This is a genomic window from Streptomyces sp. NPDC058308 (assembly GCF_042880275.1).
Lineage (GTDB): Bacteria > Actinomycetota > Actinomycetes > Streptomycetales > Streptomycetaceae > Streptomyces.
The window spans coordinates 110,898-168,568 of record NZ_JBHVZA010000020.1; the positions used below are offsets into that span (position 1 = coordinate 110,898).

General features: G+C 72.5%; 26 protein-coding genes and 1 pseudogene (1 of these 27 only partly in view). 19 read left to right on the forward strand and 8 right to left on the reverse strand.

Going from position 1 to position 57,671, the window contains the following annotated elements:
- Positions 1–171 precede the first annotated feature (171 nt).
- Positions 172–786 carry a TetR family transcriptional regulator gene (locus tag ACFVYL_RS25830; RefSeq protein WP_389719844.1) on the reverse strand — a complete coding sequence of 205 codons (615 nt, stop codon included), beginning with the start codon at positions 784–786 and terminating at the stop codon, positions 172–174.
- A gap of 81 nt (positions 787–867) precedes the next feature.
- Here ACFVYL_RS25830 and ACFVYL_RS25835 point away from each other — a divergent pair, with 81 nt between their 5' ends.
- The 9 genes and pseudogenes from ACFVYL_RS25835 to ACFVYL_RS25875 all read left to right on the forward strand — a co-directional run bounded on the left by ACFVYL_RS25835 (position 868) and on the right by ACFVYL_RS25875 (position 37,118).
- Positions 868–1,800, forward strand: coding sequence for an oxidoreductase (locus tag ACFVYL_RS25835; RefSeq protein ID WP_389719846.1), 933 nt, complete (start codon positions 868–870; stop codon positions 1,798–1,800).
- Between the two features lie 56 nt (positions 1,801–1,856).
- Positions 1,857–2,663, forward strand: coding sequence for a thioesterase II family protein (locus tag ACFVYL_RS25840; RefSeq protein WP_389719847.1), 807 nt, complete (start codon positions 1,857–1,859; stop codon positions 2,661–2,663).
- Positions 2,664–2,826: 163 nt separating this feature from the next.
- Entirely contained in the window at positions 2,827–4,044 is a 1,218-nt protein-coding gene (locus tag ACFVYL_RS25845) for a cytochrome P450 (RefSeq protein WP_389719849.1), read from the forward strand.
- A gap of 2 nt (positions 4,045–4,046) precedes the next feature.
- Entirely contained in the window at positions 4,047–4,304 is a 258-nt protein-coding gene (locus ACFVYL_RS25850; protein ID WP_389719851.1) for a ferredoxin, read from the forward strand.
- 444 nt (positions 4,305–4,748) lie between these two features.
- Positions 4,749–5,312 carry a LuxR family transcriptional regulator gene (locus tag ACFVYL_RS25855; protein WP_389719852.1) on the forward strand — a complete coding sequence of 188 codons (564 nt, stop codon included), beginning with the start codon at positions 4,749–4,751 and terminating at the stop codon, positions 5,310–5,312.
- A 335-nt stretch (positions 5,313–5,647) separates the two neighbouring features.
- Positions 5,648–25,219 (forward strand): SDR family NAD(P)-dependent oxidoreductase, encoded by a 19,572-nt coding sequence (locus tag ACFVYL_RS25860; protein WP_389719854.1) that lies wholly within the window; start codon positions 5,648–5,650, stop codon positions 25,217–25,219.
- 22 nt (positions 25,220–25,241) lie between these two features.
- Positions 25,242–33,491: pseudogene (locus tag ACFVYL_RS25865) on the forward strand (HAD-IIIC family phosphatase); the annotation flags it as partial.
- The gene (locus tag ACFVYL_RS25870) at positions 33,484–36,006 is read left to right on the forward strand and encodes a thioester reductase domain-containing protein (protein ID WP_389719856.1); all 2,523 of its coding nucleotides are present in this window, start codon (positions 33,484–33,486) and stop codon (positions 36,004–36,006) included. The pseudogene ACFVYL_RS25865 and the gene ACFVYL_RS25870, both read left to right, overlap by 8 nt.
- Positions 36,003–37,118 (forward strand): alpha/beta fold hydrolase, encoded by a 1,116-nt coding sequence (locus ACFVYL_RS25875; protein WP_389719858.1) that lies wholly within the window; start codon positions 36,003–36,005, stop codon positions 37,116–37,118. Before ACFVYL_RS25870 ends, ACFVYL_RS25875 begins: the two co-directional genes overlap by 4 nt.
- A 1,496-nt stretch (positions 37,119–38,614) precedes the next feature.
- Here the strand turns inward: ACFVYL_RS25875 and ACFVYL_RS25880 are convergent.
- Positions 38,615–39,739, reverse strand: coding sequence for a threonine synthase (locus ACFVYL_RS25880; RefSeq protein WP_389719859.1), 1,125 nt, complete (start codon positions 39,737–39,739; stop codon positions 38,615–38,617).
- A gap of 305 nt (positions 39,740–40,044) precedes the next feature.
- On the opposite strand from ACFVYL_RS25880, the gene ACFVYL_RS25885 reads away from it, so the two are divergent.
- The 8 genes from ACFVYL_RS25885 (at position 40,045) to ACFVYL_RS25920 (ending at position 49,606) form a co-directional block, all read left to right on the forward strand.
- Positions 40,045–41,619, forward strand: a complete 1,575-nt coding sequence (locus ACFVYL_RS25885; protein ID WP_389719861.1) for a S8 family serine peptidase — start codon at positions 40,045–40,047, stop codon at positions 41,617–41,619.
- A 255-nt stretch (positions 41,620–41,874) separates the two neighbouring features.
- Positions 41,875–43,107 carry a DUF4190 domain-containing protein gene (locus tag ACFVYL_RS25890; RefSeq protein ID WP_389719862.1) on the forward strand — a complete coding sequence of 411 codons (1,233 nt, stop codon included), beginning with the start codon at positions 41,875–41,877 and terminating at the stop codon, positions 43,105–43,107.
- Positions 43,108–43,210: 103 nt separating this feature from the next.
- Complete coding sequence (locus ACFVYL_RS25895) at positions 43,211–44,428, forward strand: alpha/beta hydrolase fold domain-containing protein (RefSeq protein ID WP_389719863.1); 1,218 nt, start codon at positions 43,211–43,213, stop codon at positions 44,426–44,428.
- A gap of 112 nt (positions 44,429–44,540) precedes the next feature.
- A complete protein-coding gene (locus tag ACFVYL_RS25900) occupies positions 44,541–45,296 on the forward strand; it encodes a GntR family transcriptional regulator (RefSeq protein ID WP_389719864.1) in 756 nt (251 codons plus the stop codon).
- 254 nt (positions 45,297–45,550) lie between these two features.
- On the forward strand, positions 45,551–45,736 hold the full coding sequence (locus ACFVYL_RS25905) for an SPOR domain-containing protein (protein ID WP_389719867.1): 186 nt from the start codon (positions 45,551–45,553) through the stop codon (positions 45,734–45,736).
- A gap of 44 nt (positions 45,737–45,780) precedes the next feature.
- Entirely contained in the window at positions 45,781–46,233 is a 453-nt protein-coding gene (locus ACFVYL_RS25910; protein ID WP_389719869.1) for a (deoxy)nucleoside triphosphate pyrophosphohydrolase, read from the forward strand.
- 116 nt (positions 46,234–46,349) lie between these two features.
- Entirely contained in the window at positions 46,350–46,766 is a 417-nt protein-coding gene (locus ACFVYL_RS25915; protein ID WP_389719870.1) for an ATP-binding protein, read from the forward strand.
- A 173-nt stretch (positions 46,767–46,939) separates the two neighbouring features.
- Positions 46,940–49,606 (forward strand): SpoIIE family protein phosphatase, encoded by a 2,667-nt coding sequence (locus tag ACFVYL_RS25920; protein ID WP_389719871.1) that lies wholly within the window; start codon positions 46,940–46,942, stop codon positions 49,604–49,606.
- Positions 49,607–49,671: 65 nt separating this feature from the next.
- Here the strand turns inward: ACFVYL_RS25920 and ACFVYL_RS25925 are convergent, their stop codons facing one another.
- The 6 genes from ACFVYL_RS25925 to ACFVYL_RS25950 form a co-directional block, all read right to left on the reverse strand.
- Positions 49,672–50,358, reverse strand: coding sequence for a TPM domain-containing protein (locus ACFVYL_RS25925; protein ID WP_389719873.1), 687 nt, complete (start codon positions 50,356–50,358; stop codon positions 49,672–49,674).
- 56 nt (positions 50,359–50,414) lie between these two features.
- The gene (locus ACFVYL_RS25930; protein ID WP_389719875.1) at positions 50,415–51,185 is read right to left on the reverse strand and encodes a succinate dehydrogenase/fumarate reductase iron-sulfur subunit; all 771 of its coding nucleotides are present in this window, start codon (positions 51,183–51,185) and stop codon (positions 50,415–50,417) included.
- On the reverse strand, positions 51,182–53,131 hold the full coding sequence (locus ACFVYL_RS25935) for a fumarate reductase/succinate dehydrogenase flavoprotein subunit (protein ID WP_389719877.1): 1,950 nt from the start codon (positions 53,129–53,131) through the stop codon (positions 51,182–51,184). Before ACFVYL_RS25935 ends, ACFVYL_RS25930 begins: the two co-directional genes overlap by 4 nt.
- Before the next feature lie 16 nt (positions 53,132–53,147).
- Entirely contained in the window at positions 53,148–53,981 is an 834-nt protein-coding gene (locus tag ACFVYL_RS25940) for a hypothetical protein (protein WP_389719878.1), read from the reverse strand.
- Positions 53,982–54,092: 111 nt separating this feature from the next.
- Positions 54,093–54,410 carry a hypothetical protein gene (locus ACFVYL_RS25945; RefSeq protein ID WP_389719879.1) on the reverse strand — a complete coding sequence of 106 codons (318 nt, stop codon included), beginning with the start codon at positions 54,408–54,410 and terminating at the stop codon, positions 54,093–54,095.
- Positions 54,411–54,533: 123 nt separating this feature from the next.
- A complete protein-coding gene (locus ACFVYL_RS25950) occupies positions 54,534–54,692 on the reverse strand; it encodes a hypothetical protein (RefSeq protein WP_389719881.1) in 159 nt (52 codons plus the stop codon).
- Between the two features lie 168 nt (positions 54,693–54,860).
- Between ACFVYL_RS25950 and ACFVYL_RS25955 the strand changes: the two genes are divergently transcribed.
- The gene (locus ACFVYL_RS25955; protein ID WP_389719882.1) at positions 54,861–57,236 is read left to right on the forward strand and encodes an ABC transporter family substrate-binding protein; all 2,376 of its coding nucleotides are present in this window, start codon (positions 54,861–54,863) and stop codon (positions 57,234–57,236) included.
- A 319-nt stretch (positions 57,237–57,555) separates the two neighbouring features.
- On the forward strand, positions 57,556–57,671 hold the beginning of the coding sequence (typA, locus tag ACFVYL_RS25960; protein WP_389719884.1) for a translational GTPase TypA. It continues 1,792 nt past the right edge of the window; 116 of the gene's 1,908 nt are visible here — the first part of the coding sequence; the start codon lies at positions 57,556–57,558; the stop codon falls past the right edge of the window.

A 57,671-nucleotide genomic window follows, 5' to 3' on the forward strand; every position in this document is an offset into this window, starting at 1 on the left:
GGTTCGAGTGCCCCGGCGGGGGGGTACCTCGTCCGTCGCGGCTCGGTCGTCCGGCGTGCGGCCGGTCGGCCCGTATGCCGCAGCCGTGAGGTGTGCCGCCGCACACCGCCCCGTAGGGCCATATCGGTCGGCACCCCGTGCGCAACCCTGCCCGGGGCGGGACCAACCCCCCTACTTTCGCGCCGAGTTGTCCAAGGCGGGCGCGATGACCGCGAAGGCGCGGTCGGTCAGCGTGGCCGGGTCCTCGGAGCCGTCGCTCTCGCTCCAGCGCTGGAGCACGGCGTCGAACGCCGACAGGGCGATCCCCGCGGCCAGGAACGGATACAGATCCGTGTCGGCGTCCACGCCCACGCGGTCGGCCAGTTCCCGCGCGAGGCCGTCGCGCCACTGCGCCTGGCGTTCCAGGAAGCGGGCCAGCAGGGCGGGTGTGTCCAGGACCAACCGTACGACGCTCAGGGCCTGTTCGGCGTGGCCCGCGCAGGCGTCGAGGGGGACGCGGACGGTGTGCCGCAGCGCCACCGACGGCGGCTCCTGGGCGGGGCGGCCCGCCAGTTCCGCGCGCATGCCCGTGCCCATCTCGGCCAGGAACTGGATGACCACGTCCTCCTTGGACGCGAAGTACCGGAAGAACGTCCGCTTGGACACACCGGCGGCGGTCACGATCTCGTCGATCGTGACCGCGTCGAACCCCTTCCGGGCCAGCAGCTTCAGCGCCGCTCCGGTCAGTTCGTCCGAGACGAGCTGACGCTTGCGTTGGGCCAGGCTCACTTCAGGGCGGATAGTCACCTCTCCATCGTATACGCCATGCCTTCAATGGCATCAAGGTTCGGCTTGACACTCAATGCCATGTGAGGCAGCTTGTGCCGCATGAGCAATCAGAGCTGGACCGCAGAGCAGATCCCCGACCAGAGCAACCGCGTCGTCGTCGTCACCGGGGCCAACAGCGGCCTCGGCCTGGCGACCACGCGCGCGCTCGCCCGCAAGGGCGCGCACGTGATCCTTGCCGTACGGGACGAGGCCAAGGGGCGCCGGGCGGTCGCGGAGATCACCGCCGAGCACCCGCGCGCCAGCCTTGAGGTGCGCCAAGTCGACCTGGCCGACCTCGACTCGGTCCGCTCCTTCTCCGAGGACCTGCACGCCGACCACTCGCGCCTGGACGTGCTCATCAACAACGCCGGGCTGATGGCGCCGCCCCGCACGCTCAACGCGCAGGGGTACGAGGTGCAGTTCGCCGCCAATCACCTCGGCCACTTCGCGCTCACCGGCCTGCTGCTCGACCTTCTGGAGGCCGGCGACAACCCCCGTGTGGTGACGGTGAGTTCGCCCAACCACCGGCAGGGCACCATCTTCTTCGACGACCTCACCGGCGAGCGCAAGTACTCGCCCATGGGCTACTACAACCAGTCGAAGCTCGCCAACGCCGTCTTCGGGTGGGAGCTCCACCAGCGGCTGACCGCAGCCGGCAGCCCGGTGCGCAGCGTGCTCGCCCACCCCGGCTACACCGCGACCAATCTGCAGACGAGCTCGCCGGTCGGCATGGTGAAGTTCCTGTTCGGCAGCCTCCTCAAGCCGCTCGCCCAGTCCCCCGACCAGGGCGCGCTGTCCCAGCTGCACGCGGCGACCGCCCCGAACGTGGCCGGCGGGCAGTTCATCGGCCCCGACGGCATGGGAGAGCTGCGCGGCTCCCCGAAGGTCGTGCAGCTCGCCCCGAGGGCCTCCGACGCGGAGACCTGCCGTCGGCTGTGGGAGCTGTCCGAGGAGCAGACCTCCGTGCGGTTCGCGTTCCGGGCCGCGGCCTGACGCCGCCGCACCCAGCGCACGCGCCGTACGAGTCTCCCGGAAGGCAAGGCACAAAGGTGACCGCGAACACCGCTGCGACCACTGCGACCACTGCGAACGCCAGGACCGTCGAGAACAGTCCGTGGATCCGCCGGTACAACCCGGCCGACACCGCACGCGCGAGGCTGCTCTGTCTGCCGCATGCCGGCGGGTCCGCGTCCTTCTATCTCCCGTTCTCCCGCTCGCTCGCGCCCGACGTCGACGTACTGACCGTCCAGTACCCGGGGCGTCAGGACCGTCGCCACGAGCCGTGCGTCGACTCCATCGCCGGTCTGGCCGACGCGCTGGTGGACGAGGTGCTGCCGTGGGCCGACCGGCCGCTCGCGGTCTTCGGGCACAGCATGGGCGCGATGGTCGCCTTCGAGCTCGCCCGCCGTCTCGAACAGCGGGGGACGCAGCCGCTCGTGGTCTTCGCCTCCGGCCGGCGGGCGCCCTCGCGGCGGCGTGAGGACAGCTCTCCCGTGCACCTGCGGGACGAGAAGGGCCTGATCGCGGAGTTGCGGGCGCTCAGCGGCACCGACGCGCGGGTCTTCGAGGACGAGGATCTGCTGCGGATGGCCCTGCCCGCCATCCGCAGCGATTACAAGGCGGCCGAAACCTACCGCTACGTTCCCGGTCCGCCGCTCGCCGCTCCCGTGCGCGCGCATGTGGGCGTCGACGACCCCAAGGCGACCCTCGACGAGGTGCGTTCCTGGGCCACGCACACGGCGGGAGGGTTCGAGATGGACACCCATCCGGGCGGGCATTTCTATCTGACCGACCAGATGCCGGATGTCGCAGCCGCGGTGTCCCGGCAGATCTCGGCACTGCTAAAACTGCTTTAGCAGGTATACGGCTTTAGCCTCGGCCTCTTGGCGCATGTGTGACCTGTCTCACTAACGAAGTTTTTCGGTCAACCGCCTTGTTAGGCTGAATCCCTCTTTCCAATACCGAGTTCTGCGAGGTGTTGAAGCAGTGGGGGACGTTATGGGGGATGTCGTGGAGAACATGACAGACGTAGACGTTGCCGAACTCCCGGCATACCCGTTCATTGGCCCGGACGACAACCCGTTCATTCCCGTCAAGGGGGCGGATCTGGACCGGCTCGAAGGGCCCGTGGGAAAGGTCCGGCTTCCGTTCGGAGGCTGGGCCTGGCTCATCACCCGGCATGAGGACGTGCGGCAGCTGCTGCGCCACCCGGGTTTCAGTTCGGACCAGTACAAGCCCGGGTTCCCGGTGCTGAATCCGATTCCGCCGAAGCAGGACGACGCGTCGGGCCTGTTCATCTTCATGGACGGCGACGCGCACAGCCGCTTCCGGCGGATGCTGACCGCCGACTTCATGATCAAGAACATCCGGCGGATCGAGCCGCTCATCGAGAAGGACGTGGTCGAGGCCCTGGAGCGGATGCGCTCCCGCGGGGCGCCCGCGGACCTGATGAACGAGTTCGCGCTGCCCGTGCCGTCGATGACGATCTGTCACCTGCTCGGCGTTCCGTACGCCGACCACGACTACTTCCAGCACCACAGCCGCGTGATCATGGACCGGAACTCCGGACCCGCCGAGGTCGAGGCGGCGCTCGGGGCCCTGGCCGTCCTGCTCGGCAGGCTCATCGAGGTCAAGCGGAACGAGCCCGAGGACGATCTGCTCAGCCGCCTGGTCGCCGAGCGCGTGGTCCCCGGCGAGCTGCGCGAGGACGAACTCGTCAGCCTGGCCATGCTTCTGCTCGTCGCAGGGCACGAGACGACCGCCAACATGATCGGTCTGTCCGCCCTGGTGCTCCTGGAGCACCCCGAGCAGCTCGCGGCCCTGCGGGAGGACCCCGATCTGGCCCCGGGCATGGTCGAGGAACTGCTCCGCTACCTCACCGTCGTGCGCACCGGCCTGCCCCGGCTGGCCATGGAGGACACGGAGATCGGCGGTCAGAAGATCCGGGCGGGCGAGGGCGTCGTGGCGATGCTGGCGATGTCCAACCGGGACGGCGGGGTCTTCGCCGATCCGGACGAGTTCGACCCGAAGCGGCGGGAGGCGCACCGGCACATGGCGTTCGGCTTCGGCCTGCACCAGTGCATCGGCCAGCCGCTGGCCCGGGCCGAGCTGCGGATCGCCCTCGTCGAGCTGGCCCGTCGCTTCCCGGAGCTGCGGTCCGAGCTGTCCCTCGCCGACGTCCCGCAGCGTCCCATGGCGGTGACGTTCGGCGTGGCCGAGCTCCCGGTGACGTGGTGACCATGCGCATCACGGTGAACAGGGATCTGTGCGTGGGGTCCGGGAACTGCGTCATGAACGTCCCGGAGGTGTTCGACCAGGACGACGAGGACGGCCTGGTGCGGCTGCACGTCGTCGAGCCGCCCGAGGACCTGTACGAGCCCGTCGAGGTGGCCGCGCAGATGTGTCCGGTGGGTGCGATCGAGATCGCGCCGGACGACGGGGCGGCGGACGGGACGACACACGTGACGCCCGAGGCGGCGACGCACGTGACGACGTAGGAACGGCGCGGCACACGGGGGAAGTGCGCTGCGTTTCGATTCTCATCGCGGAACCCGGGTCGTTCTCGGGCCCGGGTTCCCGGGTCCGGGGCCTCGGGTCCGGAAACCCGCCGGGCCTTTCCCGGCGGGCGCCGGGCTGGACGGGGCTCTGTTACCCGTCAGTATGGGCATTTCGCGACGTGGTCGAGTGCTGCCATGCTGTCCATTCACGTCCGGATTCGTACGGCGTTCGCCGGTCCGGCGGATTTGATTCGATCGGCACGGATGCGCCGACATGAGTCCGAGTCTCGGTGATGGCGTATCGGCATGCGTTCTTCGCCCCTGTGTGAATTCCACATGGCAAGAGAGTGGATAAACCAGCAGGGGGCGTTCGGTTTGCAGAGTTTAAATCAGGCACGAGTTGTTGTATGTGATCCTCACCCATATGCGCGCCTTGGTATTCGCGTGGCACTTGAGCAGGACGCCGCTCTCACCGTGGTCGGTGAGGCCGGAGATATCGTCGAACTGCTCTCGGCGGCGGAATCACTCACACCGGATGTGGTGGTTCTCGAAGGACGGTCGCAGATCGCCCACGTCCAGGAGCTCAGCGGCATCGGCACCGCCGTGGTCGTCGTGGCGGACGCGGAGATCGCCACGCGCTGGATGCGCTGCACGCAGGCCGATGTGCGTGCCCTCGTCCACTGCGACGACCCCGAGGAGGAGCTGGTGGAGGCGGTCCGCCGGGCGAGCGACGGCACCGGCTACGTCTCGACCGGTCTGAGCGGGGCGCTGCTCACGGTCATGCGGGCCACGCTGCCGCGGCACCTGTCGGCCGTGCCCACGCACACGCCGCTGACCTCGCGGGAGTCGGAGGTGCTCCAACTGGTGCGACGGGGCATGGCCAACAAAGAGATCGCCCGGCGGCTGGGACTGAGCGAGAAGACGATCAAGTTTCACGTCTCGAACGTCCTCGCCAAGGCGCACGTGGCGTCCCGGGCCCAACTGATCGCGTCGGCCGCCGCGATGTGAGGCAGCGGGGCGGTGCGGTGGCGCTGCGGCACGGCAGCGTGACCGCGTGACCGCGTGGTGAGTGGCACGGTGGCGTGACTGCGTGACTGCGTGGCGAGTGGGGGTGTGCGGGCGGCTTCGGGCCGTCCGCACGCCCCCTTCGTCATGGAGGAGGCCTGCCAGGTGTACGGGGTGCGAACCGTGCCCGAAGGGCTGGGGAGTTCGGGCACCCTACCTGGACGAAAGTCCTGGTTCCGGTGGCCGGTTCCTGCACCGAAGCCCGGCAGCCGAGCCCCACCCTCTGGCCGAAGTCCTGCCCCGGGTCGGAAACAGATACTCCCCATATGAAGCCATCCATGTCAGGTGACCAGGGGATCGGCGGGGCCCACGACACCGCCATCGCAGTGATCGGGGTCTCCTGTCGGGTCCCCTCGGCGTCGACCCCGGCCGAGTTCTGGCGCCTGCTGTCGGAGGGGACCGACGCGGTCTCGCCGTGGCCGTCGGAGCGCGGCGCGGGCAGCCGGTCCTGGCGTGGTGGCTTCCTCGACGAGGTCGCCGCCTTCGACGCCGCCTTCTTCGGCGTGACGCCCGAAGAGGCCGCCGCGATGGACCCGCAGCAGCGGCTCGCCCTGGAGCTGGTCTGGGAGGCGATGGAGGACGCCGGCGTCCGCGACGACCGGCTGCACGGCTCCCGCACCGGAGTCTTCGTGGGTGTCTCCTCCGACGACTACGCCACCCTCGCCGCCCGCGACACCGGGCCGGGCCGCGGCGAGCTGCACGACTTCACGGGCCGGCACCGCGCCATCGTCGCCAACCGCGTCTCCTGGACCCTCGGCCTGCGGGGCCCCAGCCTCGCCGTCGACGCGGCGCAGGCCTCGTCGCTCGTCGCCGTCCACCTGGCCTGCGAGAGCCTGCGCAGCGGCGACTCCGACCTCGCCTTCGCCGGTGGCGTCAGCCTGATCCTCTCGCCGGAGAGCATGCGGGCCACGGCCGGCCTCGGCGCGCTGTCCGCCAAGGGGCGCTGCGCCGCCTTCGACGAGAGCGCCGACGGGTTCGTACGCGGTGAGGGCGGGGGAGTGGTCCTGCTCAAGCCGCTCGCGCGGGCGATCGCCGACGGCGACCCGGTCTACTGCGTCATCCAGGGCAGCGCCGTGAACAACGACGGCGGCGGCGAGCGGCTCACCGACCCCGACGTCGACGGCCAGCGCGACGTCCTGCGCCGCGCCTACGCGGACGCCGGGGTCGGCCCCGAAGCCGTCCAGTACGTCGAACTCCACGGCACCGGCACCCCGGTGGGCGACCCGGTGGAGGCCGCCGCGGTCTCCGACGTCATCGCCCGCGGCGCAGCGGACCGCGCCCCGCTGCGGGTGGGCTCGGTGAAGACGAACATCGGCCACCTGGAGGCCGCCGCAGGCATCGTCGGCCTGGTCAAGACCGCGCTGTCCCTGCGCCACCGCCGAATCCCGGCCAGCCTGCACTTCACCACCCCCAACCCGGCGATCCCGCTGACCGAGCTGAACCTCCGGGTGCAGACCGAGCCGACCGCCTGGCCCGCGCCCGACGCACCGCTCGTCGCGGGCGTCAGCTCCTTCGGCGTCGGCGGCACCAACTGCCACGTCGTCCTCGCCGAAGGCCCGTACACCGGACACCACCCCGACCTCCCGGCCGGGCGCCCCACGACCACCCGCCCCCTGCCGTGGGTGCTCTCCGCCCGCACCGGCCGCGCCCTGGACGCGCAGGCCGCCCGGCTGCTCAGTCACATCGAGGCGCAGCCGGACGCCGACCACGCGGCCGTAGCACGGTCGTTGGCAGTCGGCCGCTCCGCCTTCGAGCACCGTGCCGTGGTCATCGGCAAGGACCGGGACGAACTCACCGCGAGCCTCGCCCGCCTGCACGACGAAGCGGTCAACGGCGTGGCCACGGAAGGCCGTACGGCCTTCCTGTTCTCCGGCGTCGGGTCCCACCGCGTCGGCATGGGCCGCGAACTGTACGAGACGTACCCGGTGTTCGCCGAGGCCCTCGACGAGGTGCTCGACCACTTCGTGCCCGGCCTCGACCTGCGCGCCGTCCTCCTCGGTGACCTCGACGACGAGGCCGCGGCCGAAGCCCTCGACGGCATGCGCTACATGCAGCCCGCCCTGTTCGCCTTCCAGGTGGCCCTCCACCGCCTGGTCACCTCCTGGGGCGTCGAGCCCGATCTGCTCGTCGGCCACTCGTTCGGCGAGATCGTCGCCGCCCATGTGTCCGGGGCGCTGCCCCTGGCCCACGCGGCCGCCCTCGTGGCCGCGCGCGGCGAGCTGATGGAGCAACTGCCGCCCGGCGGCGCCATGATCGCGGTCGAGGCGGCCGAGGAGGAGCTGCTCGCGGCGCTCGACGGCGTCGACGACGTCTCGGTCGGTGTCGTCAACGGCCCGCAGGCCGTCGTGATCTCCGGCGCCGACGAGGCCGTCACCCGTATCGCGGACGAATTCCGTGCCCGCGGCCACCGCACGAACCGGCTCCGGGTCCAGAACGCCGCCCACTCGCCGCTGATGGCCCCCATGCTCGACGAGTTCGCCCGCAGGATCCGCGGCCTCGCCGTCTCCGAACCCGGCATCCCCATCGTCTCCACCGTCACCGGGCGGACCGGCGCCGACCTGACCGAGGAGTACTGGGTCGGCCACCTCAGCGCCACCGTCCGCTTCCACGACGCGATCGCCGCCTGCCGCGAACAGGGCGTGACCCGGTTCGTCGAACTCGGCCCGGGCAGCGTGCTGACTCCGCTCGTGCCGACCACCGAGACGGACCTCGCGGTCGCGCTGCAGCACCGCGACCGCCCCGAGCCGGAGGCGCTGCTCGCCGGTCTCGCCGAGGCATGGACCACCGGGGTCCCCGTCGACTGGGAAGAGGCGATCGGCGAGGCCCGCACCGTCGACCTGCCCACCTACGCCTTCCAGCGCAGCCGCTACTGGCTCGACGAACGCCCGGCCGCCCCCGAGGCCGAGCAGCACCTGAGCTCCGCGACCCTCGCCCTGCGCGACCGCATCCGCAGCGAACCGGACGGATTCCTCGTCCGCTGGCTCGCCGACCACATGGCGGAGACCACCGGCACCACCGCCGTCGACCCCGACGCGACCTTCCGCGACCTGGGCCTGGACTCCGTTCTCTCGGTGCGTCTGCGCAACCGTCTCGTCTCCGCCACCGGCCTGCGGATGCCCGCGAGCATCCTCTTCGACTACCCGACGCTGAGCGCCCTCGCCGCGCATCTGCACGCCCAGATCCTCGGCGTCCTGGAGGCCGCGGACGACACCCCGGCCGCCGCCCCCGCGACGTCCGCCACCGACGACGACCCCATCGCCATCGTCGGCATGGCCTGCCACCTGCCCGGCGGGATCGACTCGCCGCAGGAGCTGTGGCAGGCGCTCGTCGACGGCGTGGACGCCACCTCCGACTTTCCCACCGACCGCGGCTGGGACCTGGCGAGCCTGTACGACCCGGACCCCGACCACCCCGGCACGACCTACGCGCGCCGCGGCGGATTCCTGGCCGGGGCCGGTGACTTCGACGCGGAGTTCTTCGGGATCAGTCCGCGCGAGGCGGCGGCGATGGACCCGCAGCAGCGGCTGCTCCTGGAGACCGCGTGGGAGGCCCTGGAGCGCGGCGGCGTCGACCCGGCCTCGCTGCGCGGCACCAGGACCGGCGTGTTCGTCGGCGCCACGAACATGGAGTACGGGCCACACCTGGACGCCCCCGTCGACGGCACCGAGGGCTTCCGGCTCACCGGCAACACCTCCAGTGTGGCGTCGGGCCGCATCTCGTACCAACTGGGCCTGGAAGGCCCGGCGATGACGGTCGACACGGCCTGCTCGTCCTCGCTGGTCGCCCTCCACCTCGCGGTGCAGGCGCTGCGCAACGGCGAGTGCTCGCTCGCCCTCGCCGGCGGTGTGACGGTGCTGTCCACCCCCGGCATGTTCGTCGAGTTCTCCCGCCAGCGCGGCCTCGCCGCCGACGGCCGCTGCAAGCCGTTCTCCGACGACGCGGACGGCACGGGCTGGGCCGAGGGCGTCGGCATGATCGTGGTCGAGCGGCTCTCCGAGGCGCAGAGGCGCGGCCACCCGGTGCTTGCGGTGGTACGGGGTTCCGCGGTGAACCAGGACGGTGGCAGTAATGGTCTGACGGCGCCGAATGGTCCTTCGCAGCAGCGGGTGATCCGGGATGCGCTGGCCAGTGCGCGGCTGTCGTCGGCGGACGTCGACGTGGTCGAGGCGCACGGTACGGGTACGTCGTTGGGCGACCCGATCGAGGCGCAGGCGCTCCTTGCCACGTACGGGCAGGGGCGGGATGAGGACCGGCCGTTGTGGCTGGGTTCGGTGAAGTCCAACATCGGTCACACGCAGGCCGCCGCGGGCGTCGCCGGTGTCATCAAGATGGTGCAGGCGATGCGGCACGGCGTCATGCCGCGCTCGCTGAACGTCTCCACGCCGTCGCGCCACGTCGACTGGGAGTCCGGCGCCGTCAGCGTCCTGACCGAGCAGCAGGAGTGGTCGGAGCTCGCGCGGCCGCGCCGTTCGGCGGTGTCGTCCTTCGGCATCAGCGGGACGAACGCGCACGTGATCCTGGAGGCGGCACCCGAGGCCGAGGCTGCGGCGCCTGATGTGCTTGAGGTGCCGAACGCGCCTGCCGTGGTGGATGCGCCGGTGGTTCCGTGGGTGTTGTCGGCGCGCAGTGAGGCGGCCCTTGCGGAGCAGGCGGGGCGGTTGCTGGCGAGGGTCGGGGAGGACTCCGAGCTGGACCGCCGGGACGTCGGGTTCACGCTGGCTTCCGGGCGGGCGGTGCTGGAGCATCGGGCGGTCGTGCTCGGCGGTGATGTCGATGAACTGACGTCTGAGCTGGCCGAGTTGGCGGCCGGACGCGCCGCTTCGGGCGTGGTCGAGGGGCGTGCGGTGCCCTCTGCTGGTGTGGTGTTCGTGTTCCCGGGTCAGGGTTCGCAGTGGGTCGGGATGGCGCGGGAGTTGCTGGAGTTTTCGCCGGTGTTCGCGTCGCGGATGGGTGAGTGTGCGGCGGCTCTTGAGTCGTATGTGGATGGCTGGTCGTTGCTGGACGTGGTGCGTGACGGGGACGAGGAGGCGCTGCGTCGGGTCGATGTGGTGCAGCCGGTCCTGTTCGCGGTGATGGTGTCGCTGGCGGAGTTGTGGCGGTCGCTGGGTGTGAAGCCTGCTGCGGTCGTCGGGCATTCGCAGGGGGAGATCGCGGCGGCGTGTGTGGCCGGGGCGCTGTCTCTGGATGATGCGGCGCGGGTGGTGGCGCTTCGCAGCCGGGCGATCCTGAGGCTGTCGGGGCGCGGTGGCATGGTGTCCGTGCTTGCGCCTGAGGCGCAGGTGGTGGGGCGGCTGACGGACGGGTTGCAGATCGCGGTCGTCAATGGCCCGGAGCAGGTCGTCGTCTCGGGCGCGCCGGACGAGCTGGACGCGCTGGTCGCCGGGTGTGAGGCCGATGGGGTTCAGGCCCGGCGGATCGCGGTGGATTACGCCTCGCATTCGCCGCAGGTCGAGGATCTCAAGGCCGAGCTGCTCGACGTACTGGCGGAGATCAAGCCGCGCACGGGTCAAGTGCCCCTGTATTCAACGGTGTCGGGTGACGTGATCGACACCTCTGTGATGGATGCGGAGTACTGGTTCACCAACCTGCGGCAGACTGTGCGCTTCGACGCCGCCCTGGATGCGTTGCTGGCGGCGGGGCATCAGGTCTTCGTCGAGTCCAGCCCGCACCCGGTGCTCGTGGGCGCGGTGACCCAGGCCGCCGAAGGCGTGGGCACGGCCGGTGTGACGGCGGTGGGCACCCTGCGCCGCCGTGAGGGCGAGCGGGCCCGTTTGCTGCACAGTCTCGCCGAGGTGTTCGTCGCCGGGGTCGATGTCGACTGGTCGTCGTGGGTGTGCGGTGGGCGGCTCGTGGAGCTGCCGACGTATGCCTTCCAGCGGCGGCGTCACTGGCTGCCTGCGGGCCGTTCGGCGGTGGACGCGGCCGGGCTCGGCCTGCACGCGTCGGGACATCCGCTGCTCGGTGCGGCCGTACGCCTGGCGCCGCAGGAGGGCCTCGTCCTCACCGGTCAGCTGTCGACGCACACGTACCCCTGGCTGGAGGACCACGCCGTCTACGGCACGGTCATCCTCCCCGGTACCGCCTTCGTCGAGCTGGCGCTGCACGCCGGTGGCGAGGTCGGCTGCGAGGTGCTGGAGGAGCTGACGCTGGAGCGGCCGCTCGTGCTGTCGCCCGACGTGTCGGTGGCGGTACAGGTGTCGGTGGAGGGGCCGGACGGCTCCGGGCGCCGGGCGGTCTCCGTGCACTCGCGGGTCCAGGACGCCGATGCCGATGTCGGTGTCGGTGTCGGTGCTGGGGCGGAGTGGGTCCGGCACGCCGTCGGTGTGCTGGCCGACGCCGGGCCCGTGGCCGCCGAGGAGCGCCTTGAGGGCGCGTGGCCGCCCGTCGGTGCCGAGCGCGTGGATGTCGCGGAGGCGTACGAGCTGCTGGCGGGGGTGGGATACGGGTACGGGCCCGTGTTCCGGGGCCTCCGCGCGGCGTGGCGGGCGGGCGACGAGATGTTCGCCGAGGTCCAATTGCCGACCGATGTTGATGAGTTCGGCGTGCACCCGGCTCTGCTCGACGCCGCGCTGCATCCGCTGCTCAACGGCGAACTGTGGGTGCCGTTCTCCTGGAACGGCGTGCGGCTGCACTCGGTGGGCGCGTCGGCGCTGCGGGTGCGGTTGACGCGGGGCGGCGACGGTGCCGTGCGGCTCGCGGCGTTCGACGGCGCCGGGCTGCCCGTGGTGACGGTGGACGAGCTGCGGCTGCAGCGGATGTCGCAGGAGCAGCTCGGTTCGGCCGTGACCGGCGGGGACCCGCTGTTCGAGGTGCGGTGGACGGATGTGCCGGTACCGGGCGGGTCCGGTGGCTTCGGCGGTTCCGGCGGTGTGCCGTCGGAGGTCGTGGTCGAGCGCGTCGAGCCGGGTGGTGACGCCCGTACCCGGGTGGTCGAGGTTCTTGAGCTGGTGCAGGGGTTCCTGGCCGAGTCGGCGGACCGCGAGGAGGCGCGTCTCGCGGTGGTCACGCGGGGCGGCCTGACGGGTACGCCGGACCCCGCGACGGCCGCGGTGTGGGGGCTGCTGCGTTCGGTGCAGGCCGAGCATCCGGGGCGCGTCGTGGCCGTCGACGTGTCTGTCGATGAGGACGACGAGGCGGCTATCGAGTCGGCCGTCGTGTCGGCGCTGGCTTCGGGTGAGCCACAAGTGGCTTACGGGGACGGAAAGTTGAGCGCGCCCCGGCTGGTGACGCACACCCCGGACGCACCGGCTGCCGTGAACTGGCGGCCGGACGGGACGGTCCTGATCACGGGTGCCGGTGGTGCCCTGGGGCAGTTGGTGGCCCGGCACCTGGTGGCCGAGTACGGCGTGCGGCATTTGCTGTTGGTGAGCCGTCGGGGCGGTGCGGGTTCGGAAGAGCTGGTCGCGGAGCTGACGGGGGCCGGGGCGTCGGTGGTCTTCGCGGCCTGTGACGTCGCCGACCGGGACGCACTCGCGGAGGCACTGGCGGGCATCCCCGTCGAGCACCCGCTGACCGCCGTCATCCACGCCGCGGGTGTGCTCGACGACGGTGTGGTGACGGCGCTGACGCGCGAGCGGGTCGACACGGTGATGCGCCCGAAGGTCGACGGTGCCCGGCTCCTGGACGAGTTGACGCGCGACGCCGACCTGGCCGCCTTCGTCCTGTTCTCGTCCGCCGCCGGGGTGATGGGCACAGCCGGACAGGGCAATTACGCCGCCGCCAACGCCTACCTCGACGCCCTGGCCCAGTCGCGCCGGGCGGAGGGGCTCGCGGCCACGTCGCTGGCGTGGGGTCTGTGGACCAGTGACAGCGCGATGACCGCGCACCTGGACGACGCCGACCTCGCCCGTCTCTCGCGCAGCGGCCTGGGGACGATGACGACGGCCCAGGGCCTCGCGTTGTTCGACGCGGCCCTCGCGGCCGACCGGGCGACCATCGTCCCGGCCCGCTTCGACCTGCCCGCGCTGCGCCGGCAGGCGGCGCGGGACAGCCTGCCTGCCGTGTTCAAGTCCCTGGTCCGCGCGCCCGCACGCCGCGCGGCGGCGCCCACGGCGGAGGAAGCCTCCTCGTGGTCCGGCCGGATGGCAGCTCTGGATGCGGCAGAACGTACGGCCGCGCTGCTCGAACTGGTCGGCGCCCAGGTCTCCTTGGTGCTCGGCCACGGTGCGTCCTCGTCGGTCGACGCGGACCGTGCCTTCCGCGATCTGGGCTTCGACTCGCTGACGGGCCTTGAACTGCGGCAGCGGCTGCAGGCGGCGACCGGTCTGCGGCTGCCCTCGACGCTGGTCTTCGACTACCCGACGTCGAGCGCCCTCGCCGCCTACCTGGCAGAGCAGGTCCAGGGCACCGACGCCGCCCCGGCCGCTCCCGCGCAGGTCAGGGCCGCGACGGCCGCCGACGACGACCCGATCGTCATCGTCGGCATGGCTTGCCGGCTGCCCGACGGGATCGACTCGCCCCAGGCGCTGTGGCAGGCGACTCTGGACGGCGTCGACGCGATCACCGAGTTCCCGGAGGACCGCGGCTGGGACCTGGCGAACCTGTACGACCCCGACCCGAGCCACGTCGGCACGAGCTACTCCCGGCGCGGCGGATTCCTCGTCGGCGCAGGTGACTTCGACGCGGAGTTCTTCGGGATCAGTCCGCGCGAGGCGGCGGCGATGGACCCGCAGCAGCGGCTGCTCCTGGAGACCGCGTGGGAGGCCCTGGAGCGGAGCGGCGTCGACCCGACCTCGCTGCGCGGCAGCAGGACCGGCGTCTTCACCGGACTGATGTACCACGACTACGGGTCCTGGCTCGGCGAGGCGCCCGAGGATGTCGAGGGCCTGATGATCACCGGCAACAGCGGTGGCGTCGCGTCGGGCCGCATCTCGTACCAGCTGGGCCTGGAGGGCCCGGCGATGACGGTCGACACGGCCTGCTCGTCGTCACTGGTGGCGCTCCATCTGGCGGCGCAGGCACTGCGCAACGGCGAGTGCACCCTGGCGCTCGCGGGTGGTGTGACGGTGATGTCGACGCCGACGACGTTCGTGGAGTTCTCGCGCCAGCGAGGAATGTCGGTGGACGGCCGCTGCAAGGCGTTCTCCGATGACGCGGACGGCGCGGGCTGGTCGGAAGGTGTCGGCCTGCTGGTGGTCGAGCGCCTGTCGGACGCGCGGCGCAACGGCCACCAGGTGCTTGCGGTCGTGCGGGGTTCCGCGGTGAACCAGGACGGTGGCAGTAATGGTCTGACGGCGCCGAATGGTCCTTCGCAGCAGCGGGTGATCCGGGATGCGCTGGCCAGTGCGCGGTTGTCGTCGGCGGATGTCGACGTGGTGGAGGCGCACGGTACGGGTACGTCGTTGGGCGACCCGATCGAGGCGCAGGCGCTGCTTGCCACGTACGGGCAGGGGCGGGATGAGGACCGGCCGTTGTGGCTGGGTTCGGTGAAGTCCAACATCGGTCACGCACAGGCGGCGGCGGGTGTCGCGGGGATCATCAAGATGGTGCAGGCGATGCGGTACGGCGTCATGCCGCGCACCCTGCACGCCGACACCCCCTCCCACCACGTCGACTGGACGTCGGGCCAGGTCAGACTCCTGACAGAAAACCAGCCGTGGCCGGAGAACGAGCGGCCCCGTAGGTCCGGTGTGTCGTCCTTCGGCATCGGCGGCACGAACGCGCACGTGATCCTGGAGGCGGCGCCCGAGGCCGAGGCCGTGGCGCCCGATGTGCTTGAGGTGCCGGATGCGCCTGCCGTGGTGGATGCGCCGGTGGTTCCGTGGGTGTTGTCGGCGCGCAGTGAGGCGGCCCTTGCGGAGCAGGCGGGGCGGTTGCTGGCGAGGGTCGGCGAGGGTGCCGATCTGGACCCCCGCGATATCGGGTTCACGCTGGCTTCCGGGCGGGCGGTGCTGGAACACCGGGCGGTTGTTCTTGGGGGCAGCGGCGCGGAACTGGCAGGCGCGGTAGGGGAGTTGGCCGCCGGGCGGGACGCGACGGATGTCGTTGCGGGGCGTGCTGTCTCCTCCGCTGGTGTGGTGTTCGTGTTCCCGGGTCAGGGTTCGCAGTGGGTGGGCATGGCGCGTGAACTCCTGGAGTTCTCGCCGGTGTTCGCGTCGCGGATGGGTGAGTGTGCGGCGGCTCTTGAGTCGTCTGTGGATGGCTGGTCGTTGCTGGATGTGGTGCGTGACGGGGACGAGGAGGTGCTGCGTCGCGTTGATGTGGTGCAGCCGGTTCTGTTCGCGGTGATGGTGTCGTTGGCGGAGTTGTGGCGGTCGCTGGGCGTGAAGCCCGCTGCGGTCGTCGGTCACTCCCAGGGGGAGATCGCGGCGGCGTGTGTGGCCGGGGCGCTGTCCCTCGACGACGCGGCGCGGGTGGTGGCGCTTCGCAGCCGCGCGATCCTGAAGCTGTCGGGGCGCGGTGGCATGGTGTCCGTGCTTGCGCCTGAGGCGCAGGTGGTGGGGCGGTTGACGGACGGGCTGCAGATCGCGGTCGTCAATGGCCCGGAGCAGGTCGTCGTCTCCGGTGCGCCGGACGAGCTGGACGCGCTGATCGCCGGGTGTGAGGCCGATGGGGTCCAGGCCCGGCGGATCGCGGTGGATTACGCCTCGCACTCGCCGCAGGTCGAGGACCTCAAGGCCGAACTCCTCGACGTACTGGCGGAGATCAAGCCCCGCAGCGGCCAGGTCCCGCTGTATTCGACGGTGACAGGGGACCTGATCGACACCTCCGTGATGGACGCGGAGTACTGGTTCACCAACCTGCGCCAGACCGTCCGCTTCGACGCCGCCCTGCACAAGCTCCTGGAGGCCGGGCACCGCGTCTTCGTCGAGTCCAGCCCGCACCCCGTCCTCGTCGGCGCGGTGACCCAGGCCGCCGAAGGCGTGGGCACGGGCGGTGTGACGGCGGTGGGCACCCTGCGCCGCCGTGAGGGCGAGCGGGCCCGTTTGCTGCACAGTCTCGCCGAGGTGTTCGTCGCCGGTGTCGATGTGGACTGGTCGTCGTGGGTGAGCGGTGGGCGGCTCGTGGAGCTGCCCACGTATGCCTTCCAGCGGCGGCGTCACTGGCTGCCTGCGGGCCGTTCGGCGGTGGACGCGGCCGGGCTCGGCCTGCACCCGGCCGGGCACCCGCTGCTCGGCGCGGCCGTACGTCTCGCCGGTGGCGACGACGTCGTGCTCACCGGCCGCATATCCCGCGCCATCCACCCGTGGCTGGAGGACCACGCTGTCTTCGGCACGGTCCTGCTTCCCGGCACCGCCTTCGTCGAGATGGCGCTCCGGGCGGGCGACGAGGTCGGCTGCGAGATGCTGGAGGAGCTGACGCTGGAGCGGCCGCTCGTGCTGTCGCCCGATGCGTCGGTGGCCGTGCAGGTGACGGTGGGGGCTCCGGATGAGACCGGGCGCCGGTCGGTCACCGTGCACTCGCACGCTCAGGACGGCGACGCCGGAGCGGGTGTCGGCGCCGGGGTGGAGTGGGTCCGGCACGCCGTCGGCGTGCTGGCCGAGACCGCTCCCGCCGGGGTCGGGGCCGAGGAGCGCCTGGACGGGGCCTGGCCGCCCGCCGGTGGTCAGCGGGTGGATGCCTCCGACGCGTACGAGCTGCTCGCCGGTCTCGGGTACGGGTACGGGCCCGCCTTCCGCGGCCTGCGCGCGCTGTGGCGGGTGGGCGACGAGATGTTCGCCGAGGTCCAACTGGCCCTTGAAACTGACACTTTCGGGGTGCACCCGGCCCTCCTCGACGCTGCACTGCATCCGCTGCCGTCGGGTGACATGAAGGTGCCGTTCTCCTGGAACGGCGTGCGGCTGCACTCGGTGGGCGCGTCCGTCGTGCGGGTGCACCTGTCGCCGCGCGGTGACGGGGCCGTACGCGTGGCGGTGTTCGACGGTGCCGGGCAGCCGGTGGTGACCGTCGACGAGCTGCGGTTGCAGTCGATGTCGCAGGAGCAGCTCGGGTCCGCAGTGGCCGCCGACCCGTTGTTCGAGGTGCGGTGGTCGGACGTGCCGGTGCCGGACGGCTCCGACGGCGTGCCGTCGGGGGTCGTGATCGAGCGTGTCGAGCCGGGCGGGGACGTCCGTACGGCGGTCGCCGAGGTCCTTGCGTCGGTGCAGCGCTTCCTCGCGGAGGCGGCGGACGCGGGGGACGCGGAGGCAGTTGACGAGGAGACGGCAGGCGAGGCGTCGGGGAGTGGTGAGGCGCGGCTCGTCGTCGTCACCCGCGGCGCCGTCACGGCGGAGCCCGATCCCGCCACCGCGGCCGTCTGGGGCCTGCTGCGTTCCGCGCAGGCCGAGCATCCCGGACGCATCGTGGCCGTCGACACGGACGCGGACACGGACGCGGACGTGGACGCGGACCCGGATCAGGCCGTGGCGCTCGCCCTGGCTTCCGGTGAGCCCCAAGTGGCGCTGCGGAACGGCAAGTTGCTCGTACCGCGCCTGGCCGCCGTGGCCGCGGACACGGCCCCCGCTCCGGACTGGAAGCCCGACGGGACGGTCCTGATCACGGGTGCCGGTGGCGCCCTGGGGCAGTTGGTGGCCCGGCACTTGGTGGCCGAGTACGGCGTGCGGCATCTGCTGTTGGTGAGCCGTCGGGGCGATGTGGGCTCGGAGGGGCTGGTCGCCGAGCTGACGGAGGCCGGGGCGTCGGTGGCCTTCGCGGCCTGTGACGTCGCCGACCGGGACGCACTCGCGCTGGCGCTGGCGGGCATCCCCGCCGAGCATCCGCTGACCGCCGTCATCCACGCCGCCGGCGTCCTCGACGACGGCGTCCTGACCGCGCTGACCCCCGATCGTCTCCACACGGTGATGCGCCCGAAGGTCGACGGCGCCCGGCACCTGGACGAGTTGACGCGCGACGCCGACCTGGCCGCCTTCGTCCTGTTCTCGTCCGCCGCCGGGGTGATGGGCACGGCCGGGCAGGGCAACTACGCCGCCGCCAACGCCTACTTGGACGCGCTGGCGCACGCGCGCCGGGCCGAAGGGCTTGCCGCCACGTCGCTGGCGTGGGGTCTGTGGACCAGCGACAGCGCGATGACCGCGCACCTGGACGACGCCGACCTCGCCCGGCTGACCCGGGGCGGGCTCGCCCCCATGTCGGCCGAGCAGGGCCTCGCCCTCTTCGACGCCGCACTCGCCGCCGACCGCGCGACCCTCTTCCCGGCCCGTCTGGACCTGCCCGCGCTGCGCAACCAGGCGGCGCGGAACAGCCTGCCCGCCGTCTTCAAGTCCCTGGTCCGCGCGCCCGCACGCCGTGCCGCGGCTGCCGTCGGGGCCGCCCGGTCCTCGTCGTGGAGCGCCGACATGGCGGCTCTGGGCGATACGGAACGTACGGCCGCCCTGCTCGAACTGGTCGGCACCCAGGTCTCCTTGGTCCTCGGCCACGGTTCGGCCGCCTCGGTGGACGCGGACCGTGCCTTCCGCGATCTGGGCTTCGACTCGCTGACGGGCCTTGAGCTGCGGCAGCGGCTGCAGGCGGCGACCGGTCTGCGGCTGCCCTCGACGCTGGTCTTCGACTACCCGACGTCGAGCGCCCTCGTCGGCTACCTGAAGGAGCAGATCCAGGGCGCCGACGCCGCCCCGGCCGCTCCCGCGCAGGTCAAGGCCACGACGGCCACCGACGACGACCCGATCGTCATCGTCGGCATGGCCTGCCGCTACCCGGGCGGCATCCGGTCGCCGCAGGAGCTGTGGCAGGCGACCCTGGACGGCGTCGACGCGATCACCGAGTTCCCCGCCGACCGCGGATGGGACATCGCGGACCTCTACGACCCGGACCCCGACCGGGCGGGCAAGACGTACACGCGACGCGGTGGATTCCTGCACGACGCCGCGGTGTTCGAGCCCGAGTTCTTCGGTATCAGCCCGCGTGAGGCGGTCGCCATGGACCCACAGCAGCGGCTGCTCCTGGAGACCGCGTGGGAGGCCCTGGAGCGCGGCGGCGTCGACCCGACCTCGCTGCGCGGCAGCAGGACCGGCGTCTTCACCGGGCTCATGCCCGCGGAGTACGGACCGCCGCTGCACGAGCCGATCGAGGGCATGGACGGCTTCCGCATGCTCGGCAGCTCGTCGAGCGTGGCGTCCGGCCGCATCTCGTACCAACTGGGCCTGGAAGGCCCGGCGATGACGATCGACACGGCCTGCTCGTCCTCGCTGGTCGCCCTCCACCTCGCGGCCCAGGCGCTGCGCAACGGCGAGTGCACCCTGGCGCTCGCGGGTGGTGTCACGGTGATGTCGACGCCGACGACGTTCGTGGAGTTCTCGCGCCAGCGGGCCATGTCCGTCGACGGCCGCTGCAAGGCGTTCTCCGACGACGCGGACGGCGCGGGCTGGTCGGAGGGCGTCGGCCTGCTGGTGGTCGAGCGGCTCTCCGACGCGCGGCGCAACGGCCATCAGGTCCTCGCGGTCGTACGCGGCTCCGCGGTGAACCAGGACGGCGGCAGTAACGGCATGACCGCGCCGAACGGGCCCTCGCAGCAGCGGGTCATCCGTGACGCCCTGGCCAGTGCGCGGCTGACGCCGGCGGATGTCGACGTCGTCGAGGCGCACGGCACGGGCACCTCGTTGGGCGACCCGATCGAGGCGCAGGCGCTCCTTGCCACGTACGGCCAAGGCCGCGACGAGGAGCGGCCGTTGTGGCTCGGCTCCATCAAGTCCAACATCGGGCACAGCCAGGCGGCGGCGGGCGTCGCGGGCATCATCAAGATGGTCTACGCGATGCGCAACGGCGTCATGCCGCGCACCCTGCACGCCGACACCCCCTCCCACCACGTCGACTGGGACTCCGGCGCCGTCAGCCTGCTGACCTCGCACCGCGAGTGGCCGGAGCTCGCCCGGCCGCGCCGTTCGGCGGTGTCGTCCTTCGGCATCAGCGGCACGAACGCGCACGTGATCCTGGAGGCGCCGGCCGAGGACGACGCCCCGGCCCCGGACCCGGCCCCGCAAGCGCCGATGATCCCCTGGACCCTGTCGGCGAAGACTCCCGCGGGAGTGCTGCGGCAGGCCGGACGCCTGCTCGCGCGGATCACCGACGACCCCGCCACCGACCCGCGCGACATCGGCTACACCCTGGCCGCAGGCCGGGCGCTGATGGAGCACCGGGCCGTGGTCCTGGGCACCGGACGCGAGGAGCTCACCGAGGCGCTGACCGCCCTCGCGCACGGCGAGGACGCCCCGGCCGTCGTGACCGGAGCCGTCCCCGCCGCCGGCGCGGGCGGGCTCGCCTTCGTCTTCTCCGGCCAGGGCTCGCAGCGGCCCGGCATGGGCCGTGGGCTGTACGAGCGGTACCCGGTCTTCGCCGAGGCGTTCGACGCCGTGTGCGCGGCGGTGGACGCCCACCTCGAAGGGCACGCCGAACACCCGCTGCGGGAGGTCGCGTTCGCGCCCGAGGACTCGCCGCTCGCCCCGCTCCTGCAGCAGAGCATGTACACCCAGACCGGACTCTTCGCGCTGGAGGTCGCGCTCCTCGAACTGCTCAAGACCTGGGGGGTCACCCCTGGCCACGTCATGGGCCACTCCCTGGGCGAGATCACCGCCGCGTACGCGGCGGGCGTGCTGTCGCTGGCCGACGCGTGCGCCCTCGTGGCGGCGCGCGGCCGCCTGATGCAGGCGCTGCCGGAGGGCGGCGCGATGGTGGCGGTCGCCGTCACCGAGCAGGAGGCCCTGGCCCACATCGAGGAGGCGTCCCTCACGGACGCCGTCGGTATCGCCGCGGTCAACGGGCCCCGCTCCGTGGTCGTCTCGGGCGACGAGGCCGTCGCGGTCGCCGTCGCCGAGCACTTCAAGGCGGCCGGTCACCGGGTGCGCCGCCTCGCCGTGTCGCACGCGTTCCACTCGCACCGCATGGACGCGATGCTCGACGAGTTCGCCGAGGTGCTCGCCGGTCTGACGTTCCGGGAACCGCGGATCCCCATGGTCTCCAACGTCACCGGCGGTCCGGTCGACGCCGAGCGCCTGTGCACCCCGCGGTACTGGGTGGAGCACGTCCGCGGCGCCGTCCGTTTCGCCGACGGCGTGCGGAGCCTGGCCGACCAGGGGGTCACCGCCTACCTGGAGGTCGGACCCGAGGCCGTGGTGACCCCCATGGTGGAGGCCACCCTCGACGAGGCCCTCGATGAGGGCGCGTACGTCGCCGTGGCGACGCTCAAGTCGGGGCGCGCGGACGCCTTCGCCCTCACCCGGGCGCTCGCCGAGACGTTCGTGACCGGCACGCCGGTACGGTGGGAGAACCTGCTGCCCGGCGCGGTCCGCACCGAACTGCCCGGTTACCCGTTCGCGGGCCGGCGCTACTGGCAGGACGCGTCCGAGTCGACGGCCGGCGTCCGGGCCGCGGGCCTGACCGCAACCCGTCACCCGCTGCTCGGCGCGGCCGTGCACCTGGCCGACGGCCAGGCGGTCCTCACCGGCCGGGTCCTGCCCGGCGCGCACCCCTGGCTCGCCGATCACGCGGTGGGCGGGACGGTCCTGCTGCCCGGCACCGCCTTCCTCGACCTGGCCCTGCACGCGGGCGACGAGGTGGGCTGCCCCCTCGTCGAGGAACTGACGCTCCAGACGCCCCTGGTCCTGTCGGCCGACGCCGCCGTGCACCTCCAGGTCGCCGTCGGCGCCCCGGACGGGACCGGCCGCAGGTCCGTCACCGTCCACTCCTCGTCCCCCGCGGCCGGCGGCGCCGAGCCGCTCGTCCTGCACGCGATGGGCACGCTGTCCACGGCGTCCCCGCACGCGGCGCAGGCGTGGGCCTGGCCGCCCGCCGACGCCGAGCCGGTACCGCTCGACGGCTTCTACGCCGGCCTGGCCGAGCGCGGCTACGGGTACGGCCCCGTGTTCCAGGGCCTCCGTACGGCCTGGCGCACGGCGGACGCGCTGTACGCGGAGGTCGAACTCCCCACACAGCCCGGCACGTTCGGCATCCACCCCGCGCTGCTCGACGCCGCCCTGCACGCCGTCACCCTCGGCGTGCCGTCCCTCTCCGGCGCGGACGGCACGCAGCCACTGCTGCCGTTCTCCTGGACGGGCGTGACGATGGAGGCGTCCGGCGCGGCCGCGGTACGGGTCAGGCTGACCGCCGCGGGGGACGGCGCCGTGTCCCTGGCGGCCGTCGACACCGCCGGGCAGCCCGTCGTCACCGTGGACGCACTGGTCCTGCGGCCGATGTCCGCGGCCGGGGCGGCCGTCGCGGCGCCGGACCAGGACGGTGGGCTCCACCTGCGCTGGCGTGCCGTTCCCGCGGACCAGGGGCATGCCCCCGAGGCCTCGGATGTCACCGTCGTCCACGTCGGACCCGGTGACGTACACGCCCGCCTGACCGAGGTGCTCCAGCACGTGCAGCGCTTCCTCGCGGAGTCGGCCGACAGTGCCGAGCGGCTCGCGGTGGTCACCCGGGGCGCCGTCATGGAGCGGCCCGACCCGGCCACTGCGGCCGTGTGGGGCCTGCTGCGGTCGGCGCAGGCCGAACATCCCGGGCGGCTCCTGATCGTCGACGTGGAGACCGGCGTGGCCGCCGACGCCGAATCCGGCGTGGTCGCCGCGGCCGCCGCCTGCGGTGAACCGCAAGTCGCCGTTCGCGACGGGCAGTTGTACGCGCCCCGCCTCGTCCGCACCGCCCCGGCCCTCCTGCCCGTGCCCGACGCACCCGAGTGGCGCCTCGGCACGGACGGGGACACCCTCGCCCTCGTTCCGGCGCCCGCCGTGCCGGTCGGCCCGCAGGAGGTCCGCGTCTCGATGCGGGCCGCCGGGGTGGGCCCTGACGGCCTGAGCGGCGGCGCCGGGGACATCGGTACCGCAGGCGCGGGTGTCGTGACGGAGGCCGGTACGGCGGTGACCGGCGTGGCCGTGGGCGACCGGGTCTGGGGCACCTTCCCCGACGGCGGCGCCCTGGGCCGTACGGCGGTCACGGGGGACAGCTCGGTCGCCCGTATGCCGCGGGCCCTGTCCTTCGCCGAGGCCGCGGCGGCGGTCACGGCCTTCCGCACCGCCCGGCACGCCCTGGCGGACGTGGCCGCACTGCGGGCGGGGGAGCGGGTGCTGATCCACGGGGGCGCCGGCGACGTCGGCCTCGCGGCGGTCCAGCTCGCCCGGCACCTCGGCGCCGAGGTGTTCACCACCGCGCCGCTCGACGCCCGGCAGGCCCTGCGTGACCTGGGCCTCGACGAGGCCCACCTCGCCGCACCGGAACCCGGCGACATCGCGAAGAAGGTGCCGACGGGCCTCGACGTCGTCCTCGACCCGCAGGGGAGCGCGGGCGCCGAGGCGTCGGCCGCCGTCCTGCTCGGGGACGGGGGCCGGTTCGTGGCCGCCCTCGCCCCCGCACCGCACGCGGCAGGAGCCGAACTCGCCGAGCTCACCGCCCTGTTCGACGCCGGTGTGCTGCGCCCGCTGCCGGTCACGGCCCACGACATACGGTCGGCGGCCGAGCCCCACCGCGGCCCGGGCGCGGACGCACCCACAAGGCCCACGGAGCACGCCACCGGCACGACGGTCCTCACCGTCCCGCGCCCGCTCGACCCGGCGGGCACGGTCCTCGTCACCGGCGCGAGCGGCACCCTGGGGCAGCTCGTCCTGCGGCGGCTCGTCGCCGAACACGGCGTACGCAGCCTGCTGTTGCTCAGCCGCAGCGGCGGCGAGGCGCCCCAGGACCTGCTGGACGACGGCGTACGGGTGGAGTCCGTGGCCTGCGACGTGGCCGACCGGGAGCAACTCGCCCGGGCCCTCGCCCGCATCCCCGGGGAGCACCCGCTGACCGCCGTGGTGCACACGGCGGGCGTGCTCGACGACGGGGTCCTCGAGGCCCTGACCCCGGAGCGGCTCGCGACCGTGCTGCGGCCGAAGGCGGACGCGGTGCGTGCGCTGCACGAGCTGACCGCCGACGCGGACCTGGCGGCCTTCGTGGTGTTCTCCTCGGTCGCCGGAGTCCTCGGCTCGGCGGGACAGGCGAACTACGCGGCGGCCAACGCCTACCTGGACGCGTTCGCCGCACAGCGGCACGCGGCCGGCCGCCCCGCCGTCTCCCTCGCCTGGGGCATGTGGACGCGGACCAGCACAATGACGGCGGGCCTCGGCGCCGCCGACCTCGGCAGGATCGCCCGTACGGGACTGCTGCCCACCTCCACGGAGGAAGGCCTCGCCGCCTTCGACCGGGCCCTGTCGGGCGCCCTGCCCACCCTCGTCCCGGTCCGCGTCGACACGGCCGCGCTGCGTGCCGCCGAGACCGTGCCCTCGCTCCTGCGGGAGCTGGTGCCGGTCGCGAACCGGCGGGCCGCGGCGGGCGTGTCCCCCGCCCCTGCCGAGTCCGTCGAGTCCACGGGGAGCAGGCTTCGGGGCCTTCCGCCCGAGCAGCGCGGCGCCCTCCTGCTCGACCTCGTCCTCAAGGACGTCGCCCTGGTGCTCGGGCACGACGACCCGCGCGGCATCTCCGCCGACGGGGCCTTCCGCGACCTGGGCTTCGACTCGCTGACCGCCGTCGAGCTCCGTAACAAGATCAACAGCCGTATCGGCGTGAAGCTGAGCGCCACCGCGGTGTTCGACCACCCGAGCCCGCGGGCCCTGGTGGACCACCTCCTCGGCCGGCTGGCCCCGGCTCCGGCACCCGCGCCGGCGCGGGGCTCCGAGGAGCCGAGCTACGAACGGGTCATGTCCGACCTCGCCAGGGTCGGGGACGACCTGGCCGCCCTCGATCTCACCGACGCCCAGCGCACCGCCCTCGCGGAGGCCTTCCGCGGCCTGGCGGACCCATGGACGGACGGTGAGCCCGTACCTCCGCGGACCGAGGAACCGGCACCGGCCGGACTCGAATCCGCGACCGCGGCGGAAGTCCTCGACTTCGTCACCAACAGCCTCGGCATCTCCATCTCCGGCGACGCCCTCGCCACCGACCAGAGCTGAGAGTGAGTTCATGCCCACCGAAGACGAGCTGCTCAAGTACCTCAAGGCGGTTTCGGAGGAACTGCACGCCACGCGCGGGCGGTTGCAGTCGCTCGAAAGCCGTCGTACCGAACCCGTGGCGATCGTCGGCATGAGCTGCCGGCTGCCCGGCGGGGTGTCCTCGCCGGACCACCTGTGGGACGTCGTCGTCGGGGGAGAGGACGCGATCGGCGCGTTCCCGGCCGACCGCGGCTGGGACGTCGACGCGCTCTACGACCCCGAACCGGGAAACCCCGGCAAGACCTACACCCGCTCCGGCGGCTTCCTGCACGATGCCGCGGACTTCGACCCGGCGTTCTTCGGGATCACCCCGCGCGAGGCGCACGTGATGGACCCGCAGCAGCGCCTGATGCTGGAGGCGTCCTGGCAGGCCCTGGAGAGCGCGGGCATCAACCCGCAGACCCTCAAGGACTCCCGCACCGGCGTCTTCACCGGCTCCTTCCACCACGACTACGACCCCGCGGGCGGCAGCGTCGGCAGCCTCGTCTCCGGACGCGTCTCGTACGCGCTCGGACTGCAGGGCCCCGCCGTCACGGTCGACACGGCCTGCTCGTCGTCCCTTGTCGCGCTGCACCAGGCGGTGCAGTCGCTGCGCGAGGGCGAGTGCACCCTGGCGCTGGCCGGGGGCGTGACGGTGCTGTCCACACCCGGTGTCTTCGTCGAGTTCTCCCGCCAGCGCGGCCTCGCCGCCGACGGCCGCTGCAAGTCGTACGCCACGGCAGCGGACGGCACCGGATGGGGCGAGGGCGTGGCCATGCTGGCCCTGGAACGCCTCTCCGACGCCGAGAGGAACGGCCACCGGGTCCTCGCGGTCGTCCGCGGCACCGCGGTCAACCAGGACGGCGCGTCCAACGGCCAGACGGCGCCCAACGGCCCCGCCCAGCAGCGGGTGATCCAGGACGCACTGACCGGCGCCCGGCTGACGTCGGCCGATGTCGACGTCGTCGAGGGACACGGCACGGGCACAACCCTCGGCGACCCGATCGAGGCGCAGGCGCTCCTTGCCACCTACGGACAGGGGCGCAGCGGTGACCAGCCGCTGTGGCTGGGTTCGCTGAAGTCGAACATCGGCCACACGCAGGCCGCGGCGGGTGTCGCGGGCATCATCAAGATGGTGCAGGCGATGCGGCACGGCATCATGCCGCGCACCCTGCACGTGGACGAGCCCTCGCAGCACGTCGACTGGACCGAGGGACACGTAAGGCTCCTGACGGAGAACAGGCCGTGGCCCGAGCTCGACCGCCCCCGAAGGGCCGGTGTCTCGTCCTTCGGCTACAGCGGCACGAACGCGCACGTGATCCTGGAGGCGGCACCCGAGACCGAGGCGCAGGCCCCTGCCGAGGGGGCCGAGCCGGTGCGTGACGGCCGCGGCGGTGTCGTTCCGTGGGTCCTTTCGGCACGCGGCGAGGCGGCCCTTGCGGAGCAGGCGGGGCGGTTGCTCGCCCGGCTCGAGAAGGGCGCCGACCTGGACCCTCGCGATGTCGGGTTCACGCTGGCTTCCGGGCGGGCGGTGCTGGAGCATCGGGCGGTCGTGCTCGGCAGTGAGGTCGGTGAACTGGCGTCTGGGCTGGCCGAGTTGGCGGCCGGGCGGGACGCGACGGATGTCGTTGCGGGGCGTGCTGTCTCCTCCGCTGGTGTGGTGTTCGTGTTCCCGGGTCAGGGTTCGCAGTGGGTGGGCATGGCGCGTGAACTCCTGGAGTTTTCAACCGTGTTCGCGTCGCGGATGGGTGAGTGTGCGGCGGCTCTTGAGTCGTATGTGGATGGCTGGTCGTTGTTGGACGTGGTGCGTGACGGGGACGAGGAGGTGCTGCGTCGGGTCGATGTGGTGCAGCCGGTTCTGTTCGCGGTGATGGTGTCGTTGGCGGAGTTGTGGCGGTCGCTGGGTGTGAAGCCCGCTGCGGTGGTCGGGCATTCGCAGGGGGAGATCGCGGCGGCGTGTGTGGCCGGGGCGCTGTCCCTCGACGACGCCGCTCGGGTCGTGGCGCTTCGCAGTCGGGCGATCCTGAAGCTTTCCGGGCGCGGTGGCATGGTCTCCGTTCTCGCCCCTGAGGCACAGGTGGTGGGGCGGCTGACGGACGGGCTGCAGATCGCGGTCGTCAACGGCCCCGAGCAGGTCGTCGTCTCCGGCGCGCCCGATGAACTGGACGCCTTCCTGACCGGTTGCGAGGCCGACGGCATCCAGGCCCGGCGCGTGGCGGTGGACTACGCCTCGCATTCGCCGCAGGTCGAGGACCTCAAGGCCGAGCTGCTCGACGTACTGGCGGAGATCAAGCCGCGCACGGGTCAAGTGCCCCTGTATTCAACGGTGTCGGGTGACGTGATCGACACCGCGGTGATGGACGCGGAGTACTGGTTCACCAACCTGCGCCAGACCGTCCGCTTCGACGCCGCCCTGCACAAGCTCCTGGAGGCCGGGCACCGCGTCTTCGTCGAGTCCAGCCCGCACCCCGTCCTGCTCGGCGCCGTGACGCAGTACGCCGATCACCTCCGTACGACCGGAGTGAGCGCCGTCGGCACGCTCCGGCGCAACGAAAGCGAGGAGGCCCAGCTCCTGCGCGGCCTCGCCGAGGTGTTCGTCGCCGGTGTCGACGTCGACTGGACGCCGTGGGTGAGCGGCGGGCGCCTCGTGGAGCTGCCGACGTACGCCTTCCAGCGCCGCAGGTACTGGCAGCCGCCCGCCGCCACGTCCGCCGACGTCGGGTCCGCGGGGCTAGACGCGGTGCGGCATCCGCTGCTCGGCGCGGCCGTGCGTCTCGCGGGCGGCGACGACGTCGTACTGACCGGGCGGATATCCCGCGCCACCCACCCGTGGCTGGCGGACCACGCCGTCTTCGGCACGGTCCTGCTCCCCGGCACCGCCTTCGTGGAAATGGCGCTCCGCGCGGCCGACGAGGTCGGCTGCGACGTGCTGCGGGACCTGACCCTGCACGCGCCGCTCGTCCTGCCCGAACAGGGCGAGATCGACGTACAGGTGCAGGTCGGGGCCGTGGACGGGGCGGGCCGACCGCTCGATGTCTACTCACGGGCGCGTGGGCGCGACGGCGCGGCGGAGTGGACCCGGCACGCGAGCGCCGTCCTCGCCTCCGACGCCGCCCCCGTCGCCCCGGTGGAGGCCGAGGGGCCGTTGTCCGCCGCCGTGTGGCCGCCCGCCGGTGCGGAGCGCCTGGACGCCGCCGCGCACTACGACACGATGGCCGACGCGGGTCTGGAGTACGGACCGGCGTTCCAGGGCCTTTCCGACGTGTGGCGGCTCGGCGACGAGATCCTCGCGAAGGTGGCCCTGCCGGGGCGGCAGGCGGAGGAGGCGCAGCGCTTCGGGCTGCACCCCGCTCTCCTGGACGCCGCGCTGCAGGCCGCCGCGGTGGACGGCCTGGACGGCCGCACGCCGCTGCCCTTCTCCTTCGGGACGGTCACCCTGCACGGCCGTGGCGCCGGCGAGGCGCGCGTGCGGATAGCCCCCACCGGGGGAGACACCTTCACGGTCGAGGCGGCCGATCCGTCCGGTGCGCCGATCGCCCGGATCGACTCGCTCCTCGTACGTCCCGTGACGGCGGGAGACCTCGTCACGCCGGGCAGCAGCACGGACGCGCTGCTGTCCGTCGCGTGGTCGCCGTACGCGGCGGGCGAGGAGGCGCCGGACGCGGACGTCGACGCGTCGGACCTGACGGTTCTGAAGGCGCCCGACGCGCAGGGGCGTTCCGGTGACGGTGACGGCGACGAGGCCGCCCGGGCGCGGACCGTACTGACCGGGACCCTGCGCGACCTGCGGGAGTGGCTGGCGCAGGACAGGCCCGCATCTGCGCGCCTGGTCGTGCTGACCCGCCGCGCCGTGCTCACCGGCGCCGAGGAGCCCGGCACCGAAATCAACCTCGCCCACGCGCCCGTATGGGGACTGGCCAGAGCCGCCCGCGCGGAGAACCCCGGCCGCGTCGTCCTCGTGGACACCGACGGCGATCCGGCCGACCTCGACGAGGACGTGCTCCAGGAGGCGCTGCGCACAGGACGCCCCGAACTGGCCGTCCGCAGCGGGAAGTTGTACGTGCCCGAGCTGCGCCGCAAGGAGACCGGGCCGACGTCCGGCGACGCGTCCCGCGCCTTCGGCACCGGCACCGTACTGATCACCGGCGGCACGAGCGGACTCGGCGCCCACGTGGCCCGGCACGCCGCCGGGCTCGGCGCCCGGCACCTGCTCCTGCTGTCCCGGCGCGGTCTCGCCGCCGACGGGGCACAGGCGCTGCGCGACGAACTCTCCGCCGCCGGGGCGCGGGTCACCGTGCGCGCCTGCGATGTGGCCGACCGGGACCAGCTCCGGCGGGTGCTGCTCGACGACGTGCCGGACGCGTATCCGCTGACGGCCGTCGTGCACGCGGCCGGGGTGCTCCGCGACGCCGTCGTCGAGTCCATCGCCGCCGACGACCTGGACGCCGTCCTTCGGCCGAAGACCGACGCGGCCTGGCATCTGCACGAGCTGACCGCGGGGACGGAGCTGTCCGCCTTCGTGGTCTTCTCCTCCCTCGCGGGCGTGCTCGGCGGGGCGGGGCAGGGCAGTTACGCGGCGGCCAACGCCTTCCTCGACGTGCTGATGCAGCAGCGCCGCCGCGCGGGCCTGCCCGGCCTCTCGCTGGCCTGGGGCCTGTGGGCGGAGGCCACCGGCATGACCGGGCACCTCGGCGAGGACGACCTGGCGCGGATCAACCGCGGCGGGATCGCCGCCCTCGGCACCGGCCAGGGGCTCGGGCTCCTGGACGCCGCGCTCACCGGGCCCGCGGGCGACGACGCGCTGCTCCTGGCGGCCGCCCTCGACGAACCCGTCCTGCGCGCCACCGAGCCGGGGCTGCTGCCCCCGCTCCTGGCCGGTCTGTTCCCGCCGCGCGCCCGCGTCTCCGTGGCCCGCGCGGGACGGACGGCCTCAGGCCGAGGCGGGCGCATGGCCCTCGACTCGCGGGACGCGGTCGTGGACCGGCTCCGCTACCGGTTCGCCGGAACCATGGGCTTCGACACCGCGGAGATCGACACCGTCGCGCCGCTCGTCGGCCAGGGCCTCGACTCCGTGATGGCCATGCAGATCCGCAGCCTGATCGAGTCGGACTTCGGCCAGTCCCTGCCGATCGCGTCGCTGTTCAACGGCGCCAGCGTCGAGAGCATCGCCGACCAGCTCGTCGCGGGTGCGGGTGCGGGCGCGGGCCGGACCGTCGCCGAGGACGCGGGACCTGCCGCGGACGAGGGCGCCGAGGAGGTCGCGGACGTCGTACGGCACCCCGCCACCCGCGACGTCGTACGCCTGCTCCGCGCCGAGCAGCACGGAACGCCCGCCGTCACGCACCACATCGGCCTCGCCGTGCGCCTCGCGGCGCCGACGACCGCGGACCGGCTCACCGAGGTGATCGGCTCGCTCGCCGCCCGGCACGCCGCGCTGCGCACCGCGATCGTCGCGGACGCGGAGGGCGGGCAGCAGCTGGAGGTGCGGCGGACCCTCGACGGCGACCTGGTGCGCTGGTCCGAGGTGGCCGAGGGCACCGATGTGGACGAGCGGCTGCGCGCGTTGATGGAGCCGCCGTTCGACCTGGCTCTCGCCCCGCTGTGGCGGTTCGAGCTGCTCGCGTACCCGTCCGGCGAGCAGGTCCTCGTGTTCGGCGCGCACCACGCCGTGTCCGACCTGGCCTCGCTGATGCTGGTGGCGCACGGGCTCGGCGCCGGACTCGGGTCCGCCGAGCCGCCCGCCGCCGTCGTCACCAACCGCGACATCGACCTGCTGCTGCGGGCCCAGGCCACGCGCCCGGAGGACGAGCGGGGCCCGGCGGACGCGCAGGCCCCCTCGGCCGACTGGCGCGCGGACTTCGTGGGCGCCCGGCGCCTCGACCTCGAACTCGCCGCCCCGCGGCCCGCCGAGCGGTCGTTCCGGTCGGCCATGCACCTGGCGGAGCTGTCGCCGGAGCTGCACGAGAAGGTGACGGCCCACGCGAACCGCCTCGGCATCACGCCCGCCGCCTTCTGGCTCGGCGTCCTGACCGTGCACCTCGCCCGGTTGCGCGAGCGCGACAGGTTCGTCCTCGCGGTCCCCGTCGACACCCGCATGCACGTCTCCGCCCTCGACGCGGTCGGCTACTTCGGACTGCCCATCCCGTACGCGGCCCAGGTCGAGCCCGGCGAGGGCGCGGCAGACGTCCTGCGGCGCACCGACAACAGGCTCAGCCGGGTCCTGGAGCGCGGCGTCACGTTCTTCGACGCGATGTCCGCCCTCGTCGAGGAGGGCCTGTACCGCAAGGACGCGCCCCTCGTCGAGGTCTACTTCAACTACATGCCGCCGCAGGCCGGCGCGGCGGAGGGTCTGCGGATCGTCCCGGCGGGCACCGGCTACTCCGACCTCGACCTGATGGTCACGGTGATGCCGGGCCTCGGCAGGTTCGGCCTGGAGTACAACGCCGACGTCATGGACGAGGAGAGCTGCGCGGCACTCGCACGCGGCTGCCTCGCGCTCGCCGAGGAGATCGCCGACGGCCCCGACACCCTCGTCGCGCTTCCCGACCCTCTCCCCGCCCTACCGGAAGGACCCGTCACCGTGGCCACCGAGCCCGCAACGGCCACCGCCACAGAACCCCGGCCCCCGGCCCGGATCGCCGTCGCCGCCACCTTCGCGCTCGGCAACCTCCCGGCCATGCTCTCGGTCGCCCTGGAGGACACCGGCGCCGAGGGCGGCCCCTTCGACGTGGTCGAAGCCCCGTACCACCAGGTGCTCGCCAGTCTCCACGACCCGGGCAGCGTCCTCGCCCAGTCGTCGACCGCGGCGAACCTCGTCCTGCTGCGGCCCGGCGACCTGACGCGCTTCGCCGACGCCGACGTGGACGACGACCTGCTCGCGCAGCTCGCCGGCGAGTACCCGGACGCCCTGTGCGCCCTCGCCGACCGCACCCGCACCCCGCTCGTCGTGGCCTTCCTGCCGGAGCACTCCGGCGACGCCCGGCTGCGCGCGTGGGAACGGCAGGTCACCGAGCGCATCGCCGACCGGCCGGGCATCGCCGTACTGCCGTCGGACGGCTGGAACGACGACGCGTACCCGGTGGACGACGTGTTCGACGCGCACACCGACGCGGTGGCCCACCTGCCGTTCCAGGACGAGTTCCAGGCAGTGGTGGCGCTGCGCCTCGCCGACCTCGTCTGGAAGGCCGGCCGCCCGGCGCCCAAGGTGATCGTCGTCGACGGCGACGAGACGCTGTGGAGCGGGATCGCCGGTGAGGTCGGGCCCGAGAACGTCGACTGGACCGGGCCCCGCGCCCTGCTCGCCCGGCGGCTGCTGCAGTGGCGGGAGGCCGGCGTGCTGCTCGCCCTGGTCTCCAACAACGACGAGGAGACGGTGCACCGCATCCTCGACCGGCCGGACAGCCCGCTGCACCGGGAGCACTTCGCCGCGATCTCCGCGGAGTGGGAGCCCAAGTGGCGGCGGATCGCGCGCATCGCCGACGAGCTGCGGCTCGGTCTCGACAGCTTCCTTTTCCTGGACGACAACCCGGTGGAAATCGCCGGAGTGCGTGCCCAGTTGCCCGAGGTGCTCTGCGTCACCTGCCCCGGCGCGGGCGAACTCGCCGGCTTCGTCGGCCGGTTGTGGCCGATGGTGCCGCGAGCCGCGACGGCGGAGGACTCCGCGAGGGCCGACTTCTACCGGCAGGAGCAGGTGCGCGACGAGGCCCGCGCCCAGCTGGGGTTCGCGGACTTCCTGGAGAACCTTCAGCTCGAACTCGACATCGAGCCCGTGTCCGACGAGACGGCCGAGCGCACCGTTCAACTGAGCAGGCGCACCAACCAGTTCAACCTGCGCCCCCGCCCCCTGGACGCCGCCGAACTGGCGCGGCTGCAGAAGGACGGCGAGGTGTGGACGGCCACCGCTCGCGACCGCTTCGGCGCGTACGGGCAGATCGGCGTCCTGGCCGTCACGGCGGACGACGAGGCGCTCGAAGTGGTCGCCTGGATGATGAGCTGCCGCGTGCTCGGCCGGGGCGTGGAGGACCGGCTCCTGCAGTGGCTTGCCGACCGGGCCGAGGACCACGGGTGCGCCACGGTGCGCCTCGTCGCCGACAACACGCCCCGCAACATTCCCGCACGACGCCTGGTCTCCCGCCTGGGCGGCGGCGACGTCGAGGCACCGCGCCTCGAGGTCGCGGTGCCGGTGGCACAACTCCGTGCGTTCCGCTCCTGGGACCTCGGATCCGAAAACGCAGCGGAGGTCAGCAATGCCTGAGGCGGGTAGCGGCACCAGTCGCAACCGCAGTGTCAACCGTCGTCCCGAGGAGGAGGTGATCGAGCGGCGCGGGCCCGGCCGCGCCCAGGCCTCCGACCTCCTCGCGCGCTTCCGGAAGGCGACGGGGCCTGCCGCCCCTGCCGTCCCTGCCGCCCCTGCCGTCGTGCAGGGGGCTTCCGCCGCGGAGCCGGAGGGTACTGCCCGCGGCGTCGCGGAGGTCGCCGCGGACATCGCCGCCCGGGCCGCCCGCTTCCTCCAGGGCAGCACGCCCGACCCCGAGACGGACCTGTTCGACGCGGGCCTCTCGTCGGTCGACGCGGTCGAGCTGGTCGCGGTCATGGCCCGCGAACTGGACGTACGGGTGAGCCTGGACGACGTCTTCGCGGACGCGCGGCCCCGCCGCCTCGCGCAGCGCTGGGCCGTCGCGGCGGGCCTGCCGACCACGGTGACCGAGCAGGCTCCGGCCGTACGCCCGGTTCCGGAGGACGCCCCGAAAACGGCCCCGAACGGGACGCAGACCGCTCCGAACGGGACGCAGACGGCCCCGAACGGGACGCAGACGGCCCCGAACGGGACGCAGACCGCCCCGAACAGCTCCCCGTCCATCGCCCCGGTCGTCGTCCGTGCCTCGGAGGACGGCGCGCACGAGGACCTGGAGATGATCCTGGCCGACCTCGCGCTCGCCGACCGGCTGCCGTTCAGCCGCCAGGCCGAGCCCCGTGCGCCGCGCCGCATCCTGCTCACCGGCGCCACCGGCTACCTCGGCAGCCACCTCCTGCTCGACCTGCTGCGCCAGGGCGACGCCGAGGTGGTCTGCGTGGTGCGCGCGGCGGACGACGCGGCGGCCGAGCGGCGCCTCGCCGACGCCCTGGCCAGTTTCGACCAGCCCTGGTCCGCCGAGGTGCGGCGCCGGGTCACGGTGCTCGCCGCCGACCTCAGGCAGCCGCGCCTCGGCCTGTCGGAGGAGGCCTGGGCCGACCTGGCCCAGGAGGTCGACTCGATCGTCAACGTCGCCGCCGCCGTCGACTTCCTGCGCGGCTACCCCTCGCTGCGCCAGACCAACGTGCTCGGCCCGCTGGTCCTCGCCGAGCTGGCGATGACGGGGCGGCCCAAGCCGGTGCACCACGTGTCGTCGGTCGCCGTCTTCAACGAGGTGGGCATCGAGAAGATGGGCGAGGACGACCCGGTCGCCCACATCGACCGGCTCTTCGCGGGTTACGACAAGTCGAAGTGGGCCGCCGAGGCGGTGCTGCGACGGGCCCGCGAACACGGTCTGACGGTGACGTTCCTGCGTCCCGGCGCCATCGGCGGCCACACCCGTACCGGCGTCTACAACCCGCGCGACCTCAGCACGGGGCTGATCGGGGCGATCTCCCGGTACCGGACCGTGCCGGCCTTCAAGTTCATGAACCTGGCACCGGTGGACTGGATCAGCAAGGTGGCGGCCGCGGTGGTGTTCGACCCCAAGGCGTGGGGCCAGAACTACAACTTGACCGGCCGCGCGGAGACGCTGCCGGAACTGGTCAAGGACATGAAGCTGGCCGGCATGAACGTCCGCATCGCCAACTGGCGCGACTGGCGCGACGACCTGCTCCAGCGGCACGCGGCCGAGCCGGTCCCCGAGCTCGACTTCCTGATACGCATCCTGCGCAGCCCCACCGCGATGAAGCTGTTCGAGGCGCTGATGTTCGGCCCCGAGGCGGGCTCGGAACGCACCGAGATGTTCGTGACCAGGCACCGGCTCCCGATGGCCGAACGGTACGGATCCCAGGCCCAGTTGAAGGCCTTCGAGCGGATGGCCAAGGACGGCGTCGCCCGGCTGCCCAGCAGCGACGACCCGCCCTACCTCTCGTTCCGCGAGCGGACGAAGGGCCACGTGGGCCCGGTCGGTGAGGACCGCGACACCAAGTGCAGGATGGCCCTCACGCTCTCCATCGCGAGCATGTACCAGGTCGTACGGCACCGGAAGATCGACGTACGCGGCGAGGTGACCTGCGAGCGGCTGCACCCGGAGCCGCTGACGGTGGAGGCGGGCGAGATCTGGGTCCGCCCCGACGAAGGCGTACCGCTCCAGCACGGCAGCGACCATCCGCTGCTGCGCTACCGCATGGTCCTGGTGGACCGGGACGGCGGCCGCTGGTGGCTGGAGGGCTGGAAGACGGCCCGCGCCAGCCGCGACTTCTGGAAGCAGACCCGGACCATCGAGGTCACCATCGGGCGCGAGGGCGAGCCCGCGAGCCTGTCCGGCGTCGTCAAAGTGCCCGGCAAGAGCTATGTCCCCGACCAGATCGACGGCATCCGGGTCGACCCGCGCCTCACGTCGCAGGAGCAGCGGCTCGCCAAGCTGGCCTGGCTCTCGTGGTTCTTCGTGCAGGTGGGCATGGGGCTCGCGGAGCCGTCCCTGCGCGTCGCCGCCGAACTCCTCGACCTGCGCAAGGACGCGATCGACCGGGACAAGGACAAGGTGCAACGCAAGATCAGAAAACTGATGATCAAGAGGGAGCAGACCCGATGACGCTGAGGCCCCTTCACCACGCACTCGGGGACCGGGTCGAGGAGATCCCCTTCACGGCCTCCGACGGCACGGAACTCGGTCTGTGCCGGGTCGCTCCGGCCGACGGCTCCACCGACCGCCCGGCCGTACTGATCCTGCACGGGCTCACCGCCTCGGCGGACATGTTCATGCTCCCGGAGACCCGCAACCTCGTCGACGTCCTGCTCGACGCGGGCTACGAACCGTGGCTGCTCGACTGGCGGGGCAGCTGCCGGCTGCCCTACAACGAGGGCCGGGTGCGCTACACGTTCGACGACGTGGCGCTCTACGACATCCCCGAGGCGGTGTCGCTGATCAAGGAACGGACCGAGGGGCGCGACCTGCTCGTCGTCGCGCACTGCATCGGGGCGATGTGCCTGTCGCTGAGCATGGCGGCGGGCCTGGTGCCCGGTCTGGCGGGCGTCGTCGCGCAGGGCGTCTTCCTCACACCGAAGATGTCCTGGAAGACCCGGGCCCGCCTGCACTTCGGCGGCGAGCTCCTCCGGTCCCGCTTCGTCAACATCCCCACCGACTTCAAGAAGGTCGGCCTCTGGTCGAAGCACTCGCTGATCTTCGCGGAGGTCTCGCTGGGCGCGGAGTGCAAGGACCCCAACTGCCAGATCCTGCACAACGACTCGTGGGGCGTGGGCGGTTCGCTCTTCGAGCACGACAACCTCGACCAGGTCACCCACGACCGCCTGGCCGACCTGTACGGGACGGTGCCGATGTGGATCCTGCCGCATCTGCGCAGCATCGAGCTGGCCCACACGATGATGCGGTACAACGACGCCGACGGGCGGTACGACGCGCTCCCGAAGAACGCGCTCGACAACGCGGGCAAGTTCGAGGCACCGCTGATGCTCCTGTCCGGCAGCGACAACCGATTCTGGTACGACTCCAACGAGCTGTGCCATGACGTGCTGTCGCGCCGGTACCCGGAGATGGACGTGCGCTACGTGGAGGTGCCGGGGTACGGGCATCTGGACGCCTTCATCGGCCGCAACGCGGCGTTGGATGTGTTCGGGCATATTGTGGATTTCCTGGACGAGTGCCGGGCCGTTCCGGCGGGAGCGGGCGGGGGTACGGGGGTCTGACCGTTCACCTCACGTGCCGTCACGGTTTTCATCACCCTGGGAGGGGTGGGCCTGATGGGCCGGGGACGTTGACGGTCACCGGGGCCGCCCGGTGTTGTGCGGAGTGTGGCGGTTCCGGGCCGGGAGTAAAGGGCGCTCCCTTCGGTCGCGTCGGCTGCGCCGATTCCGCTGCGCTCCACCCTTGACTCCCGTCCCTCCACCGCACGTTGACCTTTGACCCGGACGGCCAGGGTGGGGCGGCGGGCTGGCCTAGGAGGGTCATCCCCTTTCGCTGCCGGGTGCGGTCCGGCCCATCGTGGGCAGACGTCACGGTTCGGGCTCGGCCAGCCGCCCGGCCACGCCGCTCGGGCCATCCCCCTTCATCGCCGGGTGCGGTCCGGTCCATCGTGGGCGGGTGCCCCGGTCGCGGCTCGGCCAGCCCTACGGCCTCGCTGCTCGGGTGATCGGCTCTCGCTGCCGAGTGCGGTCCGGTCCGGTCCATCGTCGGTGGCTGTCACCGTTGCGGCTGGGTCAGCCGCTCGGCTCATCGAGTCACGTCTCTGGGGGGTACCGGGTATCAACTTTTTGAAAGTTGCGAATGGGATCGCCGTGCGCCCCCCAGGTCACGCCCCGCGCGCCCCCGCAGACACCACCCAACACGAGGTGTTGGGCGATCGGGCTCGCACAACTGGCGGCGCATTGAGCATGACGGGGGGCGCGCGGCACACCCCTTCGCAACTTTGGAAAAGTTGATGACCCGGAGCCCGGGGTGCCAGTGACTTGCGGCCGCGCACGGCACCCGGCGCCCGGCGCATCCGCCATAACGGGGGGCGCGCGGCGGGTCCCTTCGCAACTTCCAAAAAGTTGATGACCCATACCCCCCCGGGTGAAGGGTCCGTGGTCCAGTCCGGGTGCCTGCCGGCGCGCACCGACCGTGGCACCCGCCCACGATGGACCGATCCGCACCCGGCAGCGAAAGCCGATGACCCGAGCGGCGCGGCCGTGCGGCTGGCCGAGCCGTGAGCGGGGCGCCTGCCCACGATGGACCGGACCGCACCCGGCAGCGAAAGCCGGTGACCCGAGCAGCGTGGCCGGGCGCCTGACCGCGCTCGGACTATGGCAGAGACACACGATGGGCCGGTCCGCACCCGGCGATGAAGGGTGATGGCCCGAGCGGCGAGGCCGTACGGCTGGCCGCGCCGTGAGCGGGGCGCCTGCCCACGATGGGCCGGTCCGCACCCGGCAGCGAGAGCCGATGACCCGAGCAGAGGATCCCGTCGGCCCCACCCTGGCCGTCCGGGTCAAAGGTCAACGTGCGGTGGAGGGACGGGAGTCAAGGGTGGAGCGCAGCGGAATCGGCGCAGCCGACGCCCGAAGGGCGCCCTTTACTGCCGGCCCGGAACCGCCACACTCCGCAAAAAACCGGGCGGCCCCGCCCAGCTCTCGGCGCCGCCCCACCACGGCTCCCCGCCCCCGGCCCCGTGGGCCCGGCATCGGAGAGGCCCCCAGCCCAACGTTCACGCCCCCGCCAGCCCCGTCTTCGCCCCAGCCCCACACAGCGGAACCACCACCCCGCGATCCCCGAGTACCCCCTCCCGTACGGCCGCCCAACACGCCACCCCGGTCGACTCGACGTACAGGCCGCGCGCAGCCAAGTCCCGCTGACCCGACGCGATCTGATTCTCCGTCACCGTCAGAAAGCCGCCCCCTGACTCGCGTACCACCCGAAGAACCTGCCGTGCCCGAAGCGGCCGGGGAATCGCGATGCCCTCCGCGAACGTCGGCGCCGACGGGACCTCGCCGAGGAGGTCGTCCGCGCCGGCCCGCCACGCCTCGGCGAGCGGAGCGACCGCAGCGGACTGGACCGCGTACAGCGCGGGCCGGCGCGCGATGAGTCCGGCCCCGTACAGCTCCCGCACCGCGAGCGCCGCGCCGAGCAGCAGGGTGCCGTTGCCGACGGGTACGACGAGCGCGTCGGGCAGCGTGCCGCCGAGGTCCTCCCAGAGTTCGTGGACGTAGGTCTTGGTGCCTTGGAGGAAGTAGGGGTTGTGGACGTGGGAGGCGTAGAACGTGCCGGGTTCGTCGGCGGCAGCGCGGGCCGCGCGGGCCGTCGCCTCGCGGTCGCCGTCCACGACTTCGAGCCGAGCCCCGTGCGCGCCGATCTGCGCCAGCTTCTTCGGCGACGTACCGGCGGGGACGTACACGGTGCAGGGGAGCCCGGCCCGCGCGCAGTACGCGGCGACGGCCGTACCCGCGTTGCCGCTGCTGTCGGCGATCACCCGGTCCGGGCCCAGGTGCCGCGCGAGAGCGGCGAGGACGACCGCCCCGCGGTCCTTGAAGGAGAGCGTGGGCATCAGGAAGTCCAGCTTGGCCGAGATGCTTCCCTCCAGTTCGACGAGGGGCGTGCGGCCTTCGCCGAGCGAGATCGCGGGGGTGCGCAGCGGCAGGCATTCCGCGTACCGCCAGAGGGAGTTCACCCGGCCGGACAGACTGCCCAGCGGCGCGGGCGTGGGGGAGAAGTCCAGGTCGAGAGGGCCGCGACAGGCGGGGCAGGACCAGGCGAGCGAGGCCGGGGGCACGCGCGTCCCGTCGACCGGGCACACGTAGTCGGGCAGGGCGGGCGAATCCGTGGCAGTGGTCATGCGCGCAGGCTAGTGGGGTCGGTTGGTGAGGCAGGGGGGACAGGAGGCCAGGCCCGGCGCCTGTGGTGACGGCCGTCAGAAACGGAACGCCGCAGCCGCGTTACGTCCGGTCCTGACCCTTGTGGGTTGCCTATGGATCCGCCAATCTTTCGTCCGGACGGAGGCGGGAGTCGGCACGTCGCCTTGACATGGCCCTGTCGACTGCTCCCCGTGAGTGTGGGCACCACGGCACCAATGAGCACTCATCCGCACCAACCCGCACCAATCCCCCACCAGCGCACCACCTATTGAGGAGGACCCCTCAGATGGCAGTGACGCGTCATAACCGCCGAAGACTGGCCGGGATCAGCGCGACCGCGGCCGCGGCCCTCGCCCTCGGCGTCGTCTCCGCCCTCCCGGCGAATGCCCGGCCGGACCGGGCGGAAGGCACGATCGAGAACGCCGGCGCCCCCGGAGTGATCAAGAACAGCTACATCGTGAGCCTCGACAAGAACGCGCCGAAGGCCCGCTCGGCCGCGGGCAAGGCCCTGGCCAAGGAGTACGGCGCCAAGATCGAGCGGACCTACGACAAGGCCCTCAACGGCTACGCGGTCGAGCTCTCCGAGGCCGAGGCGAAGAAGTTCGCGGCCGACCCGGCGGTCGACATGGTCGTCCAGAACCGGACGTTCACCGCCACCGCGACCCAGAACAACCCGCCGTCCTGGGGCCTGGACCGCATCGACCAGAAGAACCTGCCGCTGGACCAGAAGTACACCTACCCGGACTCCGCGGGTGAGGGCGTCACGGCGTACATCATCGACACCGGCGTCCGCATCAGCCACAGCGACTTCGGCGGCCGCGCCTCCTACGGCTACGACGCCGTCGACAACGACAACACCGCGCAGGACGGCCACGGCCACGGCACGCACGTCTCGGGCACCGTCGCCGGCACCCTGCACGGCGTCGCCAAGAAGGCCAAGATCGTCGGCGTGCGCGTCCTGAACAACCAGGGCTCCGGCACGACCGCGCAGGTCGTCGCGGGCATCGACTGGGTGACCAAGAACGCGGTCAAGCCGGCCGTCGCCAACATGTCGCTCGGCGGCGGCGCCGACAGCGCGCTGGACACGGCCGTACGCAACTCCATCGCGTCCGGCGTCACGTACGCCGTGGCGGCGGGCAACGAGTCGACCGACGCGTCGACCAAGTCTCCCGCGCGCGTGGCGGAGGCCATCACCGTCGGTGCCACGACCAACACCGACGCACGCGCGAGCTACTCCAACTACGGCAGCATCCTCGACATCTTCGCCCCGGGCTCCTCGATCACCTCGACGTGGAACTCCAGCGACACGGCGACCAACACCATCTCCGGTACGTCGATGGCCTCCCCGCACGTCGCGGGCGCGGCCGCGATCTATCTGGGCCAGAACCCCACGTCGACCCCGGCGCAGGTGTCCGCCGCCCTGGTCAGCGCCTCCTCGACGGGCGTCGTCGGCAACCCCGGCTCGGGCTCGCCCAACCGCCTCCTGAACGTCACGGGCGGCACCACCAACCCGCCGGGCAAGAAGTTCACCAACACCGACGACTACGCGATCAACGACAACGCCACGGCCGAGTCGCCGATCACCGTCACGGGCGTCGACGGCTCCGCCCCGGCCTCGCTCTCCGTGCCGGTCGTCATCCAGCACACCTACATCGGCGACCTCCAGGTCCAGCTGATCGCCCCCGACGGCACGGCCTACACGCTCAAGGGCTACGGGACCGGCGGCAGCTCGGACAACATCGACACCACGTACACCGTGAACGCCTCCTCGGAGACGGCCAACGGCACATGGAAGCTGCGGGTCAGCGACAACGCGGCGCAGGACACCGGGAAGATCGACTCCTGGGGTCTGCAGTTCTAGGCAGGCCTAGGCAGTTCTAGGCGGGCCTAGGCAGGTCCTACGCAGGTTCTGGACAACGAGTCCTGCGGTCAAAAGTCCTCGCGGTACGGCTCCGGGTCAGCGACCCAGCCCGCCGCGGGGACGAGCCGACGACCGCCCGAGATGTCGATGTTTACTGCCGCATTACCTTTACGCCCCCGCCATTACCTTTACGCCCCCGGCCCCGATTACGATGCGCCAAGCCTTCCGCACCGCCAAGCCTGGAGCACGTAACCCGTGGACATACCGCCGCCGTCCGGCCCGTACGCGCCCCCTCCGCAGGGGCAGACGGGGCAGCAGCCGGGGGCGCCGTGGGTGCCGCCGCACGGGCAGGTTCCGTACCGGCAGGTCCCGTATCGGCAGTGGCCTGGGCCGTACTCCCCTTACTCCCGGCCGCCGGTGAACGGGTTCGCGATCGCCTCGCTGGTGCTCGGGATCCTGTGCTTTGTGCCCGCCGTCGGGCTCGTCCTCGGCCTTGTCGCGTTCGCGCAGATCAAGCGGAAGGGCGAGCGCGGCAAGGGGCTCGCGATCGCGGGGAGCATCCTCTCTGTGGTCGGCGTGCTGCTGCTCGTCCTCGGTGTGGTGACGGGCGGTGCGAGCGCGTTCATGGAGGGGTTCCGGGAGGCGGCGCGGGAGTCGCGGCAGGGGGCCGGTGCCTTCCCGGTCGACAAGGGCGGCTGCTTCGACGCCCCCGACGGGAAACTCGACTCCATGAAGTACGCCTTCCAGGTCGCGAACGTCCCGTGTTCCGGGCGCCACGACGGGGAGGTCTTCGCCGAGTTCCGGGTGAACCACACCCGTTTCCCGGGGGAGGACGCCATCGCCGGGCTCGCCGAGACCCGGTGCACCGACCTCCAGGACGACTACGTCATGGACAGCTGGCTGGACCCCGGCGACGCCGAGATCTACTTCTTCATGCCCGACCGGGCCACCTGGCGCCAGGGCGACCGCCACGTCACCTGCATCTTCGCCGCCGCGGACCGCGAGCACCCGCTGAAGGGCTCCCTGCGCCGCGACGCGTCGACGCTCGACGCCCACCAGCTCGCGTACGTGAAGGCGGACCGCGCCTTCGACAAGGCCTATGCGACGGCGCCCGAGGACGAGCTGGTCGAGAACGACCTCGACGGGCACAAGAAGTGGGCCGCCCGCGTCGACAAGGGCCTTGCCGAGCAGGCGCGGCAGCTGCGCGCGCACGACTGGCCCGCGGCGTCGCGGGCGCACATCGACGCGCTCGTCGCCGAGATCGGCGAGGGGCGCAAGGAGTGGAGGAAGGCGGCCGCGGCCTCCGACGCCGACGGTTTCAACGAGCACCAGGTGGCGGGCGTGCAGCGGCTCGGCGACAAGAGCGCCGTCGCGGCCCGCAAGTCCCTCGGCCTCGCGGTCACTTCGCCGCGCGACGCGACCCCGGAGGACGGCCCGGAGTCGGGTCTCGACGAGGATCACGGGGGCGGCGGCGACGCCGCGGTGTGATCCGAAACGAAGCGGGCGGGTTCCGGAGTGGGCCAAGCTCTGAAAGGCCACCGGAGCGATCACCCTAGAGCGTTTTTGTCCGCTTCTGTGATAGTTCTTCGGTGTGACGTCCGTCGTGCCGCCTCCCGCCGTCGCCAGGGTTCTGCTCCTCTGTGCCGGGCTCCTGAACGCGGCACTCACCGTCCTCGTCGCCGCCCCGCTGCCCCGCGTCCCGCTCCTGGTGCTCGTCGCGGGCGCCATCACCTCCTGGGGCCTCGTACTGCTGCCGCCGGGGCTGCTCGGACTCGCCGCCGCCGCGTGCGCGGGCCGGCGCCACCCTTGGTGCGCGGGGCTCGCCGCGCTCGCCTCCTTCGCCGCCCTCGTGTACGGCGTCATGCCGTACGCGGCCGCGTACGGCGCCGCCCAGCGAGCGGGTCAACAGCTCGCCCCCGCCCGGTACTTCGACGGCATCAACTACGCCAAGGTGCCCGACCGCACGCGCACGCTCACGTACGCGCGCGTGGGCGCCGTCCGCGGGGCGCACCCGGAGCGGGGGCAGAAGCTGAGGCTCGACCTGTGGGCGCTGCCCAAGCGGGAAGCGGTGCGGCGGCCCGCCGTCGTCTGGGTGCACGGCGGCGGCTGGAACAAGGGACACCGCAGTCAGACCCCCGAGTGGAACCGGTGGTTCAACGCCCGTGGGTGGTCGGTCTTCGACGTCGACTACCGCCTCGCCCCCCGGGCCACCCAGCTCGACCAGATCGGCGACGTGAAGTGCGCGGTCGGCTGGGTGCGCCGGCACGCGCGCGTGTACGGCATCGACCCCGGCCGCCTTCTTCTCGCGGGGAGTTCGGCCGGCGGCAATCTCGCGCTCGCCGCCGCCTACACGCGAGGCGACAGCAGGGTCCCGGCGTCGTGCCCGGTGCGGGACAGCTCGGTCGCGGGGGTGATCTCGCTCTACGGGCCCACCGACATGGGGCGCCTGATCGCCGGCACCGCGCTGCGCGGCGACCCCATGATGCCGCGCCTGATGGGCGGTTCGGCGGCCACCGCCCCCGCCCGCTACCGCCTGGGCTCACCGGCGCGCCTCGTCCGCGGTGATGTCCCGCCGACGCTGCTGCTGCACGGGAGCGCGGACCGCGCGGTGCCGGTGGCGCAGGCGCGCGAGCTGGCCCGGCGCCTGAAGGAGGTCGGCGCCCCGGCGACGTACATCGAACTCCCGTGGGCCGACCACTGTTTCGACGTGAACTGGGGCGGCTGGGGCAGCCAGATCGCGCGGGCCGCGACGAAGCGTTTCCTCGGCTCCCTCGATCGTTCCCCATATCCGCGGAAAGGCCCTGCGTAAAGACCCGCACCGCAAGAAATCATCACATCGGGTGAATCCTTGGCCTTGGGTTGCACCCAACAACCCACGGTTGCCAGGCTGTTGCTGTCTGTCAACCTGATGGGAGTGGCTAGTGACTTTCGGTGAGCAGCCGGCGTATCTGCGCGTCGCGGGTGATCTCCGCAAGAAGATCGTCGACGGTTCGCTGCCGCCGCACACACGGCTCCCCTCGCAGGCCAGAATCCGCGAGGAGTACGGGGTGTCGGACACGGTCGCCCTGGAGGCGCGCAAGGTCCTGATGGCCGAGGGCCTCGTCGAGGGCCGCTCCGGATCCGGCACCTATGTGCGGGAGCACCCCGCCCCGCGCAAGGTCGCCCGCGCCGGGTACCGCGCGGCGAACGGCGGATCGACGCCGTTCCGTCAGGAGCAGGCCGCGGACGGCGCGCGCGGCACCTGGGAGTCCCGCAGCGAGCAGGTCGAGGCGAGCGTCGCGGTCGCCGAGCGGCTCGACATCCGCCCGGGCGACCGCGTGATGTGCACGAAGTACGTCTTCCGGGACGCGGGGGAGGCCATGATGCTCTCCACCTCCTGGGAGCCCCTCGCCGTCACCGGCCGCTCGCCCGTGATGCTCCCCGAGGAGGGCCCGCTCGGCGGCTGCGGGGTGGTGGAGCGGATGGCGGCCATCGACGTCGTCGTGGACAACGTGGCGGAGGACGTGGGCGCCCGCCCGGGTCTGGCCGAGGAGCTCACGGCGCTCGGCGGCGTCCCCGGTCATGTGGTCCTCGTCGTCCACCGGACGTACTACGCGTCGGGCCGGCCGGTCGAGACGGCCGACATCGTGGTGCCCGCCGACCGCTATCGGATCGCGTACCACCTGCCCGTGAAGTAGCCCGCGCCGCGCCTCTTCACGCCACCTTCACGCCCCCCTTCGCTCCCTTCCGCTCCCTTCCGGGTCAGCCCCCTTGCACCCGATCACGCGCCGAGACCGCACCGGCTGGCCGATAGCGACCCCCCTGCGTATCTCTTCGTGCAAAGCCGTATCCGCTGAGTAAAGGTCGGGCGTAGGCTCGGGCATATGCGGATTGCGGTTTCCTTACTGATCGAGGCGTGGGGCGCGCCGGGGGTGGCGAGCGGAGGGGCGCGATGAATGACGGTACGGGCCTGCTGCCCTGGTTCGTGATACGGCAGGACGGCGACGGCAACCGCTATCGCGTGGGCAGGTACGCGACGAAGGCCGAGGCGCAGCGCATCGCGGACAGCCTCGACGACCGCGGCCACCGCCAGCTCTACTCCGTCGAGAGGCTGAGCCAGAACGGCAGCGGCCGCTGAACCGTGCGTCCGCCGCCGGACAGGCCTCGCCTAGGCTCCGGCACATGAACGGACACGGCACGGCGGACGGACACGGCACGGCGGACGAACGCGATCCGGCGGACGAGCGGATCGTGGTGGGCGCCGCCCTCTACGACGGCGGACGCCTGCTCGCCGCACGGCGCAGCGCACCCCCCGGGCTCGCGGGCGGCTGGGAGCTGCCCGGCGGCAAGGTCGAGCCCGGCGAGCGGTGCGAGGACGCGCTGGTGCGCGAGCTCCGCGAGGAACTGGGCGTCGAGGCCGAACTGACCGGCCGCGTGCCCGGCCAGTGGCCGCTCGCCAAGGGGTACGTCCTGCGGGTGTGGACGGCCCGGCTGGTCTCGGGTGAACCGAGCCCCCTGCAGGACCACGACGAGCTGCGCTGGCTCGCTCCCGACCGCGTCTGGTCGGTCGACTGGCTGACCGCGGACGTGCCCGCCGTCGAGGCGGCGCTCGGCGTGCCGCACGCCACGCACTGAGCCCGCCTACGCCGTTCGTGCCACAGTGCGCCTCATGACGCGGTAAACCCACCTGGATATCGGGTATGTGCCCATTAACCCCATGAAACCGGACAGGTTCAGCTACTGGTCTGGAAGTGATCGGCGTGATCGACACCGAAGGCGACTGCGCCGAGTGGGCCTTTCCCGCGGACCCCGGCGCGGTCCGCACCGCCCGGGCTGTCGTACGCAAACAGCTCGCGGACTGGGGCCTCGCGGCCCTGGGCGACATCACCGTGCTGCTCGTCAGTGAATTGGTGACCAATTCGCTGCGCCATGCCTCCGGGCCCATCGGCGTACGGCTCGTACGGCCCGCGGGCCCCACAAGCGCGCTCCTCGTGGAGGTCTCCGACCCGCTCCCCGACCCGCCCCTGGAGCGGATGGCCGCACCCGACGACGAGGGCGGGCGCGGCCTGCAGCTGGTCTCCCGCTCGTCGCGGCGCTGGGGGACACGGCCGGGTCGTACGGGCAGGACGGGGAAGACGGTGTGGTTCGAGCTGGCGCTGCCGGGTTAGAAGACTGGCAGTGTGCGATGGGCGTCCGGCACAAGGGTGGCACGGGCCAAAAAGCGTCGAGTACGTGCTGTGATCGTGAACGCCGTGTGGCGCGGCACCGTAGTGCTGGATACTGCGGTCAGCCGTACGCGGTGACCGGTGCCGGGCGCGGTGAGCTGGAGGGGACGGTTCGCGTGAGCGAGATACCAGCGAAGGCGACGGAGCGCGACGGTCCGTCGGGCGACGCGAGGGCCCGTGGGGGCACGGACGACGCGGCGGGAGACGCCGCCCGGGGCGACGTGGCGGGCGAAGTCCCCGGCGACGAGACGTGGCAGCGCAACCCGCCGGGTTCGATCTACGACTACATCAAGGTCGCCTCGTTCTCGATCGGCGCCGACGGCCTGGTCGACCAGTGGAGCGCGCGCGCCGAGCGGCTGTTCGGCGTGGCGGCGCGGGACGCCGTGGGCAAGGACCCCATCGAGGCCTTCGTACCGCCGGAGCTGCGCGCGGGCGGGCACCGCAAGATGGCGGAGATCCTCGACGGACGGGAGTGGACGGGTGTCGTCCCCTTCCGGCTGCCGGAGGACTCGCTGCCGGCCCACGGCCACGGGGGCGGCCCCGGCGGCCTGGAGGGCATCGCCGAGATCTACGTCATGCCGACCGAGACGGAGGACGGCGAGCGGGCCGCGGTCTGCATCGTCGTCGACGTCCGCGCGCTGCGGCAGATCGAGACGGACCTCGCCGCATCGCAGGCCATTTTCGGCCAATCACCCTTCGGCTTCCTGCTGTTCGGCACGGACCTGAAGGTGCAGCGCGCCAACCGCCGGTTCGCCGACGTCTTCGGCGGCGGCGTCGAGGACCAGCGCGGCCGCACCGTCCACGACTATCTGCCGCGCCACGAGGCCGACCGCATGGCCGCCGCCATGAAGCGGGTCCTGGAGACCGGCGATTCCGTGACGGACATGCAGATAGTGGGCCCCGCGCCCGGCAGCAGCGACCGCAGGCACTGGTCGATCAACCTCTACCGCGTGCACAGCGGTTCGGGCCGCCCCATCGGCGTCGCCGGCCTCGGCACCGACGTCACCCGGCGGCACGCCGCCGCCCGCGAGGCCGCCCAGGCACGGCGCAATCTCGCCCTCCTGAACGAGGCGGGAGCCCGCATCGGCAACTCCCTCGACCTGGAGACCACCGCCCGGGAGCTGCTCGACGTCGCCGTCCCCGGCTTCTGCGACATCGCCTCCGTCGACCTCTACCAAGGGCTCCTCGACGGCGACGAAGCCCCGCCGGGGCTCGCCGACGGCAGCGCCGACCTGCGCCGGGTGGCCTTCGCCAGTGCCGTCGCGGACGCTCCGTTTCCCGCGGGCACCGGGCCCGTCGACGTCGGCGCCGTGCACCGCTTCGCGTTCACGTCGCCCTGCGCCGACGCCCTGCGCGCCGCCCGCCCCCGCCTGATCACCGGGGACGACGACGATTCGGCGAGCCGGCGCACCGGTGGCCTCGTCCAGTCGACGCTGGCCGTGCCGATGGTCGCCCACGACACCGTGGTCGGCCTCGCCCAGTTCTCCCGTACGAAGGGCAGCGAACCCTTCGGCGAGCGCGACCGGGCGCTCGCCGTCGAACTGGCCGCCCGCGCCGCGGTCTGCATCGACAACGCACGCCTGTACCGCCGCGAGCACGAACGCGCGCTGATACTGCAGCGGTCCCTGCTGCCGCCCGGCGACCCCGAGGCGTCCGGCCTCGACATCGCCTGCCGCTATCTGCCGGGCAACGCGGCCACGGAGGTCGGCGGCGACTGGTTCGACGTCATCGAACTGCCGGGCCACCGCACGGCCCTGGTCGTCGGCGACGTCATGGGCCGAGGCCTGCGGGCCGCCGTCGCCATGGGCGAACTGCGCACCGCCGTCCGCACCCTGGCGCTCCTCGACCTGGAACCCGCCGAGGTGCTCTCCGCCCTCGACGAGGTCGCCCGCGGCCTCGGCAACCCGGCAGGTCCCCAGCAGGCCTCGCGCGCGGCCCGCAAGGCGGCGGACGCGGACCTCGGCGAGGTGTACCTCGCCACCTGCGTGTACGCGGTCTACGACGCCGTGACCCGCCGCTGCACCTTCGCCAACGCCGGACATCTGCCGCCCGTCCTCGTGGAGCCCGGCGAGTCCGCGCTCATGTTCGACGTACCCCCGGGCATGCCGCTCGGCGTCGGCGGCGAGCCCTTCGAGGACGTCCAGGTCGAGCTCCCCGAGGGCGCGCTCCTCGCGCTCTACACCGACGGCCTCGTCGAATCCCGCCACCACCCGCTCGACGAGGGCCTGAACGCCCTGGTGGGCGCTCTCAACGACGCGCCTCCCGTGCTTGAGGACGTCTGCGACCACGTCCTGAACACGCTCGACACCCACCACGGAGAGGACGACATCGCGCTCCTGATGGCGCGCGTCGAGGGCCTGCCCGCCGAGCACGTCGGGGACTGGACGCTGCCGCGCGACCTCAAATCGGTGGGCCGCGCCCGCGAACTGGCCTGCGACCAGCTGCGCGCCTGGGACCTGGAACGGCTCTGCGACACCGCGGAACTGCTGGTCAGCGAGCTCGTCACCAACGCCTTGCGGTACGGCGAGGGCGACATCAGACTGCGCCTCCTGCTCGACCGCACGCTGGTGTGCGAGGTGTGGGACGGAGGCTTCGTCCAGCCGCGCCGCCGCCGGGCCAGGGACACCGACGAGGGCGGGCGCGGGCTGCAGCTCGTCGGCCTGCTCAGCGCGGCCTGGGGATCGCGCAGGACGCCGCACGGCAAGACGGTGTGGTTCGAACTCGCCCTGCCCGGCGACGCGGAGCCGATGGACCCGGCGGAGGCGCTGCTCAGCCTGTTCTGACCCGGGCCCCGGTTCCTCGTCGAGCTCGGGGAGGGGAGCGGGGTGGGGCTCTTGCCCGCCCCCCCTTATCCAAGGCCGCCGCCGGGCGTCGTACGGGTGGTGGCGCGCTTCCTGCGCCGCTTGTACGCGACCGTCGCGGCGACCCCGGCCGCACACGCCGCCGCCACCGGGAGCACCAGGTCCCCGGTCACGGAGTCGTCCGCGCCGCCCGGGTCGGCCGGGCCGGTGGTGAGCGCCGGGGTGGGCACGGAGCGGCCGGCGAGGACGGCGCGACAGCCGTCCGCGGCGCCCACGGCGGCCCCGGCCCAGTCGCTGTGGCGCAGGGCGGGCCTGATCGCCGTGGCGGCCACGGACCGGAGCTGCGCACCGGTGAGCCGGGAGCCTTCGTCCACGGAGTAGGCGAACCGGCGGTCGTGCGTCGCGACGGCGAGCAGCACGTCGTCGGGCCCGAGGCCGTTGCGCTCGGCCGTGGCGTCCGCCCAGCTCTGCGCGGAGCGGCCGGAGAAGTCCGTTACGTAGACGACGAAGAGCTGCACGCCGCTGTCGTCGTAGAGCCGGTCGAGGGCCTGCTCGACGGCGTTCTCACGCTCGCCGAGGGCGTCGGTCCTGTCGGTGGTCCGGCCGGTGCGCGAGAGCGTGACCGGGTCGTCGGCGACCGCGGGGGAGGGCCACGGCAGCAGAAGCCACCCGAGCAGCACGGCCACCGCGGCCGCTGCTGCCCGCGCGACGGCCACACGCGGGGACGGCGTCACATGTGCGAGCGTATGGCGGCATCCGCCCCGCCGCGACCCGGGTCACTCGCGCCCCCCTACTCCGTCCGCCGCCGGATCTTGCTGCCCAGCCACACCAGCGGATCGTACTTGCGGTCGACCGCCCTCTCCTTCAGCGGAATCAGCGCGTTGTCCGTGATCTTGATGCCCTCGGGGCACACCTCCGTACAGCACTTGGTGATGTTGCAGTAGCCGAGCCCGTGCTCGTCCTGTGCGGCCCGCTTGCGGTCGAGGCCGTTCTCCGCCGCCGCGTCCAGCGGGTGCATGTCCAGCTCGGCGACGCGCATCAGGAACCGGGGTCCGGCGAAGACGCCCTTGTTCTCCTCGTGGTCCCGCACCACGTGGCACGTGTCCTGGCACAGGAAGCACTCGATGCACTTGCGGAACTCCTGCGGGCGGTCCACGTCCTCCTGCCGCATGCGGTACTCGCCGGGCCCGAGATCCGCGGGCGGTACGAACGCCGGGACCTCGCGCGCCTTCGTGTAGTTGAAGCCGACGTCCGTCACCAGATCGCGCACCACGGGGAAGGCGCGCAGCGGGGTCACCGTGATGACCTCGTCGGGTCCGAAGACCGACATGCGGGTCATGCACATCAGCCGGGGGCGGCCGTTGATCTCCGCCGAGCACGAACCGCACTTGCCCGCCTTGCAGTTCCAGCGGACGGCGAGATCGGGAGTCTGGGTGGCCTGGAGGCGGTGGATGATGTCGAGCACCACTTCGCCCTCGTTGACCTCGACCTCGTAGTCCTCCAGGCCGCCACCACCGGGATCCCCGCGCCAGACCTTGAATCGCGCGTCGTACGAACTCACTCGTACAGCTCCTCTTCAGCCAGGTACTTGACCAGCTCCTCCTTCTCGAAGAGGGCGAGCAGGTCCGGGCGGATGGGCTCGGTCTCGACGCGGGCCAGGTCGATCTGGCCGCGTACGGCTCCGGTGGCCGCCAGACCCCCGGTGGGGTCGGCGAGCCGGCAGAGCAGGTTGGCGCGGCGCCACTCGCGGTTCATCGCCGGGTGGTCCTCGCGGGTGTGACCGCCGCGGCTCTCGGTGCGCTCCAGGGCGGCCCGCGCGATGCACTCGCTGACCAGGAGCATGTTGCGCAGGTCGAGGGCGAGGTGCCAGCCGGGGTTGAACTGGCGGTGGCCCTCGACACCGGCCCGCCGCGCCCGCACCCGCAGGTCGGCCAGCTTCTCCAGGGCCTGTGTCATCTCGGCCTCGCGGCGGATGATGCCGACCAGGTCGTTCATGGTCTGCTGCAGTTCCTGGTGGAGGGTGTACGGATTCTCGTGCGGCGTCCCGTCCTCGGGCCCCTCCGCGCTGAACGGCCGCAGCGCCTCCGCGGCCGCCGCGTCGACCTGCTCCTCGTCCACGGCGGGGCGGGCGGCGAGGCCCGCGGCGTACCTGGCCGCGTGCAGGCCCGCGCGCCGTCCGAAGACCAGCAGGTCGGAGAGGGAGTTGCCGCCGAGCCGGTTGGAGCCGTGCATGCCGCCCGCGACCTCGCCCGCGGCGTAGAGCCCGGTGACCCGGCGCGCGGCGGCGCTGTCGGAGTCGACCGCGACGCCGCCCATCACGTAGTGGCAGGTCGGCCCGACCTCCATCGCCTCCGCGGTGATGTCCACGTCCGCCAGCTCCTTGAACTGGTGGTACATGGACGGCAGCCGGCGCTTGATGACCTCGGCGGGCATTCGCGTCGACACGTCGAGGAACACCCCGCCGTGCGGGGAGCCGCGGCCCGCCTTCACCTCGGAGTTGATGGCGCGCGCGACCTCGTCACGGGGCAGGAGTTCGGGGGGCCTGCGGTTGTGGTCCGGGTCGTCGTACCAGCGGTCGCCCTCCTCCTCCGACTGCGCGTACTTCTCCTTGAAGACGTCGGGCACGTAGTCGAACATGAACCGCTTGCCCTCGGAGTTGCGCAGGACTCCGCCGTCGCCGCGCACGGACTCGGTGACGAGGATGCCCTTGACCGACGGCGGCCAGACCATGCCCGTCGGGTGGAACTGCACGAACTCCATGTTCAGCAGGGGCGCCCCGGCGAGCAGCGCGAGCGCGTGCCCGTCACCCGTGTACTCCCACGAGTTCGACGTCACCTTGAAGGACTTGCCGATGCCGCCGGTCGCAAGGACCACGGAGGGGGCCTCCAGGACGAAGAAGCGGCCCGACTCGCGGTCGTAGCAGAAGGTCCCGCTGACCCGCCCGCCCTCGCCGAACCCCTCGTCCTCCTCCTTCAGGACCCGGGTGACCGTGCACTCCTGGAAGACCTTCAGGCGCGCCTCGTAGTCCCCGAACTCCTTGTAGTCCTCCTGCTGCAGCGCGACGATCTTCTGCTGGAGCGTGCGGATCAGCTCCAGGCCGGTGCGGTCGCCGACGTGCGCGAGGCGCGGATACTCGTGACCGCCGAAGTTGCGCTGCGAGATCCGGCCGTCCGGAGTGCGGTCGAACAGGGCGCCCCAGGTCTCCAGCTCCCATACGCGGTCGGGTGCTTCGCGGGCGTGCAGTTCGGCCATGCGCCACTGGTTGAGGAATTTGCCGCCGCGCAGGGTGTCGCGGAAGTGGACCTGCCAGTTGTCGCCTGAGTTCACATTGCCCATGGAGGCGGCGATGCCGCCCTCGGCCATCACGGTGTGCGCCTTGCCGAACAGGGACTTGCAGATCACCGCCGTACGCGCGCCCTGCTCGCGCGCCTCGATCGCCGCCCGCAGGCCCGCGCCGCCGGCCCCCACCACGACGACGTCCCACTGCTGCCGGTCCACTTGAGACATCAGCTGGTCCCGTTCCTTAGAAGAAGCGCGGATCGTCGAAGGCGCCGCTGGCGACCAGGTAGACGTAGAGGTCGGCGAGCGCGACGCTCGCCAACGACGTCCAGGCGAGCAGCATGTGACGGTTGGTCAGCTTGCCGGTCCACTGCCACATGCGGTAGCGCACCGGGTGCTTGGAGAAGTGCTTGAGTTTGCCGCCGATGACGTGCCGGCAGGAGTGGCAGGAGAGCGTGTAGATCCAGATCAGCACGACGTTGACGAGGAGGACGAGGGTGCCGAGCCCCATGTGCCCCCACTCGTAGTGCTCGTCGCGGAAGCCGAGCACGGTGTCGTACGTGAGGATGCCCGCCACCGGTACGGCGGCGTAGAAGAAGTAGCGGTGGATGTTCTGCAGGATCAGCGGGAAGCGGGTCTCGCCCGTGTACTTCCTGTGCGGTTCGGCGACCGCGCAGGCGGGCGGTGAGGCCCAGAAGCCCCGGTAGTAGGCCTTGCGGTAGTAGTAGCAGGTCAGCCGGAAGCCGAGCGGGAAGACCAGGATGAGCACTGAGGGGGACAGGCCCCACCAGCTGCCGAATATCTCCCAGTTGGGCCCCGAGCGCATCGGTTCGCAGTTCTCGGCGACGCACGGCGAGTAGAACGGCGAGACGTAGGGCGCCGCGTAGTAGTCCGCGTTCGCGAAGGCCCGCCAGGTCGAGTAGACGACGAAGGCGAGCAGTCCGGCGGCGGTCGCCGCGGGCGCCAGCCACCATCGGTCGGTCCGCAGATGGGCAGCGGTGATCGCGGCGCGCGTGCCGTCGCGCACGCCGCCGGGGGCCGGTCCGCTCTTCGGTTGGGGTTCCGTGCCGGTGGCCAACGAGGCTCCACTCCTTCGTCCTCGGATGGGGAGAGGCTCTGCGAGTGCGTGCGGCTTGCGGGGGTGCGGGGGTGCGAGGTGCGGCCCGGGTCGTGGGTCGGAGGTCGGGTTTCAGGGCGCGTGGCGGTCGCAGCCGCCCAGGCCCTCGTCGTCGAGGTCCCCGGCGTTCGCCCACAGAGAGCTGTCGTACGGGGTGTCGGGGATGGTCACGAATTCGCGCGGGGGCGGTTCGGTGCGGGGTGCCGACGGCGGCGGGGTCGCCGCGCGCAGCAGGGCCACGCTCTCGCGCAGGTGGTCGGTGTCCGTACGCACCCGGCGTACGTCGACGCCCGCCAGTGCTCCGTCGGCCTGCTGCTCCAGTCTGCCGACGGAGCGGACGAGGTCGTCCACACATCGTTGGACAGCCGTCAATTCATCGTGCAGAGCCATTACTTGCCCTCACTTCGGGTGTGCGGTGGCAACGCTCATGCGCCTGCGAGTGTCGCGCGTCACATCCCGGCTTGTGAAGGGATCTGCACCGATTGCCGGATCGAGAGCGGTGAATGCGCCGGATCACGCGCCGATCTCGCCGATCTCGCCGACCTCGGACGACGGCGACCGTCCGGCGACCGGAACGTGCCCCGGGCCGCTGCCGGGTGCCGTCGTGGGCGTCTGCCCCATCGGGCCGCTGCCGCGTGCCGTCGTCGGCGCGCCCGCCCCATTGGGCCGCACGAGTGGGATATGGGCGCCCCGCGTCGTGCCTCCCCCGCGGGGTCTGTCCCGTCGCCTTCAGTGGAGCGATAGATGTGATCAGCTCCATATACCGCCAAACGTGATCAAACCCGGCCCGGTCCTGGTAGCGGGCGGCCGGGCGAGCCCCGGACCCCGGAGGTACCAGCCATGTCCCACGACCGCGCCAGAGTCAGATCTGTCGTGTTCCTCGCGACGGGGGTGCTGGCCCTGCCCGCCCTCGCCGGCTGCAGCTCGAACGACGAGGCGGGGCGGCCGACCGCGGGCCAGGACGTCGCTCCCGCCGCCCGGGACCTGGTCGCCGACGGCGGAACCATGAACTGGGCGGTCGACGCGCTGCCCGAGACGTTCAACTCCTTCCAGGCCGACGCCGACGAGGGCACCGCACGCGTGGCCGGCGCGGTCCTGCCGTCCCTGTTCCGCCTCGACGCGCAGGGCAGGGCGCAGCGCAACGCCGACTTCCTGGAGTCGGCGAAGGTCGTCGAGCGCGAGCCCCAGCAGGTCGTCCTGTACAAGCTCAACCAGCAGGCCGTCTGGAGCGACGGCCGGGAGGTCGGCGCCGACGACTTCGCCGCCCAGTGGCGGGCCCTGTCCGGCAAGGACTCCGCGTACTGGACGGCGCGCAACGCGGGCTACGACCGCATCCAGAAGATCGAGCGCGGCGCGAACAACCTGGAGGTGCGGGTCACCTTCGCCAAGCCGTACGCGGACTGGCGCTCCCTGTTCTCGCCGCTCTACCCCAAGCAGGTCATGGGCGCCCCCGACACCTTCAACGACGGCGCACGCCGCAGGCTGAAGGTGACCGCGGGCCCCTTCGCGCTCGCCTCCGTCGACCAGAAGGCCGGTGACGTGACGCTGGAGCGCAACCCGCGCTGGTGGGGCAGCCCGGCCAAGCTCGACAAGATCGTGCTGCGCCGGGTGACGCGCGCCGAGCGGGCCGGGGCGCTCGCCCAGAACAGGGTCGACCTCGCCGCGGTGGACTCGGCGGAGGCCGGACGGATCTCCCTGGCCGCCCGGGACAAGGGCGCGCAGGGCCCGCCGGCGCACGGCCCCGGCGCCGCGCTGACCCCCGCCAGGGCGCTCCGCTCCTGGGCGCTCGCGCACGGCTCCGACGAGGAGGCCGCCGCCACGGAGACGGCAGCCCGCGCCAAGACCCGCAAGGCCGTCAAGAAGTACGCGACCGAGCAGGAGGGCCTGCGCGGCTACGTGGTCCGCAAGTCCCTGGAACCGGCCTACACCCAGCTCGCCCTCAACGGCTCCGAGGGACCGCTCGCCGACGACCGCGTGCGCCGTGCGGTGGCCCGCGCCCTGAACCGCGAGGAGCTCGCGAAGACCGTCCTCAAGCCGCTCGGCCTGCCCGCGGTGCCGGTCGGCAGCCACCTCGCCCTCGCCGGTCAGCAGGCGTACGCGGACAACAGCGGGGCTCTCGGCGAGCAGGACACCGCCGAGGCGCGGGCGCTGCTCGCGGACGCGGGCTGGACGCCGGGCGGCCCGCTCAAGGGGAAGAAGGACAAGGACGCGAAGACCGCGGGCGGCGAGGCCGGCGCGAAGAAGGCGAAGGCGGACTCCGAGGAGGAGTCGGGCGACGGCACGTACATCGTGGGGGAGGACGACGGCAAGCCCGCCGAGACCGGCACCACGGTGCTCGCCCCGGCGCCCGCGGCCGCCTATCAGCGGGCCGTCCTGAACCGGCAGGCCGACGCCCTCGGACTGTCCCGCGAGGCCGACAAGGAGAAGAAGGAGCCGGGCGAGCACTCCAGGGCCAAGCACACCGGCAAGCACTCCAAGGCCGAGTCGAGGGGCGAGTCCAAGGCGAAGTCCAAGGCCGAGTCGAAGGGCGAGTCCAAGCCCAAGTCCGAGGCGCGCGCCAAGGACCACGCCAAGGGCGGTGTCCCCGGCGCGTACGCCCCCAAGGGCACCGCCGCTCCGAAGGCCGCGGGAGCGGCCGCGGCCGCGCCGCTCGCCAAGGACGGCAAGCCCCTCACGCTCCGCTTCGTCCTGCCCTCCGGCGACGGCTCGGAGCCGCTGCGCGCGGTGGCCGACCGGATCTCGCGGATGCTGGAGAAGATCGGCGTCCGCACGGAGACGGCGAAGGTCGCCGACGACAGCTACTTCAAGGACCACATCGCGTCCGGCCAGTACGACCTCGCCCTGTACTCGTGGCCCGCGTCGGCCTTCCCCGCCACCGACGCCCGCCCGATCTTCGCCAAGCCGGTCCCGGCCGCGGACGGGTCGCTGAACGTCGAGCAGAACTACACGCGCGTCGGCACGGACCACATCGACCAGCTCTTCGACCAGGCGGTCGGCGAGCTCGATGAGGAAACGTCACTCTCCCTGGTCAAGAAGGCGGACGCCCGCATCTGGGCCGAGGCGGGCTCCATCCCCCTCTACCAGCGCCCCCAGCTGATGGCGGCCCGGCCGAACCTGGCGAACGCCGGAGCCTTCGGCTTCCAGGCCCCGCACTACGAGGACATCGGCTTCCTGAAGCCGGGCGCGAAGCCCTCGGGCAGCCCGTCCGCCGGATAGTGCGGATAGCGCGGACAGGCGGGCGGTACGGGCTGCGCGCGCCGCCCCCGGCCTCCCCCTCGCCGCAGGGCCTCTGCTCAGATTCCGCTCAACTCTCTTGCCCGTCGGCGACCCCGGCGGGCAAGCTCATACCTACCCATTGACCTGCTGTTTCCCCAAAGTTCCCGAGGCTTTCCCCACCCCCGCGACGCCCCCGCGGAGGCTGCCTCCGCGGAAGGCCCGTAGACTGGGGTGAGGCCGTGGCGTGTCCAGCCCGGCAGGGTTCGCGTACTTCAGAGGTGCGTGTGACCATCCACTCACTCCAGGAGTACGCCGCACTATGGCCACGCGCCACGACATCCGCAACGTTGCCATCGTCGCTCACGTCGACCATGGCAAGACGACCATCGTCGACGCCATGCTCAAGCAGGCCGGTTCCTTCGCCGCGCACGCCGC

Bases quoted from the DNA above. Each gene is read 5' to 3' on its own strand.
- ACFVYL_RS25835 (WP_389719846.1), top strand. From the start codon at position 868: ATGAGCAATCAGAGCTGGACCGCAGAGCAGATCCCCGACCAGAGCAAC.
- ACFVYL_RS25845 (WP_389719849.1), top strand. From the start codon at position 2,827: ATGACAGACGTAGACGTTGCCGAACTCCCGGCATACCCGTTCATTGGC.
- ACFVYL_RS25850 (WP_389719851.1), top strand. From the start codon at position 4,047: ATGCGCATCACGGTGAACAGGGATCTGTGCGTGGGGTCCGGGAACTGC.
- ACFVYL_RS25860 (WP_389719854.1), top strand. From the start codon at position 5,648: ATGTCAGGTGACCAGGGGATCGGCGGGGCCCACGACACCGCCATCGCA.
- ACFVYL_RS25870 (WP_389719856.1), top strand. From the start codon at position 33,484: ATGCCTGAGGCGGGTAGCGGCACCAGTCGCAACCGCAGTGTCAACCGT.
- ACFVYL_RS25875 (WP_389719858.1), top strand. From the start codon at position 36,003: ATGACGCTGAGGCCCCTTCACCACGCACTCGGGGACCGGGTCGAGGAG.
- ACFVYL_RS25880 (WP_389719859.1), bottom strand. From the start codon at position 39,739: ATGACCACTGCCACGGATTCGCCCGCCCTGCCCGACTACGTGTGCCCG.
- ACFVYL_RS25885 (WP_389719861.1), top strand. From the start codon at position 40,045: ATGGCAGTGACGCGTCATAACCGCCGAAGACTGGCCGGGATCAGCGCG.
- ACFVYL_RS25905 (WP_389719867.1), top strand. From the start codon at position 45,551: ATGAATGACGGTACGGGCCTGCTGCCCTGGTTCGTGATACGGCAGGAC.
- ACFVYL_RS25910 (WP_389719869.1), top strand. From the start codon at position 45,781: ATGAACGGACACGGCACGGCGGACGGACACGGCACGGCGGACGAACGC.
- ACFVYL_RS25935 (WP_389719877.1), bottom strand. From the start codon at position 53,131: ATGTCTCAAGTGGACCGGCAGCAGTGGGACGTCGTCGTGGTGGGGGCC.
- ACFVYL_RS25945 (WP_389719879.1), bottom strand. From the start codon at position 54,410: ATGGCTCTGCACGATGAATTGACGGCTGTCCAACGATGTGTGGACGAC.
- ACFVYL_RS25955 (WP_389719882.1), top strand. From the start codon at position 54,861: ATGTCCCACGACCGCGCCAGAGTCAGATCTGTCGTGTTCCTCGCGACG.